The sequence below is a fragment of the Microvirga splendida genome, from assembly GCF_016427565.1.
Lineage (GTDB): Bacteria > Pseudomonadota > Alphaproteobacteria > Rhizobiales > Beijerinckiaceae > Microvirga > Microvirga splendida.
In genome coordinates this window covers 1-55,265 of record NZ_JAELXT010000010.1, presented here as the reverse complement: position 1 = coordinate 55,265, position 55,265 = coordinate 1, and the positions used below count along the sequence as shown (strand labels likewise).

At 64.1% G+C, this 55,265-nt stretch carries 54 protein-coding genes and 3 tRNA genes (1 of these 57 running past the window's edge); 21 read left to right on the top strand and 36 right to left on the bottom strand.

Annotated features, from left to right (window positions below; genetic code table 11):
- Positions 1–127 carry the 5' portion of an N-acetyl-gamma-glutamyl-phosphate reductase gene (gene argC / locus JAO75_RS11810; RefSeq protein ID WP_199049341.1) on the bottom strand. 836 nt of this gene lie to the left of the window's left edge, so only the first 127 of its 963 coding nucleotides appear in the window; the start codon lies at positions 125–127; the stop codon falls past the left edge of the window.
- A 301-nt stretch (positions 128–428) separates the two neighbouring features.
- Between argC and JAO75_RS11805 the strand changes: the two genes are divergently transcribed.
- The gene (locus JAO75_RS11805) at positions 429–944 is read left to right on the top strand and encodes a hypothetical protein (RefSeq protein WP_199049340.1); all 516 of its coding nucleotides are present in this window, start codon (positions 429–431) and stop codon (positions 942–944) included.
- 56 nt (positions 945–1,000) lie between these two features.
- Here the strand turns inward: JAO75_RS11805 and rpsI are convergent, their stop codons facing one another.
- Positions 1,001–1,477, bottom strand: a complete 477-nt coding sequence (rpsI, locus tag JAO75_RS11800) for a 30S ribosomal protein S9 (RefSeq protein ID WP_199049339.1) — start codon at positions 1,475–1,477, stop codon at positions 1,001–1,003.
- A 3-nt stretch (positions 1,478–1,480) separates the two neighbouring features.
- Positions 1,481–1,945 carry a 50S ribosomal protein L13 gene (gene rplM, locus JAO75_RS11795; RefSeq protein ID WP_036352638.1) on the bottom strand — a complete coding sequence of 155 codons (465 nt, stop codon included), beginning with the start codon at positions 1,943–1,945 and terminating at the stop codon, positions 1,481–1,483.
- Positions 1,946–2,239: 294 nt separating this feature from the next.
- On the opposite strand from rplM, the gene JAO75_RS11790 reads away from it, so the two are divergent.
- A complete protein-coding gene (locus JAO75_RS11790; protein ID WP_199049338.1) occupies positions 2,240–2,866 on the top strand; it encodes a glutathione S-transferase family protein in 627 nt (208 codons plus the stop codon).
- A gap of 15 nt (positions 2,867–2,881) precedes the next feature.
- Here JAO75_RS11790 and JAO75_RS11785 read toward each other — a convergent pair whose 3' ends face one another.
- Positions 2,882–3,319, bottom strand: a complete 438-nt coding sequence (locus JAO75_RS11785) for a PaaI family thioesterase (protein WP_199049337.1) — start codon at positions 3,317–3,319, stop codon at positions 2,882–2,884.
- 51 nt (positions 3,320–3,370) lie between these two features.
- Here JAO75_RS11785 and JAO75_RS11780 point away from each other — a divergent pair, with 51 nt between their 5' ends.
- Together JAO75_RS11780 and JAO75_RS11775 are read left to right on the top strand one after the other, a co-directional pair.
- Entirely contained in the window at positions 3,371–3,895 is a 525-nt protein-coding gene (locus JAO75_RS11780) for a CoA-binding protein (RefSeq protein WP_246742470.1), read from the top strand.
- A 199-nt stretch (positions 3,896–4,094) separates the two neighbouring features.
- Complete coding sequence (locus tag JAO75_RS11775) at positions 4,095–5,378, top strand: O-acetylhomoserine aminocarboxypropyltransferase (protein ID WP_199049335.1); 1,284 nt, start codon at positions 4,095–4,097, stop codon at positions 5,376–5,378.
- Positions 5,379–5,469: 91 nt separating this feature from the next.
- On the opposite strand, the gene JAO75_RS11770 is transcribed toward JAO75_RS11775, so the two are convergent.
- Positions 5,470–6,144, bottom strand: a complete 675-nt coding sequence (locus JAO75_RS11770; RefSeq protein WP_199049334.1) for a ParA family protein — start codon at positions 6,142–6,144, stop codon at positions 5,470–5,472.
- Positions 6,145–6,543: 399 nt separating this feature from the next.
- Between JAO75_RS11770 and JAO75_RS11765 the strand changes: the two genes are divergently transcribed.
- Positions 6,544–6,954, top strand: coding sequence for a DUF1236 domain-containing protein (locus tag JAO75_RS11765; protein ID WP_199049333.1), 411 nt, complete (start codon positions 6,544–6,546; stop codon positions 6,952–6,954).
- Between the two features lie 53 nt (positions 6,955–7,007).
- Here JAO75_RS11765 and JAO75_RS11760 read toward each other — a convergent pair whose 3' ends face one another.
- On the bottom strand, positions 7,008–8,048 hold the full coding sequence (locus JAO75_RS11760) for a COX15/CtaA family protein (RefSeq protein ID WP_246742475.1): 1,041 nt from the start codon (positions 8,046–8,048) through the stop codon (positions 7,008–7,010).
- Between the two features lie 160 nt (positions 8,049–8,208).
- Here JAO75_RS11760 and JAO75_RS11755 point away from each other — a divergent pair, with 160 nt between their 5' ends.
- Positions 8,209–8,418: a DUF2842 domain-containing protein gene (locus JAO75_RS11755; RefSeq protein WP_199049331.1), complete on the top strand. Its 210-nt coding sequence runs from the start codon at positions 8,209–8,211 to the stop codon at positions 8,416–8,418.
- A 3-nt stretch (positions 8,419–8,421) separates the two neighbouring features.
- On the opposite strand, the gene JAO75_RS11750 is transcribed toward JAO75_RS11755, so the two are convergent.
- From JAO75_RS11750 to JAO75_RS11730, 5 genes are all read right to left on the bottom strand, one after another.
- Complete coding sequence (locus JAO75_RS11750; RefSeq protein WP_199049330.1) at positions 8,422–8,616, bottom strand: hypothetical protein; 195 nt, start codon at positions 8,614–8,616, stop codon at positions 8,422–8,424.
- A gap of 166 nt (positions 8,617–8,782) precedes the next feature.
- A complete protein-coding gene (locus tag JAO75_RS11745; protein ID WP_199049329.1) occupies positions 8,783–9,148 on the bottom strand; it encodes a hypothetical protein in 366 nt (121 codons plus the stop codon).
- A gap of 165 nt (positions 9,149–9,313) precedes the next feature.
- Complete coding sequence (locus tag JAO75_RS11740) at positions 9,314–10,363, bottom strand: response regulator (protein WP_199049328.1); 1,050 nt, start codon at positions 10,361–10,363, stop codon at positions 9,314–9,316.
- Positions 10,364–10,370: 7 nt separating this feature from the next.
- Complete coding sequence (locus tag JAO75_RS11735) at positions 10,371–12,515, bottom strand: sensor histidine kinase (RefSeq protein WP_199049327.1); 2,145 nt, start codon at positions 12,513–12,515, stop codon at positions 10,371–10,373.
- A 2-nt stretch (positions 12,516–12,517) separates the two neighbouring features.
- Positions 12,518–13,024: a putative pterin-binding protein gene (locus tag JAO75_RS11730; protein ID WP_199049326.1), complete on the bottom strand. Its 507-nt coding sequence runs from the start codon at positions 13,022–13,024 to the stop codon at positions 12,518–12,520.
- 384 nt (positions 13,025–13,408) lie between these two features.
- Here JAO75_RS11730 and JAO75_RS11725 point away from each other — a divergent pair, with 384 nt between their 5' ends.
- Both JAO75_RS11725 and JAO75_RS11720 read left to right on the top strand, forming a co-directional pair.
- On the top strand, positions 13,409–13,822 hold the full coding sequence (locus JAO75_RS11725) for a BA14K family protein (RefSeq protein ID WP_199049325.1): 414 nt from the start codon (positions 13,409–13,411) through the stop codon (positions 13,820–13,822).
- A 182-nt stretch (positions 13,823–14,004) separates the two neighbouring features.
- The gene (locus JAO75_RS11720; RefSeq protein WP_199049324.1) at positions 14,005–14,280 is read left to right on the top strand and encodes a hypothetical protein; all 276 of its coding nucleotides are present in this window, start codon (positions 14,005–14,007) and stop codon (positions 14,278–14,280) included.
- 25 nt (positions 14,281–14,305) lie between these two features.
- On the opposite strand, the gene JAO75_RS11715 is transcribed toward JAO75_RS11720, so the two are convergent.
- Positions 14,306–15,292, bottom strand: coding sequence for a L,D-transpeptidase family protein (locus tag JAO75_RS11715; RefSeq protein ID WP_199049323.1), 987 nt, complete (start codon positions 15,290–15,292; stop codon positions 14,306–14,308).
- A gap of 62 nt (positions 15,293–15,354) precedes the next feature.
- Positions 15,355–16,098 (bottom strand): extensin-like domain-containing protein, encoded by a 744-nt coding sequence (locus JAO75_RS11710; protein WP_199049322.1) that lies wholly within the window; start codon positions 16,096–16,098, stop codon positions 15,355–15,357.
- A gap of 133 nt (positions 16,099–16,231) precedes the next feature.
- Between JAO75_RS11710 and JAO75_RS11705 the strand changes: the two genes are divergently transcribed.
- Positions 16,232–16,750, top strand: a complete 519-nt coding sequence (locus JAO75_RS11705) for a mediator of RNA polymerase II transcription subunit 21 (protein ID WP_199049321.1) — start codon at positions 16,232–16,234, stop codon at positions 16,748–16,750.
- Between the two features lie 181 nt (positions 16,751–16,931).
- A complete protein-coding gene (locus JAO75_RS11700; RefSeq protein ID WP_199049320.1) occupies positions 16,932–19,208 on the top strand; it encodes a CDC48 family AAA ATPase in 2,277 nt (758 codons plus the stop codon).
- A gap of 75 nt (positions 19,209–19,283) precedes the next feature.
- Here JAO75_RS11700 and JAO75_RS11695 read toward each other — a convergent pair whose 3' ends face one another.
- From JAO75_RS11695 to argE, 8 genes are all read right to left on the bottom strand, one after another.
- Positions 19,284–19,718: a hypothetical protein gene (locus JAO75_RS11695; protein ID WP_199049319.1), complete on the bottom strand. Its 435-nt coding sequence runs from the start codon at positions 19,716–19,718 to the stop codon at positions 19,284–19,286.
- A gap of 515 nt (positions 19,719–20,233) precedes the next feature.
- Positions 20,234–21,238, bottom strand: a complete 1,005-nt coding sequence (locus tag JAO75_RS11690) for an oligopeptide/dipeptide ABC transporter ATP-binding protein (protein ID WP_199049318.1) — start codon at positions 21,236–21,238, stop codon at positions 20,234–20,236.
- Positions 21,235–22,227: an ABC transporter ATP-binding protein gene (locus tag JAO75_RS11685; RefSeq protein ID WP_199049317.1), complete on the bottom strand. Its 993-nt coding sequence runs from the start codon at positions 22,225–22,227 to the stop codon at positions 21,235–21,237. Before JAO75_RS11685 ends, JAO75_RS11690 begins: the two co-directional genes overlap by 4 nt.
- Positions 22,227–22,649, bottom strand: a complete 423-nt coding sequence (locus JAO75_RS11680; protein ID WP_199049316.1) for a hypothetical protein — start codon at positions 22,647–22,649, stop codon at positions 22,227–22,229. The genes JAO75_RS11685 and JAO75_RS11680 overlap by 1 nt, the downstream gene beginning before the upstream one ends.
- Positions 22,646–23,602 carry an ABC transporter permease gene (locus JAO75_RS11675; RefSeq protein WP_199049315.1) on the bottom strand — a complete coding sequence of 319 codons (957 nt, stop codon included), beginning with the start codon at positions 23,600–23,602 and terminating at the stop codon, positions 22,646–22,648. Before JAO75_RS11675 ends, JAO75_RS11680 begins: the two co-directional genes overlap by 4 nt.
- 10 nt (positions 23,603–23,612) lie before the next feature.
- Complete coding sequence (locus JAO75_RS11670; protein ID WP_199049314.1) at positions 23,613–24,593, bottom strand: ABC transporter permease; 981 nt, start codon at positions 24,591–24,593, stop codon at positions 23,613–23,615.
- A 105-nt stretch (positions 24,594–24,698) separates the two neighbouring features.
- On the bottom strand, positions 24,699–26,297 hold the full coding sequence (locus JAO75_RS11665; RefSeq protein ID WP_199049313.1) for an ABC transporter substrate-binding protein: 1,599 nt from the start codon (positions 26,295–26,297) through the stop codon (positions 24,699–24,701).
- 152 nt (positions 26,298–26,449) lie between these two features.
- A complete protein-coding gene (gene argE, locus JAO75_RS11660) occupies positions 26,450–27,604 on the bottom strand; it encodes an acetylornithine deacetylase (protein WP_199049312.1) in 1,155 nt (384 codons plus the stop codon).
- Positions 27,605–27,770: 166 nt separating this feature from the next.
- Here argE and JAO75_RS11655 point away from each other — a divergent pair, with 166 nt between their 5' ends.
- The gene (locus tag JAO75_RS11655) at positions 27,771–28,742 is read left to right on the top strand and encodes a threonine ammonia-lyase (protein ID WP_199049311.1); all 972 of its coding nucleotides are present in this window, start codon (positions 27,771–27,773) and stop codon (positions 28,740–28,742) included.
- Between the two features lie 96 nt (positions 28,743–28,838).
- Positions 28,839–31,274 (top strand): AI-2E family transporter, encoded by a 2,436-nt coding sequence (locus JAO75_RS11650; RefSeq protein WP_199049310.1) that lies wholly within the window; start codon positions 28,839–28,841, stop codon positions 31,272–31,274.
- 25 nt (positions 31,275–31,299) lie between these two features.
- On the opposite strand, the gene JAO75_RS11645 is transcribed toward JAO75_RS11650, so the two are convergent.
- Complete coding sequence (locus JAO75_RS11645) at positions 31,300–32,505, bottom strand: ABC transporter permease (RefSeq protein WP_199049309.1); 1,206 nt, start codon at positions 32,503–32,505, stop codon at positions 31,300–31,302.
- Positions 32,502–33,494 (bottom strand): ABC transporter ATP-binding protein, encoded by a 993-nt coding sequence (locus tag JAO75_RS11640; RefSeq protein WP_199049308.1) that lies wholly within the window; start codon positions 33,492–33,494, stop codon positions 32,502–32,504. Before JAO75_RS11640 ends, JAO75_RS11645 begins: the two co-directional genes overlap by 4 nt.
- A gap of 173 nt (positions 33,495–33,667) precedes the next feature.
- Here JAO75_RS11640 and JAO75_RS11635 point away from each other — a divergent pair, with 173 nt between their 5' ends.
- Together JAO75_RS11635 and JAO75_RS11630 are read left to right on the top strand one after the other, a co-directional pair.
- A complete protein-coding gene (locus JAO75_RS11635; protein WP_199049307.1) occupies positions 33,668–34,090 on the top strand; it encodes a DUF2141 domain-containing protein in 423 nt (140 codons plus the stop codon).
- A gap of 97 nt (positions 34,091–34,187) precedes the next feature.
- Positions 34,188–34,265, top strand: a tRNA-Pro gene (locus JAO75_RS11630).
- Between the two features lie 353 nt (positions 34,266–34,618).
- On the opposite strand, the gene JAO75_RS11625 is transcribed toward JAO75_RS11630, so the two are convergent.
- The 7 genes from JAO75_RS11625 to JAO75_RS11595 form a co-directional block, all read right to left on the bottom strand.
- Positions 34,619–34,694: transfer RNA gene (locus JAO75_RS11625), tRNA-Val, on the bottom strand.
- A gap of 82 nt (positions 34,695–34,776) precedes the next feature.
- Positions 34,777–35,055, bottom strand: coding sequence for an HU family DNA-binding protein (locus JAO75_RS11620; RefSeq protein WP_036352717.1), 279 nt, complete (start codon positions 35,053–35,055; stop codon positions 34,777–34,779).
- A gap of 195 nt (positions 35,056–35,250) precedes the next feature.
- Positions 35,251–37,677, bottom strand: a complete 2,427-nt coding sequence (gene lon / locus JAO75_RS11615; protein WP_199049306.1) for an endopeptidase La — start codon at positions 37,675–37,677, stop codon at positions 35,251–35,253.
- A gap of 231 nt (positions 37,678–37,908) precedes the next feature.
- Positions 37,909–39,177 (bottom strand): ATP-dependent Clp protease ATP-binding subunit ClpX, encoded by a 1,269-nt coding sequence (clpX, locus tag JAO75_RS11610; RefSeq protein WP_036352724.1) that lies wholly within the window; start codon positions 39,175–39,177, stop codon positions 37,909–37,911.
- 223 nt (positions 39,178–39,400) lie between these two features.
- A complete protein-coding gene (locus JAO75_RS11605) occupies positions 39,401–40,033 on the bottom strand; it encodes an ATP-dependent Clp protease proteolytic subunit (RefSeq protein ID WP_199049305.1) in 633 nt (210 codons plus the stop codon).
- 78 nt (positions 40,034–40,111) lie between these two features.
- Positions 40,112–41,479: a trigger factor gene (gene tig / locus JAO75_RS11600; RefSeq protein ID WP_199049426.1), complete on the bottom strand. Its 1,368-nt coding sequence runs from the start codon at positions 41,477–41,479 to the stop codon at positions 40,112–40,114.
- A 115-nt stretch (positions 41,480–41,594) separates the two neighbouring features.
- Positions 41,595–41,679 (bottom strand) — tRNA-Leu (locus tag JAO75_RS11595).
- Positions 41,680–41,850: 171 nt separating this feature from the next.
- Here JAO75_RS11595 and JAO75_RS11590 point away from each other — a divergent pair.
- Complete coding sequence (locus JAO75_RS11590; RefSeq protein ID WP_199049304.1) at positions 41,851–43,191, top strand: multicopper oxidase family protein; 1,341 nt, start codon at positions 41,851–41,853, stop codon at positions 43,189–43,191.
- Here JAO75_RS11590 and JAO75_RS11585 read toward each other — a convergent pair.
- The gene (locus tag JAO75_RS11585) at positions 43,184–44,671 is read right to left on the bottom strand and encodes an NAD(P)H-hydrate dehydratase (RefSeq protein ID WP_199049303.1); all 1,488 of its coding nucleotides are present in this window, start codon (positions 44,669–44,671) and stop codon (positions 43,184–43,186) included. The genes JAO75_RS11590 and JAO75_RS11585 overlap by 8 nt on opposite strands.
- A gap of 180 nt (positions 44,672–44,851) precedes the next feature.
- On the opposite strand from JAO75_RS11585, the gene JAO75_RS11580 reads away from it, so the two are divergent.
- The 3 genes from JAO75_RS11580 (at position 44,852) to JAO75_RS11570 (ending at position 47,249) form a co-directional block, all read left to right on the top strand.
- On the top strand, positions 44,852–45,190 hold the full coding sequence (locus JAO75_RS11580) for a P-II family nitrogen regulator (protein WP_036352735.1): 339 nt from the start codon (positions 44,852–44,854) through the stop codon (positions 45,188–45,190).
- A gap of 69 nt (positions 45,191–45,259) precedes the next feature.
- Entirely contained in the window at positions 45,260–46,669 is a 1,410-nt protein-coding gene (gene glnA / locus JAO75_RS11575; protein WP_199049302.1) for a type I glutamate--ammonia ligase, read from the top strand.
- Between the two features lie 229 nt (positions 46,670–46,898).
- Positions 46,899–47,249, top strand: a complete 351-nt coding sequence (locus JAO75_RS11570; RefSeq protein WP_199049301.1) for a DUF1236 domain-containing protein — start codon at positions 46,899–46,901, stop codon at positions 47,247–47,249.
- 112 nt (positions 47,250–47,361) lie between these two features.
- On the opposite strand, the gene JAO75_RS11565 is transcribed toward JAO75_RS11570, so the two are convergent.
- The gene (locus JAO75_RS11565; protein WP_199049300.1) at positions 47,362–48,003 is read right to left on the bottom strand and encodes an outer membrane protein; all 642 of its coding nucleotides are present in this window, start codon (positions 48,001–48,003) and stop codon (positions 47,362–47,364) included.
- 310 nt (positions 48,004–48,313) lie between these two features.
- Entirely contained in the window at positions 48,314–49,012 is a 699-nt protein-coding gene (locus JAO75_RS11560) for an alpha/beta fold hydrolase (protein WP_199049299.1), read from the bottom strand.
- Positions 49,013–49,197: 185 nt separating this feature from the next.
- Between JAO75_RS11560 and JAO75_RS11555 the strand changes: the two genes are divergently transcribed.
- On the top strand, positions 49,198–50,706 hold the full coding sequence (locus JAO75_RS11555; RefSeq protein WP_199049298.1) for a DEAD/DEAH box helicase: 1,509 nt from the start codon (positions 49,198–49,200) through the stop codon (positions 50,704–50,706).
- Here JAO75_RS11555 and JAO75_RS11550 read toward each other — a convergent pair.
- Both JAO75_RS11550 and JAO75_RS11545 read right to left on the bottom strand, forming a co-directional pair.
- On the bottom strand, positions 50,699–51,094 hold the full coding sequence (locus tag JAO75_RS11550) for a TfoX/Sxy family protein (RefSeq protein WP_199049297.1): 396 nt from the start codon (positions 51,092–51,094) through the stop codon (positions 50,699–50,701). The two genes, JAO75_RS11555 and JAO75_RS11550, sit on opposite strands and share 8 nt — an antisense overlap.
- A gap of 3 nt (positions 51,095–51,097) precedes the next feature.
- Positions 51,098–51,478 carry a HesB/IscA family protein gene (locus JAO75_RS11545; RefSeq protein WP_199049296.1) on the bottom strand — a complete coding sequence of 127 codons (381 nt, stop codon included), beginning with the start codon at positions 51,476–51,478 and terminating at the stop codon, positions 51,098–51,100.
- Positions 51,479–51,646: 168 nt separating this feature from the next.
- Between JAO75_RS11545 and ybaL the strand changes: the two genes are divergently transcribed.
- Complete coding sequence (ybaL, locus tag JAO75_RS11540; RefSeq protein WP_199049295.1) at positions 51,647–53,497, top strand: YbaL family putative K(+) efflux transporter; 1,851 nt, start codon at positions 51,647–51,649, stop codon at positions 53,495–53,497.
- On the opposite strand, the gene JAO75_RS11535 is transcribed toward ybaL, so the two are convergent.
- Complete coding sequence (locus JAO75_RS11535; protein WP_199049294.1) at positions 53,396–54,616, bottom strand: FAD-dependent oxidoreductase; 1,221 nt, start codon at positions 54,614–54,616, stop codon at positions 53,396–53,398. The two genes, ybaL and JAO75_RS11535, sit on opposite strands and share 102 nt — an antisense overlap.
- Before the next feature lie 198 nt (positions 54,617–54,814).
- Here JAO75_RS11535 and JAO75_RS11530 point away from each other — a divergent pair.
- On the top strand, positions 54,815–55,265 hold a 451-nt coding region (locus tag JAO75_RS11530; protein ID WP_210340240.1), incomplete at its 3' end, for an SDR family NAD(P)-dependent oxidoreductase.

Below are 55,265 nucleotides of genomic sequence, written 5' to 3'. Positions count from 1 at the left end.
TGCGGATCGCGACGCCGGGCACGTCCTTCAGGCGCTCGCGGATGCCAAGGCCGGTGGTGCCCGCCTCCCCGTCGATGAAGACGGTTTTCGTCTTGAGGCCTGTTGATCTGTCGAGGGTCGAGGTCATGGTCGATCCATTCTGTCGTCGAGGCTGAGATAGGGCCAAGCGCACAGGCCCCGCAAGGTTTCAGAAAAAAGAAAAGCCGCGCAGAGGGCGCGGCTGGCAGACGAACGGACAGGCAGCCGTCATCGCAGGCGCGCAGGCGCGGCAGACAGGCTACGTCGGATGTCTGAAATGATGATCATGAGCCGATCTATGAAGCCACACAGCCTGGCTTGTCAAGAATTGTGCCCGCCTGAAGCTTCCGGAACCCTCATGCGCCAGCGCGGTTGCATCCGAAATCTCGGACAACAGGCAGGCGGCTCCAATGGCAGGCACGGCGAAGAAGACGAATCCCAAGCTCTGGGAGACGGTGAAGGCAAAGGTCACGAAAAGCGCCAAGGGCGGCAAGGCGGGCCAGTGGTCGGCCCGCAAGGCACAGATGGCTGTGGCCGAGTACAAGAAGGAAGGCGGCGGCTACGAGGGCCGGAAGGCCCCGGACAACCATCTCAAGCAGTGGGAAGATGAGGATTGGGGCACGAAGTCGGGCCGGAAGAGCCGGGAGACCGGCGAGCGCTACCTGCCGGCCAAGAGCCGTGAAGCGCTGACGGAAAGCGAGTACAAGCGGTCGTCGGACAAGAAGAGAGCCGACACCCGTAAGGGCAAGCAGTTTTCTAAGCAGCCGCGTGACGTGGCGAAGAAGGCCGCTGCCGCACGCAAGAGCGCCACTCGGAGCGGCGCCTCGTCGACTACGAAGGCCCAGCTCATGGAGCGTGCCCGCAAACGGGATATCCCGGGCCGCTCGCGGATGACGAAGGCGGAGCTGGAGCGCGCCCTGGCATAGATGCAAAAAGGGCGGCCCGAAGGCCGCCCTTTTCAAATGATCTGGCTGAAGGAGCCTTAGCGCTTCGAGAACTGGAAGCTGCGGCGGGCTTTCTTCTTGCCGTACTTCTTACGCTCGACGACGCGCGGATCGCGGGTCAGGAAGCCTTCCTTCTTGAGCGGGCCGCGAAGCTCCGGCTCGTAGTAGGTCAGCGCCTTGGCGAGGCCGTGACGGACCGCGCCGGCCTGGCCGGAGAGACCGCCGCCGTCAACGTTGACGGTGATGTCGTACTGGCCTTCGCGCTGGGCGATCTGGAGCGGCTGCGCCAGGATCATGCGGAGCACGGGACGGGCGAAATAGACCTCGGCCGTACGGCCGTTGATCACGATCTTGCCGGAGCCGGGCTTGATCCACACGCGGGCAACCGCGTCCTTGCGCTTGCCGGTGGCATAGGCGCGCCCGAGCGAGTCGAGCTTCTGGACGTGCTTCGGAGCTTCCGGAGCGGAGGTCTGGGCGTTCTCACCCAGATCGGCGAGAGACTGAAGGGTCGCCATGGATTAGGCCCTCACGTTCTTGCTGTTGAGGGCCGCGACGTCCAGGACTTCCGGCTGCTGAGCGGTATGAGGATGCTCAGTGCCGCCATAGACGCGCAGGTTGCCCATGATCTGACGGAAAAGCGGGCCGCGGGGGAGCATGCGCTCCACAGCCTTCTCGACCACGCGCTCAGGGAAGCGGCCGTCGAGAATGAAACGCGCGGTGCGCTCCTTGATGCCGCCCGGATAACCGGTGTGATGATAGTACACCTTCTGCTCGCGCTTGCGGCCGGTGAACACCACCTTGTCGGCGTTGATGACGATGACGTTGTCGCCGCAGTCGACGTGGGGCGTGTAGTTCGGCTTGTGCTTGCCGCGCAGGCGCATGGCAACCACGGACGCGAGACGGCCCACAACGAGGCCCTTCGCGTCGATCACAACCCACTTCTTCTCGACCTCGGCGGGCTTCAGCGAAGTCGTAGTCTTCATTGCGCTGTATCCCGTTGGAGCCCTGGGGCTCAGGTTCTGAAACGACAAACCGCCGCGAGGTGCGGCGGCGAGTGAGGGCTGTTTAGTGTTTTCAGGCGGGCAAGTCAACCGGAAACAAACAAGACCGGTCCAGTAGAAAATCCCTTATAAACAACGCCTTAGATGCGATAGGTAATACGGCACCACATATACGGTATTTCCGCACCACACTCTTTCTGCCCTAAACTATCGCGCACTTTGCTTGGCCGTAAGTCTGAGGCACAATCGGCCCACAACGAGAACAAGGGGCTCCCCATGGCTGATGCACTGATCTTCTTCACGAATCCCATGTCGCGCGGCCGTATCGTGCGGTGGATGCTGGAGGAAACGGGCTGTACGTACCGCACGGAGGTTCTGGCTTTCGGCCCCGAGATGAAGGCGCCCGGGTACCGGGCCGTCAACCCGATGGGGAAGGTGCCGGCGATCCTTCACGAAGGGGTGGTCGTCACCGAGGCGGCGGCGATCTGCGCCTATCTGGCCGATGCCTTCCCCAATGCAAGGCTGGCGCCCCCGCCAGGAGATCCTCGCCGGGGGACCTATTACCGCTGGATGTTCTTCGCCGCCGGCCCGGTGGAGGCCGCCGTGAGCAACAAGTCGCTGGGCTTCGAGGTACCGTCGGAGCGTCAAGGGATGGTCGGCTACGGTTCCATGGAGGACGTGCTGAGCGCCCTGGAGCATGCGGTCTCCCAATCCGAATACATTGCTGGCGATCAGTTCAGCGCCGCCGATGTCTATGTCGGCTCGCAGCTCGGCTGGGGCATGATGTTCGGAACCATCGAGAAGCGGCCCGCCTTCGAGGCCTATTGGAACCGCATCGGCAATCGGCCGGCGGCCCTGCGCGCCCGAGAGATCGACGATGCGCTCCTGCCTCCGGAGACTTAAAGACCGGCTTTGGCGTCAGCGGCGATCCGGGATCGAATAGGTCCCCGTCGCATGGCAGACAACGTCCGAGCTGCTGTCTGAGTAGATCGACACCTTCCCAACCGCCAGCCGCTTGCCCAGTTTCAGCAGGCGGCAATCGGCGATGAGGTCCCGCTGCTCGGGCTTCCTCAGGAAGTTGAAGTTCAGGCTCGTGGTGACGGCGAGCGCCACCGGACCGATATGGGCGAGGATCGCCACGTAGAGGGTGAGGTCCGCCAGGGCCATCATGGCCGGTCCCGAGATCGTTCCTCCCGGTCGGATATGGCGCTCGTGATAGGTCATCCGCATCTTCGCCGAGAGGGGCCCGACTTCATCCACGAAATAGGTCTGCCCGCCCACGTGGATCTGGGGAAACTCCCGGTCGAGGAAAGCCGCGAGTTCGTCTCGGGTCATGATGGGATGGTGCGATGCCATGGATGTGCGATGCTCATTGAACTGCCCTGCCCTATCCCATACGTTCCCTTTATGAATCACGACAATTATCCGAACGATTACATCCGCGGCATCCTCAACGGCGTGAAGACCATCGCGATGGTCGGCGCCTCGCAGAACCCGGCGCGCCCGAGCTGGATCGTCACCAAGTACCTGCTGGAGCGGGGCTACGATGTCATCCCAGTCAATCCAGGGCTGGCCGGCACCGAGCTTCTGGGCAAGACGGTCTACGCCTCCCTGAAGGACGTGCCCGTGCCGATAGACATGGTCGAGGTCTTCCGCAACTCGGAGGCCGCCGGGCCCATTACGGACGAAGCGCTCACCCTCGATCCGCTGCCCAAGGTGATCTGGATGCAGCTCTCCGTGCGCAACGACGAGGCCGCTGCCAGGGCCGAGGCGAAGGGCCTACAGGTTGTGATGGACCGCTGCCCGAAGATCGAGTTCGGACGTCTCTCCGGCGAGATCTCCTGGCAGGGCGTGAATTCGCGGATGATCAGCGCGAAGAAGCCGGTTCTGTCGGGAAAAGGCTTCCAGAAACTCAGCCTCAATCGGTCTTAGCTGCACCTCTTGTCATTCCCGGCCGGAGCGTAGCGGAGGGGAAGAATCCATAGCTCTGAGCCTGATCGTGGATCCCTTTCCCTCGCCTGCGGCTCGCCGGGGATGACAGCAGAACGGACAAAAGGCTGCCTTGACCGGAAGAACGTTTCGTTCTTTATAGAGAACAGAACGTCGTCCTTGAGAGGAAGAGGCTGCTGCCATGTCCGACCGCCTGCCAGGTTTCAACACGCTTGCCATCCATGCCGGAGCGGCCCCCGATGCAGCCACCGGCGCGCGGGCGACGCCGATCTACCAGACCACGTCCTTCGTGTTCGACGACGTGGATCACGCCGCCTCTCTTTTCGGCCTGCAGGCCTTCGGCAATATCTATTCCCGTATCGGCAACCCGACCTGCTCGGTGCTCGAAGAACGTGTGGCAGCGCTGGAAGGGGGCACGGCTGCCTTGGCCGTAGCATCAGGACATGCGGCCGAGTTCCTGACCTTCCACACCCTGCTCCAGCCCGGCGACGAGTTCATTGCGGCCCGCAAGCTCTATGGCGGCTCGATCAACCAGTTCAACCACGCCTACAAGAACTTCGGCTGGAACGTGGTCTGGGCCGATTCGGACGATCCGTCCTCCTTCGAGGCCGCCATCACCCCGAAGACCAAGGCGATCTTCGTCGAGTCCATCGCCAATCCGGGCGGCGTGATCGTCGATCTGAAAGCCATCGCGGCCATCGCCAAGAAGCACCGCATCCCGTTCATCGTCGACAACACGATGGCCTCGCCCTACCTGATCCGCCCGTTCGAGCATGGCGCCGACATCATCGTGCATTCGGCCACCAAGTTCCTCGGCGGCCACGGCAACTCCGTCGGCGGTCTCATCGTGGATGGCGGCACGTTCAACTTCGCCGGCGACGATCGTTACCCGATGCTCTCCAAGCCGCGGCCGGAATATGCCGGCATGGTGCTGGGCGAGACTTTTGGGAATTTCGGCTTCGCCATTGCGTGCCGCGTGCTGGGCCTGCGCGATCTCGGCCCAGCGCTCTCGCCGTTCAATGCGTTCCTGATTCTCAACGGCATTGAGACCCTGCCGCTGCGCATGCAGCGTCACTCGGACAATGCCCTGACTGTCGCGGAGCATCTGCAGGGCCACAGCAAGATCTCCTGGGTGAGCTATCCCGGCCTGCGCGCGGACCGCTACCACAACCTCGCGCAGGAATACTGCCCCAAGGGCGCCGGCGCGGTGTTCACGTTCGGCCTCAAGGGCGGCTACGAGGCCGGCGTGAAGCTGGTGTCGAACCTCAAGCTGTTCTCTCACCTGGCCAATATCGGCGACACCCGCTCCCTGGTGATCCACCCGGCCTCGACCACGCACCGCCAGCTCACGGACGAGCAGAAGACCCAGGCCGGTGCGGGCCCTGAGGTGGTGCGCCTGTCCATCGGGCTCGAGGATACGCAGGACCTGATCGACGACCTCAATCAGGCGCTGGACGCAGCTTAGGCAGGTTGCGGATAGTCCTCACTGCCACTCAGGAAAAACAAAAAGGGCGGCTCAAGGCCGCCCTTCTTAATTCGTTTCGTGAAGCTCGGCGCTACGCAGCGCGGGACGAGCCCGCCTTCTTGTAGGTGTTGTGAATGGCGTTGAGCGAGCGTTCGAGCGCCGTCCAGAGGCGTCCGATCTCGTCCGCGCCCTGCGAGTTCGCATCGTATTCCCGGGCGCCTTCACCCGTGGCGAGCGAAAGGGTCAACTCGGGACGATGCGTGATCTGGCCGGCCCAGACGGGGACCTGGAGCGCATTCAGGGCTCCGCGCGCGTCGGCCACAACGGCTGACTCATTATCGCCGTGCTTGGCCGGCGCGGCGTTGATCACGGCCGCGTAGGGCTTGCGGTGCTCGCGGGCAATCGCAACCGTATCCTGAAGGGCTGCGATGTCGAACAGGCTGGCCCTGGTCGGGATGATCACGAGAGTTGCCTGCTTGATCGCTTCGGCAACGATCGAGGACTTGTTCGGAGGGGTGTCGACGAGAACCCACTCATAGCCCTCGCGCTTGGCGTCCCGGATCGCATCCGCGATGTTGCGGACGTTGTGCTTGAGGCCAAGGTATTCCTGATTCCGGATCTTGTGCCACAAGGACAAGGACCCCTGCGGGTCGTTGTCGATCAGCAACGTGGGGCGTGAAGGGTTGGCGATATAACTCGCGAGATGAGCAGCGAGCGTGCTCTTACCCGAGCCGCCTTTTCGCGAAGCAAAGACCAGCACGTTCATGCCTGACTCCTTATCAGCCTGTTCCTGCAGCACTGCGCTTGAGGGTTAAGGCCATCTTAATATTGTTCACCTGTAGCAGGGCAAGACCTGATTTCCTAATTTCGGCCCTGTTCCCACTGTGATTTCATTGCTCATGAGCCAAAAGCGCTCAAAATTTCGGTTCCTGAACGGTATGCGCATCAGCCGGTGCGGAGCTTCGCCCCCTGTCTCGGGAAGAAAAGTTTCCACGGCACGGGCCTGTTCGAAAGCTCGGATCAAGCTTTGAGCGGCGCTCCATGCGGCCACGCAAGAAACCGGATAAATTTATTCATAATTCGTTTTTCAGGCAGCTTTAGAGACTCGGAACCACTCTTCCGGATGGCCGTTAAGCCCCAGACTTCACCAGTTAGGAGCTGACACATGTCGAAGAAGATCTTGTTTGCAGGCGCCCTTGTTGTGGCCCTCGCCCCGGTTGGCGCTTTTGCTCAGTCCGGCGGCGGTGCTGCGGCCGGCGCGACCACCGGTGCCGTTGGCGGCGCCATCGTCGGCGGCCCGGTCGGCGCAGCCATCGGCGGCGTGACGGGCGCGATCGTCGGCGGCCTTGCCGAGCAGCAGCAGCCGAAGTTCCGTCAGTATGTGGTGACCCAGGACGTTCCGTCCTACCGCGTCCAGGAAGAGATCCGCGTGGGCGCGACCCTGCCGGCCTCGGGCGTGCAGTACTATGAGGTTCCGGCCGAGTACGGCGTGTCCAACTACCGCTACACCGTGGTCAACGAGACCCCGGTTCTGGTCGATCCCGGCACCCGCCGCATCGTTCAGGTCATCCGCTAATTGCTGGAGCGGTTGAAGATCGGGGCGGCCGAAAGGCCGCCCTTTTCTTTATGTCAGGCCGCGCTCACGCGGGCATGGACGACGGCCATCGCCAGAACGGCCATGGCGAAGACCTGATGAGCGAGGCCCGCCCAGAGAGGCACCACGAGCAGCAGGGTCACGATGCCGAGCACCATCTGGCCCAGGGTCAGGCCGGCCATGGCCGTGGCCCGGCTGGCGGCCTTGGATCCCGGTGCGGTCCGTCGCAGGGTCCAGGCATGCCACAGGGCGAAAGCCACGATGGCATAGGCGACCAGGCGATGGTTGAGCTGCACCAGCACAACATTGTCGACGAAGTTCTCGATCCAGGGCGAGACCGAGAAGAGGGCCGAGGCCGGCGGAATGAAGGCGCCGTCCATCAACGGCCAGGTGTTATAGGTCAGCCCCGCCTTCGAGCCCGCGACAAGGCCGCCAAGAGCGATCTGGAACAGGATCAGCCCCACGAGAATGCGCGGCGCATACCCTGCGCGCGCCTCCGGCCCTGCGTCGGAGCGGTCCTTCAGGCCGGCCGCCACCCAGACGAGACAGGCCAGGATAATGCTGGCGACCGTCAGGTGCAGGGCCAGCTTGATGGGCGCGACAGCGGTCATGCCCGGCTCGAGGCCGGACGCGACCATGATCCACCCGATGGCACCCTGCAGCCCGCCGAGGGCCCCGATGCCGAGGAGGGTCAGGGCAAGCCTGCCCTGGATCGCGCCCCGCGCCCAGAACCAGACCAGCGGCAGGAAGAACACCAGGCCGAGCAGGCGCCCGAGCTGCCGGTGCCCCCATTCCCAGCCATAGATGAACTTGAACTCGGACAGGGTCATGCCCTTGTTTACGAGCTCGTACTGGGAGATCTGCCTGTATTTCTCGAACTCGACCAGCCAGGCCTGCTCGGTCAGCGGCGGGATGGCGCCCGTGACGGGCCGCCATTCGGTGATCGACAGACCCGAGCCGGTCAGACGCGTGGCGCCGCCGACGGCGACCATCAGCACCACCAGGGCGGCAAGGGTGTAGATCCAGACGCGAACAGCGGACAGGGAACGGGTTTGGGGCACGCGCGCCAGAGGCATGCTCCCGGTGGAGGCTGCGACAGCCATGCTCACTCTCATCATCGATTAGGGCTTGAACCCCGGATACGAACGTCACATAGAGGCTGCGCCTCCAAGAGGCAATTCATGCCGGTGACGCACCGTCGTGATGAGATTTTGCCAAGCTTTAAGGACTTCGACCATGGGCACGAGCGCACGCAAGCTGATCGGCACAGTGGTGATGCTGGCCTTCATCATCTTCTATGCGCTGTTCGCCATGGCTGCCGCCGAAGGCCGGATCTCCGAGGCACCGAAGCTCATTCAGACTCTGGCCTACATCGTTCTCGGCCTGATCTGGATCGTCCCGCTCATGCCGCTCATCCGCTGGATGGCCAAGCCGGACAAGTCCTGAACCTCAAGCGCCGCCGATCCCTTCGATGATCGTGCCGGTGCCGCCGCAGGTCTGGCACGCCGCCGCACCGATGCGGCCGCTACCCTTGCATTCCGGGCACACGTTCTCCCCGGTGCCGGGCGTGCCCGGCTCGGCCTGATCGCCGGGATTCAGCTTGGTCCGATCTGAGCCGGCCTGATCCTTCGGTGTGCTGGTCATGGCAAATCTCGCATGGTTCTCATGCGATCAACGCGGCAGCAAAACCCCGGTTCTCCGCCGTTCAAAGAAAAGGCCCGCTCGGAGGCGGGCCTGATCGTTGCTTTCGTTCAGGAGGAACGCGTCAGATTCGATCCCGAAAGTGGCGTCCACTTTCGGGTCTGATGCGTTAGTGGCACACCCTGCGGGTGCGGTGCTCCCAACCCCAGCCGGGAACCCACTCACGGAAGCGCTCGGTCGTGCACTGTTCCACGTAAACCCGCTCGCGTACCGGACGCTCGTAGTAAACCGGCACCCGGCGCTCCTCCACGTAGACCGGCGGCGGCGGAGGCGGAGCCCGATACACGATGGGCGGCTGCGGCTGAGCCACCGCGGCACCGACCGCGGCACCCACGGCGAGACCTCCAAGAGCGCCGAGAGCCACAGCGGCACCCGGCGACAGGCGATCGCGCGCTGCAGCCGGTTCGGCAACAGCCAGGCCGGAAACCAGCGCCAGAGCGGCAGCCGTACCGGAAACTAGACGGAAGATCTTCATGATCGTCACCCCCGACAGAAGGGAGGCTCCATGTCTCCCTCTTCATGTCATGAGATATACTGTTCGAAACCTCTCTGAAAGCTGAACAGATTGTGGCGAAGCTTGGGTTTTGGCCGATCTTGCCGGAATGGTGAGCAAGGTCTTAACGCGGATTAAGCGACCGGGTCAGTCCGCCGCGGTCCGCAGCGGCACCGAGAGGAGCACACGAACCAGATCCGCCTGCCGGTTCGTGTCCGTCTTGCGGAACAGGTTCTTGAGGTGGAAGACCACGGTGGTCTGAGCCACCTCGAGTTCCTCGGCAATCTGGTCCAGGCGCTTGCCGTCGATCAGCATCAGCGCGACCCGCGTCTCGGACGGGGTCAGGTTGTAGAGGCGAACCAGCGTGTCGCCGGACACCTTGGCGCGTTGCTCCGTGTCGATGACGAGCAGCACCACGGCTTCGGGGCGCTCCTCGGGCGAGAAGCGCTGGCCCGGGATCAGGACGAGGTAGGGCCGCCCGCCGGAGAGGCGCGGGAATGAGATGATCTCGTCGAGGGTCTCCTCCTCGAAGGCCTTCTCGATTGCTGAATAGAGCTTGCTGTTCTGCTTGGCGACGGAGCCTTTCAGGATGCCCTGCGCCGCACCCAGCCCATCCTCTTCGGCAAGGATGCGCTGCGCTTCCTTGTTCATCACCCGAACCGCTCCGGTCTCGTCGACGATCACGACGCCCACGAGGAAACGGTCGAAGGCGAAAGTGGCCTTGTCGAGGGCATCCACGGTGCGCCCTTGAGAGGCTTTGAGGACCTCCTGCCAGGATTCCTCCGCCCGGTGAACGGCGCTCGTCTGCACCCGCGCGACCTGATCGAGTCGGGCGGCCACGGTCGCGAGCAGGATCTCGTAATCGATGGGCTTGACCAGGTAATCGTCCGCTCCAGCCTGCTTGCCGGTCAGCACGTCGTTTCGCTCGGCCAGAGCCGTGAGGAAGATGAAGGGAACGTCCACCATGTTCCCCTGCTCGCGCAGGGCCTTGAGAACGTCATAGCCGCCGAGTCCCGGCATGGTGATGTCGCAAAGGACCAGATCGGGACGATGCCTCTCGAGAAGCGCCAGCGCCTCGCTGCCATTGGCCGCCTGGAGCACGCGATATTTGGCAGCCTCCAGTTCTTCGGCGATATCGCCCCGGAGGTCATTTTCGTCTTCAACGCAGAGAATTGTTTTTTGTGTTGTCATCATCATCAGTCACTCATGCAGCCTGCTGCGCTTGATCCGCATTGGCGATGGGTAGGTCGAAGGTAAACAGGGAGCCTGCCGCCTCATAGCTCTCGACATGGATCTCGCCCCCATGGAGGTGCATGATCCGCTGGGCAAAGTTCAGGCCGATCCCTGTGCCGGCGATGCCGGAGGCCGTGCTGGCGCGATAGAAGCGCTCGAAGATCTTCGGCAGTTCCTTGGCGGGAATTCCGATGCCCCAGTCGCGAACGGAACAATAGGCTCGTGAGCCGTCCATCCAGATCTTGATCTCAACGACCGGTGCAACGCCGGAATACTTAATGGCATTCGACAGGAGATTGACGACAACCTGCTCGATGAGCATGCCGTCGCAATAGACGCGGACGGGAACATCCGGCACGTCGAAACGGATGTCGGCCTGGGAGCTGACCTCCCGCTGCCGCTCGCAGATATCCATGACCAGGTGGGTGAGATCGTACGAGGCGGGGTTCAGTTCGATCGTTCCCGCATCGAGTTTGGCCGCATTCAGAACACTGTCCACCAGACGCGTCAGCCTCGTTCCCGCATTGCGGATCTTCTGAACCCGGGTGACGAGCTCGTCCTGGGTGAGAGCCGCGCCGCGCCGCAGGATGCGTTGAGCGCTCGAATCCAGAATGGCGAGCGGCGTCCGGAACTGGTGCGAGACCATTGACACGAAGCTGCGATAGGCGTTCGTCGTCTCGCGTTCGCGTTCCAGCGCCGATTCCAGGGCCTTCGCGGCCTGCTTGTAGGCGCTGATGTCGGTGAGGCGGACGAAGATCGTGGCCCCGTCGGCTTTGGTCAGCGAGAGCCGGTGCCAGGTGTCTTTCCTGACCAGGAGATCGTACTCGATTTCCTCGAAGGGCGCGCTGGCTTTCAGGAGGCGCAGGTCGGCTCCCTCGCACATGGCGAAGCACCGCAGGAACACGGGCAGGCTCATGTCCTCGTTGCACCACAGGGACACAGGAGCCGCCGCCCAGATCTGCTCGTTGGCGAAGAGGAGCTTGCCCGTCCAGTCGAAGGCCGCAAAGCCTTCCGAGGCGGAGTTGATGGCGGCGATCAGGCGACGCTCGGCCTGGCGCAGGGCCGCAGTCCTCTGGAGAACCTTGATCTCGAGATCGAAGTTCTGCCGCTCCGCCTGCTTGCGCGCGAGCCATTGCTCCGTGACATCGCGGATGAAGGCGATCCCCAGCTTCCGGTCGGCCATATAGATCGGGAAGCTGTTGACCTCCAGGCAGCGCTCGTGCCCCTCCGATGTCACGGCCTCGTGCTCCAGGATAGAGCTGGCCCCTTCGGTGGCCCGGGTCAGAGCATCGACGACCTCGGGCTTGCTGAACAGCCGGTCCAGATTTTCCATCCTCTGGCCGATGGCCTGGTCGGGCTTCAGGTTGAGCAGGCCCTCCATGCCCGGGTTCCACAGCAGGCAGCGGAGCTGGCTGTCGAACATGATGATGCCCTGGTTGCTGATGTTGTTGATCACCAGGTCGGACAGTTCCTGCTCCTGCTTGAGCAACTGCTTCGCTTGACTCGCCTCCTGAACGCCCTTGAAGAGGCGCACCAGAAGGAACGCGGCGCTCAGAACAATCCCGATCAGAAAAGCGATGCCTTCGAAGATCACCTGCAAATAGCTGGAGCGCTTCGAGGCAGCCTGACCATGGCTGAGCGCAACCATCTCGTTGGCGACGTCCCTGAGCCTGTAGGCGAGCTGCATCGCCTGCTCACGAAGCAGCGCCGCAGCCGAAGCATCGATGTCGTTCTGCAGCAGCGGCTCAGCCAATGTGAGCTGGAGGTAAGCCTTCTTAAGGTCGCCTGCGATGCCCATGTCGTCCATCAGCTTGCCCTGGCGCCCCTCCAGCAGGACCGACAGGCGGCTGATCAGAATGTTGGCACGAAAGCCGGGCTGCTGCTCCGGCGCGCCGATGCCCTCATTGGCGTCGACACGAGCCAGGGTCTCTGCCAGAACGACGGCCTCGAATTGAGCCTGGGTCACGAACCAAATGGCAGCGACGGACCTATCGTTGCGAAACTCATGTTCCATCTCGAACAATCGCGCAACGGTGAAGCCGAGGCACACGACGAGGCTTGCAGTTGCAACGAGCGTGACCAGAGCAGTCTTATAGTGGTGGAAGCTGAACCGCATGGCTATTCGGCGTGCAGCTTGTTGAGCTGCCAGACCCAGCGGGCGTCATATCTGGCATCCTGCAGAACTTTGTGACGGTCTCTTGGATAAACAATCCACAAAGGCCCCTTGTCACGGATCGTCAGCGCCCGGCCATCAAGCTTGGTCGCGAGGATCGGCTCGAACTTGAGATCCTCCATGGGAATGACTGCGACATAGTCGTTCAGGGCGGATGCTCTCAGGCTCTTGCCCTGGGCGCCTACCCTTTCAAGCGCTGCCCGCAGCGGAACGCCCTCGAACTGCTGAGGCGTCTCGGACAATTCCCATCGCGTGGCAAACGAATCCCTGCCGAGCGCTTCCAGCATGTCCATATCAAACCGCGCGACGCCGTCGCCGTTGGTCTGCTCGATCTTGCCCGAGATGGTCAACACGACAGGTCCCTTGGGCGCAGGCAAAGGCGCCTGCGCGTAGGACAGGCCGCCCGCGCCCATGGCAATCACGAAATATATAAGCCCAATGAGCGGACGCATCAGTTCCCGTTCAGCGACAGATTATAATAAAACGACGCTATCTTCCCCGATTTCGGCCCAAAAATCCAGAAGGCTCAAGGAGAAATTATATCACGCGTGACGTTGCTGAAAAATTTCCGACAGCCAATACATTACTGTTCAGCCTCTGTTTATCTGAAATGAATTTATGTAATCATGAATTATCGAGAGCTGCCGACAAGTTCAATCGCAGCAACCTGCAATGACAAACCACCTCCGGCATCAGGGGCAGCAACAGCGGGCACACATGGGTGTGACCTTCCGGGCAGCCCACCCGCTAAGCTTTGCAAGCTTGACCACAGAAGCTATAGTGCAACCGGATCAACAGGATTGCTGTCGGCCTATCCGGCGCAACAGGAGATGATTATGCGCAAGTTCATGACGGCCCTGGTTGGCGTGGCCGTATTAGCGCCTGCCCTTCCGGCCAGCGCAACCCCTCTTGAGACCCGTCCCCTGCCGCAGATCGAGCAGGCGTACCCGAACGAGAGCTACGCCCAATACTACCGGCGCGGCTACCGCCCTTATTACCGTGAGCGGTACTACTATCGCCGCGACAATGGCGCCGCCGTTGCGGCGGGCGTTGCAGGCCTTGCGGCCGGCGCCCTGATCGCCGGCGCGATCGCCAGCCAGGCCCAGGCTCAGCCGGCCGCTCCTCCGCCTCCCGGCGTCGTCAATCCGCAGGTCGCGGCCTACTGCGCCCGCAAGTATCGCTCCTACGACCCCGCAACCGGAACATTCCTTGCGACGAACGGGATGCGGTACGTCTGCACGTATCCTTAAGCCATAACAGGTCGCCTTTTCCGAAGCCCTGCGGCAGTCCCCTGCCGCAGGGCTTCCGTTTGTGAACACCGCTTCCCTGTCCGGTCAGCCTTTACCTCCCAGGCGCATGCCTTAGAACAACATCCGAGGCTGAAGGCTGGCCAAGGATCTCACCCCAAGATGGAAGGCTCGGAAACAACCCCATGGCTCACGATTCTGACAACGGCGGAACCGTCATTCCTCCAACCGAGGCGGCTATCCTGACCTCCGGCAACATGACGGATCTCGAGCTGATCCTTCCGGACATGGGCGACAGCGACCTGCCTGAGATTGCGATCTTTCTCGTGGCCTGCGCCATGCGTTTTCACAGCGATCCCAACTTCGTCCAGGAACAGCTGGAGTGGCTCGTCCAGGCTCACGACTCAGAGGTGGATGAAGGCATGAGGCCGGACCAGCTCAACTCCGCCAACGACGACTGAGGCTCCCGCGCCTGCTGGCGCCGGGCTAGTCAATGAACGCCACCGGCATGCCCTTTTCCACCATCAGGGCCAGCTCCTCTGCATCCCAATTCGTCAGCCGGATGCAGCCGTGGGAGTACGATTTTCCGACCTTCGCCGGTTCAGGCGTTCCGTGGATGCCGTAGGTTTCGACGGACAGGTCGATCCAGACGCTTCCGACAGGGTTGTTCGGTCCCGGCGCGATCTTGAAAGCCTCCTTCGCCTTCACACCCTTGAATCCGTATTCCGGGTTGTAGGTGTAGGTCGGGTTCTTCGCGACGGCCCGGACCTTATGGGTGCCGCTCGGCGCCGGCTTCTCCTCGCTGCCGATGGAAGCGGGGTAGGCCGCGATGAGGGAGCCGTCCTCGGCCAGGGCGCGCAGAACCTTCTCGCTTTTGACAATTTCGATCTTGGCTACCTTGTCCTTCGGCTTCTCGGAATCTTTCGTGTCCACATTGGCGACGAGGATGGAGGTGCCGGCCTTGTCGAAGGGCTTATTAGGGTTCAGGGCCTTGAGCAGGTCCATGTCCATGTGGAACTTCTCGGCCAGAAGCTCCTCCGGGCTGGTATAGGCGAGCCGTTCGAGCTTCGCCTGCTCCTCCATCTCGTCAGGGATCTCGACGAAGGGGCCGTTCACATCATCGTCAGTGATCGTGTATTCGGTCAGCACCGGCTCGGTCGACGTGCCGGCGAGCTTTTTCCAGGTCTCCTCGTCGAGCGCTCCGTCCGGTTCGAGCTCGTTGGCCTTCTCGAAAATTCGGATCGCGTTCTGAAGGTTTTCGCCTTTGAACCCGTCGATGACGCCCGGCGAGAAACGCGCCCGGTCGAGCAGGACCTGGGTTTTGATCATGACCGGATCGATTTCGTTGCCCGCCTTGCTCTTTGCGGTCCATTCGGCGCCGTTCACCGTTTCCTTGTCGAGCCCTTGCGGCGCGGCCAGAGCAGGTCCGAGGAAGCTCAGGAATCCAAGAGCAGCGTAAGCGGTCAACTTCATGGGAAACTCCACCGAGAATGTCATGAATGACAAAGCCCGGAGCGCCTCCCTGTTCCCGCAATCTACTGGCAGATCCGGTAGTCGCCCTTGCGCTGGCGCAGATCGAGGTGAAGGTGATCGCCATGGGCTGCGTCCGAGCCCGGGCCGAGCACCGTATTGAAGATGGGGCACGCGGCCTTCTGAACGGTGGACTGGAAGCCCGCCTCCGGCGTGCTGTCGGGCTGCTCGGCAATCGCCAGTGGCGGGCGCTTGGCGAACTCGAATCCCATGACGTCGACGCCATTGCCGAGGGCGTGCTCGCTGAGCTTTGCTCCGTCGCGCTGATCACGGCACTGGTAGGACGTTCCGATCAGGAGCTTGGTCGGAGCGGTCTGGAACTGGCGCTCAGCCTCGGGAACAACAACCTCGCTCATCCAGCGCGCGAGGCTCTCCGCCACAGGACAGGCCATGAGCGACGCAGGAGCAACCTCGATGCCGTTAGGCAGCCCCGACAGGAGAACGGGGTTGTCGATGCTGCAGCGCCCCTCCTGCACGGGAGGCTTTTCCTCGAAACGCAATCCGAGTTTTGAAAGCCTGTCCAAACACGCGGCGTGGAGGCTGCTGTCCTCGGAGGCCGTCTGATCGGCCGGAGTCTCGGCCGAGGCGGGATTCTCGACCTTGGGCTCGGGACCGGGCTTGTCCGTGTAGTCGGGGCGCGGCGGCGGCAGCGGCGCGGTTGGCGCTTGAGCCAATGTGGCCGTTGTCAGCAACGGCAGCAAAGCCATGGCCCAGCCGATCCACCCTGCCCTGCAGCCACGAAGGTCCATCGAAACTCCAATCCTCATGTTCTTCAGTTCTATAACCCCCATGCGCCGAGCTTGGGTTCCCGCTCAGCCTTCTGGACGTCTTGTTCTCGTCGCGAGACGCACCAAAATCCTAAGGAGGAATGGAGGGCCCGCCATGAGGGCATCCCTGGTGATGGATGTTGGTTCGGACAAGAGCCTTGCCCTGGTTTCGACCTTGAACCAGGAACATGAAAGCCCCTGCACGATGCGCGTCGCCGAACTCGAGGCGCGGATCGCCCGGCTGCAGGCCGAACTGCGGCAGGCCGAGGCCGAACTCGAACGCGAGAAGACGCGCCTGCCCGCACCCGGCGATTTCGTCCGCTGCCCCCTGACGAATTTCTTCGGACGCGTCACGAAGATTACTCCGCGGCCTCAGGGGCGCCCCTGGATCGAGATTGTCCCCTACCTTGGCCCTGACCTGCCCGGCCACTCGACCATGGACCTCTTCGACAGCTGGGAGCTGATCGATCCGCCGTCGCAGGAGACAAGAGACGGCGATGGATCTCCGGGCCTGCCGACCATTGCGCCCTTCATGCCGGCCGGTAGGGCCGCGAACTATGCGGCGCCCGCAGAGGACGAAGTCGCGCTGTCGTTGCAAAGGCTTTGGACCCCGTCCAGGGATGCCTCTTCATAACTCTGCGAGCTCCCCGGCAGACCTGCAACGATTCCCCCGATGTCGCGTTTGCCCTCCGGTTTTGCCGCCTCGAGATTCCGGCGGAACCTCCGACGCATGGCACACGGAAGACCTGCTCTCCCGGCCCCTTCCCTGCATCTGCCATCGCATGAGCGACCACTCGAACGATGGGAAAGCTGCCATGGCGGATGATGGGCAGAATGTACGGCTCCAGGTCGCGAATACCCGGCCCGACGATTCCGGCCGCGGCATCGCGCGCATGAGCCGACAGGCCCTGGCGGAGATCGGCGTGCAGGAAGGCCAGGCCATCGAGATCATCGGAAAGCGCCATACCACTGCCATTGCGGTCACGCCCTACGCCGAGGACGAAGGCCTCAACATCGTGCGCCTCGACGGTCTGCAGCGCGTGAACGCGGGTGTGGGCAGCGGCGATCATGTGGAGGTGAAGCGCGCGGACGTTCGTCCTGCCACCCGCGTCGTGCTGGCGCCGGCCCAGAAGGGGCTCCGGCTTCAGGGATCCGGCGACGCCCTCAAGCGCACCTTCTACCAGCGCCCGCTCACGGCAGGCGACGTGATCTCGACCTCCGTGTACTCGCAGCGCTCGACGGATCCGCGCCTGCCGGAGGAGCTGCGCGGGCTGCTCAACATCCCGGCCTACGGCCTGCAGGAGATCCGCCTCGTGGTGGTCACGACCCAGCCGCGCGGGATCGTGCATGTCACGGCGGAGACGGAGATCGAGCTGCGTCCGCAATTCGAGGAGCCGCGGGAGGCGCGCCGCGCCGATGTCACCTATGACGATATCGGCGGGCTCGGCAGCACGGTCGACCAGTTGCGCGAGATGGTGGAGCTGCCGCTGCGCCATCCCGAACTGTTCCAGCGCCTCGGCATCGACCCGCCCAAGGGCGTGCTCCTCTACGGCCCCCCCGGCACCGGCAAGACGCGCCTGGCGCGGGCGGTGGCCAACGAGACGGAGGCGCAGTTCTACCACATCGCCGGCCCCGAGATCATGGGCAAGCATTACGGCGAGTCGGAGCAGCGGCTGCGGCAGGTGTTCCAGGAGGCGCAGCAGAACGCACCGGCCATCATCTTCATCGACGAGATCGACAGCATCGCGCCTAAGCGCGAGGAAGTGACCGGCGAGGTCGAGCGGCGCATCGTGGCGCAGCTTCTCACCCTCATGGACGGGCTGGAGCCACGCCAGAACATCGTGGTGATCGGCGCAACGAACCGGCGGGAGGCCATCGACGAAGCCTTGCGCCGTCCGGGCCGATTCGATCGCGAAATCGTCATCGGGGTGCCGGACGAACCGGGCCGGCGGGAGATCCTCGGCATTCACACCCGCGGCATGCCCCTGGCCGAGGACGTGGACCTCGACGAGGTCGCCCGCACCACTTACGGCTTCGTCGGCGCCGATCTGGCCGCTCTCTCCCGCGAGGCCGCTATGGACTCGCTGAGGCGCATCCTGCCCGGCATCAACCTGCGCGACGGCATTCCGGCGAACGTGCTCGAGAGCCTGCAGGTGAACCGGCAGGATTTCCTGAATGCCATGAAGCGCGTTCAGCCCTCCGCCCTGCGCGAGATCATGATCCAGGTGCCCAACGTCACCTGGGACGACATCGGCGGCGTCGAGGAGGCCCGCACCCGCCTGCGCGAAGGCGTGGAGCTTCCCCTCAAGAGCCCGGAATCCTTCACTCGCCTCGGGATCAGGCCCGCCAAGGGCTTCCTGCTCTTCGGCCCGCCCGGAACCGGCAAGACACTGCTGGCGAAGGCGGTCGCCCGGGAGGCCCAGGCCAATTTCGTGGCGACGAAATCCTCCGACCTCCTGTCCAAGTGGTACGGGGAGTCCGAGCAGCAGGTCTCGCGCCTCTTCGCCCGCGCCCGTCAGGTGGGCCCTAGCGTCATCTTCATCGACGAGATCGATTCGCTCGCCCCCATCCGCGGCGGCGGACTCGGCGAGCCGGCCGTGACGGAGCGGGTGGTCAACACGATCCTGGCCGAGATGGACGGCCTCGAGGAGTTGCAGGGCGTCGTCGTGATGGCGGCGACGAACAGGCCCAACCTCATCGACCCTGCCCTGCTGCGGCCGGGACGCTTCGACGAGCTGATCTATGTGCCGGTCCCCGATGCCAAGGGCCGCCGGCATATTCTCGGCATCCATACCAAGACCATGCCGCTCGGGCCGGATGTCGACCTCGACACCATCGCCGAGCGGACGGATCGCTTCACCGGTGCCGACCTTGAGGACCTGACGCGCCGTGCCGGACTTCTCGCGCTGCGAGAATCCCTCGAGACACAAAGCGTTGCCATGGCGCATTTCGAGCAAGCCCTGCGCGAGACGCGCCCCTCCGTCACTCCGGAGATGGAGCGGGAATACGAGGAACTGGTCGGTACACTCAAGCAGACCGGGCCGCAGCGTCAGGCCATCGGCTTCCTGCCCCTCAGGCAGGCCGCCGAGTAGGCTTTGCTCTTGTCAGGTGTGCAAAGAAAAAGGCGTGGCCCCGAAGGACCACGCCCTGTGCAGTGAGGGCAACGTTTACCGAACGCAGGCCACCGGGACCCGGGTGTTGAGGGTCTGATCGTAGACCGTGCGGCACGGGACGCCATTCACCGTGCGGATCTCGTGACGAGCCGCATAGGGGAACGGCGAGGCCGGCGTGCCGGAAACCGGGGCGCCCATCATCGGGGCAACGGGAGCGGACGCAATGCTGCCGGTCTCGACGACATCGTAGCCCAGCGGCGAAGGCGCCATGGCACCAGCCATCGGGCCGGCACAGGCCACCGGAACGCGGGTCTTGAGCGTCTGGTCATAAATGGTGCGGCACGGAACGCCGTTGATCCAGCGGATCTCGTGCGGAGCAGCATACGGGAACGGGGAGTTCGGCGTCCCAGAGGCCGGCTGCGCGACGGCAGAACCGATACCGGAAAGGGCCATCAGACCGGCGCCAGCAATGAGTGCGATCCTCATCATAGAAGTCTCCTGTGCTTGGGTTGGGCATGGCTTCTCGCCATATGAGAACACAGGCTTAACGCGCTCGGGTCGAATGGTTTCCAAGCGTTATGGCTGCCCACAGAGTTGTGATGAACAATTAATGAGAGGCTAAGCTTTATATTGCCAAGCATATTCTCGCAACATCACAGGCTAACCTTTGCATTGAGATGATCTTTGCTGCTAAAGATAACGGCTGCAATCTATAATTATTCTAAATTCCGGCGGCTTTACAGCATCCGCATTGCCGAGATGCGAAGCTTTCGCCTGCGGAACCGTCATGCCCTGAAAACCATCTAGGCCCCCGGCACCGTTGTGCATGATCGCAACGGGGAAACTGTCCTGCCGTATCGCGCAGAATATGGACGATGAGAGCCCGGCCCTGCTTTTACCAGGGTTCAGGTGCGTCTCTTCCTTCACGTGCTGGAACCCTCTTGGCTGGCAGTGTCAGCCAAGAGGCCCGAGACTCACGCTCGATCCAGCCTGCCCCCTCGCTCCTACGCAGCGGCGTCGATAGCCAGGCGTCCCTCGTGAATGGCGTGGCAGGCGACACCGCCGAGGAGCGGCGGAATTTCGGCCCGGCACCGTTCGTTGGCGAAGGGGCAGCGCGGGTTGAAGGTGCAGCCGGAGGGCGGGCTGATCGGGTTCGGAATTTCGCCGCTCACCGGAATGCGCTGGCGCCCGGTCATGCCCACATCCGGCACCGCATCGAGGAGCATGCGGGTATAGGGATGCTTCGGCTGCGCGAAGAGCTCACGCCCGTTGGAGATCTCGACGATGCGGCCGAGATACATGACGCCGATGCGGCTTGCCATATGGCGCACGACGGCGAGGTTGTGGCTGATGAGCAGGTAGGTCAGGCCAAGCTGATCCTGCAGATCGCGCATGAGATTGAGGATCTGCGCCTGCACGGACACGTCGAGCGCCGAGGTCGGCTCGTCGCAGACGATGAACTCCGCGTTCGACGCGAGCGCCCGGGCGATGGCGACGCGCTGGCGCTGTCCGCCGGAGAACTCGTGCGGGTACTTCTTCCCGTCCGCCGGATGAAGGCCGACGAGAGAGAGAAGCTCACCCACGCGCTCCCCGATCTCCTTCTCCCGTTCAATCAGCCGGAAGGCCCGGATCGGCTCGGCGACGATGCGGTCCACCTGCCAGCGGGGATTGAGGCTGGCATAGGGATCCTGGAAGATCATCTGGATGCGCCGCCGCAGGCGCTGGCGCTCGGCCAGCGCGGCCCTGCTCGACATGGAGACGCCGTCGATCACCACCTCGCCGTTCGTGGGTGGCAGCAGGCCCACGACCATGCGTGCGACCGTCGACTTGCCCGAGCCGGATTCGCCGACGAGCGCAAAAGTCTCGCCCTTGGCGATGGAGAAGGAGACGCCGTCGACCGCCTTCAGGTATTGCTTCTCGCCGCCTTCCAGCACCCGGTTGAGCCAGGGTTTGGAGACGTCGAAAACACGGCGCAGGTCTTTGACTTCGACATAGGAGTTCTCGGTCACGCAACGGCCTCCGAACGGGCGGAAGATTGATCGTAGAGATGGCAGGCCACGCGGTGCTCGCTGTGCTGGATCGGCTCCGGGCGCTCGACGCGGCAGCGGTCGAACACATAGGGGCAGCGCGGATTGAACGGGCAGCCGGGCGGAATGGCCGACAGGCGCGGCATGGAGCCCGGAATCTGCACGAGACGGTCCGTCTCGCTCTCCAGCGACGGGATCGCTCCCATGAGGCCCTTTGCATAGGGGTGCAGCGGGTTCTGCACCACGTCCCGCACGGGCCCGATTTCGGCGATGCGGCCTGCATACATCACGGCGACGCGGTCGGCCGTTTCGGCGATCACGCCCATGTCGTGCGTGACCAGCATGATGGCCGTGCCGTGCTCGCGCCCGAGCCGCTTGAGGAGCGAAATGATCTGCGCCTGCACGGACACGTCGAGTGCGGTGGTCGGCTCGTCCGCAATGATGAGTTCCGGCTCCGCGCACAGGGCGAGCGCGATCACAACGCGCTGGCGCATGCCGCCGGAGAACTCGTGTGGATAGCTGTCGATGCGCCTCTCGGGTGCCGGGATGCCGACTTCCGCCAGGAGATCGATGGCGCGCTTGCGCGCCGCGCTGGCCGAGAGGTTCGTGTGGGTGCGGATCGTCTCGATGAGTTGCTCGCTGACCCGGTAGAGCGGGTTCAGGCTGGTCAGCGGATCCTGGAAGATCATGCCGATGCGCTTGCCGCGCACCCGGCGCATCTCGTCGGGCGGCAGGTTGTCGATGCGCATGCCCGACAGCAGAACCTCGCCGCCGGCGATGCGGCCCGGCGGATCGATGAGGCCGATGACGGCGGAGCCGGTCACCGACTTGCCGGCACCGGATTCACCGACGACGCCGAGCACCTCGCCCTTGCCGATATCGAACGAGATGCCGTCGATGGCCTTGAGGATGCCGCGCCGGGTTACGAACTCGACGCGCAGGTCACGGACGGAGAGGACGGGGACGGTCATTACAGGCACCCATTCACTTGCCTCTCGCGGGGCACCGCCAGAGTGTTAGCTGTATCTTGTTTGATCCGTTCAATACCTTTGCCTCTCATCGCCCGAGACATATCGAATAGGTGACCACGCTGGCAAAAGGTTGGCTGCTTGGCAAACTCGCCTTCGAGACTTCCCTTCATGTCGTTCGAAACACGGTCGATATCAGCAACCGTCCCAAGCTCTTTGGTTCTCGCATGCAGAGCCGCAACGCTCTCATTTAGAGTTGCTCGATAGTCGCTATGCTCATCTGGATGGCATAGCTCCTCAAACAGCTGCACCATTCGGGCAAGACTCCATACACAGGCTGTATTGGCCTTCTGGGCGATAGCTGACTGAGTTGGTGCTACGAGCATCATAGCAGCCAATAATGTTGTGATGCTGCTTTTCATCATCGCAGCTTCGGATTGAGCGCATCGCGCAGCCAGTCGCCCAGCAGGTTGATGGCGAGCACCAGAAGCGCCAGCGCAATGCCCGGGAAGGCCACGATCCACCACTCTCCGGAGAACAGGTAATTGTTGCCGATGCGGATGAGCGTGCCCAGCGACGGCATGGTTTCCGGCATGCCGGTGCCGAGGAACGACAGGGTCGCCTCGGTGATGACGGCAAGCGCCAGGTTGATGGTGGCGATCACCAGCACCGGACCCAGAACGTTGGGCAGCACGTGCCGGAACATGATTACCGGTGCCGGCAGGCCGATGAGCCGGGCGGCGGCAATGTAGTCCTTGTTCTTCTCGACCATCACCGAGCCGCGCACGGTGCGGGCATACTGCACCCAGAAGCTCAGGCCGATGGAGAAGACCAGCACGGCGAGGGTCGTCATCTCGTTGAGCTGACCGCCGAGAACGGCCTTGACCACGCCATCGACCAGGAGAGCGATCAGGATGGCCGGAAAGGTTAGCTGCACGTCCGCGATGCGCATGATGATGGCATCGACCGTGCCGCCCACATAGCCGGCGATGAGGCCCATGGTGATGCCGAAAGTGGCCGAAAGGACCACCCCGAGAATGCCGACAGTCAGCGAGATCCGCAGGCCGTAGAGAATGGCCGAGAAGATGTCGCGGCCCTGCTCGTCCGTGCCCAGCATGAAAGGCATCTGCCCTTCGGCGCTCCAAATGGGCGGCAGCCGGCTGTTCATCAGCTCCAGCTGCGCGGGATCGAAGGGATCCTGGGGCGACAGCACCCCTGCCAGGATCGCGGAGGCCATGAAGAGGGCCGTCAGAAGGGCCGCCACCATCGTGAGCTTGGAACGCGTGAAGCTCGCCCAGATGTCACTGTCGAAGAAACGGCCGGCCCATGTGGTGGGTGGGGAATGCGGCGCGGGGGCCGCCTGGATTGCGTCTGCCATGGTGCCCTCCTCAGGCCGGCTGCCGGATGGACGTTCTCAGGCGGGGATCGACGATCGTATAGAGGATGTCGACAGCGAGGTTGATGAGCACGAAGATCAGCGCCACCAGCATCAGGTAGGCCGCCATGATCGGAATATCGACGTTCTGCACCGCCTGGACGAACAGGAGACCCATGCCGGGCCACTGGAACACGGTTTCCGTGATGATCGCGAAGGCGATGACGGAGCCGAACTGCAGGCCCACGATGGTGATCACCGGCACCAGGGTGTTCTTGAGCGCATGGCCGAAATGAATGGCCCGGGTGGTGAGCCCCCTCGCCCGCGCGAACTTGATGTAGTCCGTGCGCAGCACCTCAAGCATCTCGGCCCGGACGATGCGCATGATCAGGGTCATCTGGAACAGGCCCAGGGTGATCGATGGCATGATCAGCGCCTTGAGCCCGGAGGTCGTGAGGAATCCCGTCGACCACCAGCCGATCCGCACAGTGTCGCCCCGCCCGAAGGACGGCAGCCAGCCGAGGATGACGGAGAAGAGATAAATGAGCAGGATGCCGATCAGGAAGGTGGGAAGCGAGATGCCGATCAGCGACACCGTCTGGAACACCTTGGCCAGGAAGCTGTCCCGCTTCAGGCCCGAATAGACCCCCATCAGCACCCCGAACCCGATGGCGAAGAGCGTCGCGCAGAAAGCCAGCTCCAGGGTTGCGGGCATTCTTTCGGCCAGGAGATCCGAGACGGGCTGCCGGAACTGGTAGGACACGCCGAACTCGCCTTGAGCGGCACTCACGAGATAGCGGGCAAACTGAACGGGGACCGGGTCGTCCAGACCAAGCGAGCGGCGAACCTGCTCGCGCTCCGCAGCCGGGGTATCGAGGGAGACGATCTGGTTCACCGGATCGCCGGCAAAGCGGAACATGGCGAACGAAATGATGCCGACGGCCAGAAGAACGCCGATGGCCTGGAGGGCACGCCGGATGATAAAAGCAAACATGCACAATCTCTTGATCGCTGCGCCCCGGGCGAGCCTGGCCGTCCGGAGCCTTCGAATGAATTGTCCCGGGCAGCAAGCTGCCCGGGACATGCGATCAGGCGCTGACTATTCCTTCTTCTGGGCCCAGTAGAGCAGCACCTGGTTGTCGGCGCGCTGGGTCAGGTCGACCTTGTTCGAGACGCCCCAGGCCAGAGCCTGCTGGTGCAGCGGAATATAGCCGTACTCGTCGGTCGAGATCTTGAACGCCTCCTTGATCATCTGGTCGCGCTTTTCCTTGTTGCTCTCGACCAGGATCTTGTCGGTCAGCTCGTCGTGCTGCTTGTTGCAGTAATTGCCGAGGTTCGATTCACCGCGCGAGGAGTTCGGATCGTTGCGGCAGCCCTGGATGTCGAACAGCACGTTGTGGCTGTCGAAGGTGCCCGGCGTCCAGCCCAGCAGGTAGAACGAGGTGTTGTAGTTGCCGGACTTCAGCACCTTGGCGAAGTACTGCGCCTTGGGCTGAGCCATAAGGTTCACCTTGATGCCGGCGCGAGCCAGCATGCCGACGACGGCCTGACAGATCGCCTCGTCATTGACGTAGCGGTCGTTCGGGCAGTCCATGCCGACCTCGAAGCCGTTCGGGTAGCCGGCCTCGGCAAGCAGCTTCTTCGCCCCTTCGAGATCATATTTCGGACGCTCGAAATCCTTCGAATGCGCGAAGAGCTGCGGCGCGATCATCAGGGCCGAAGGCGTCGCCATGCCGCGCATGACGCGGGACTTGATGGTTTCGATGTCGATGGCCTTGTAGAAGGCTTCGCGCACGCGCTTGTCCTTGAAGGGGTTCTTGCCCTTCACGTTGGAGAACAGAAGCTCGTCGCGGGTCTGGTCGAAGCCCAGGAAGATGGTGCGCAGCTCGGGGCCCGCCTTTACCTTCGCGTTGGCGCTGCTGTTGACGCGCTGGACGTCCTGCAGCGGAACCGGCTCGATCACGTCCACTTCGCCCGAGAGAAGCGCGGCCACGCGGGTGGCGTCGGAGGCAATCGGGGTGAAGACGATTTCGTCGAGGTTATGTTCGGCCTTGCCCCACCAATCCTTGTTCGCCTTGAAGACGGTCTTCACGCCGGGCTGGTGGCTCTCGATCTTGAACGGACCGGTGCCGTTGGCGTTCAACGAAGCAAAGCTCGGCGTGGTAGCGGCGGCCGGAGTCGGCTGGGCGCTGTTGTTCGCCTCCGACCATTCCTTGTCCATGATGTACCAGGTATCCCACTGGGCATTCATGATCGGGTTCGGCGACTTCAGCTTCACGTCGACGGTGTGGTCGTCCACCTTCACCCATTCGGAGCCGCTCGGAACGCGGGTCTGGAAGTTCGAACCCTGGGCGCGCACGCGGTTGGCCGAGAAGATCACGTCATCGGCGTTGAACGGATTGCCGTTGTGGAACTTCACGTTCTTGCGCAGGAACAGACGCCAGGTGAGGCCGTCCTCGCTGATCTCCCAGCGCTCGGCGAGACCCGGGATGATGGAAAGATCCTTATCGCGCTTGGTCAGGCCCTCGTAGACGTGGCCGTGATGCGCGATGGTGGTGGTCTCGTTGAGGGTATAGGGGTCGAGCGACTTCAGGTCGCCCTGGTTGGCATAGCGCAGGGTCACGGCCATGGCCGGCAGGGCAGCGCCGGTCATCAGCACAGCAACCGTAGCGGCAAGGAATTTCGAACGTCTGGTCATCGTGTCTCTTTCTCCTCTGGAAGCCCCGCGTCTTTGCGCGGTGTTCTTCTTGTCGGAAGTCCGGCTTAGGCCGCGTTCCTTCCGTCGGGCATGAAGTTAGGCAGGAAAGTGGCCGGCGGTCTAGTCCTGTCTTCCACCTCTCTGCTCAGCATTTAGGCACAGAGCTCTCCGATGATGCGCCGCAGCAAACGCTCGCCCGTTTCCAGCTCGCTGATCTCGATCCACTCGTCCGGCTGATGGGCCTGGGCGATGTCGCCCGGCCCGCAGACCACCGTCGACCAGCCGACCTTCTGAAAGATGCCCGCCTCAGTGCCGTAGGAGACCACATGGGTGCCGTTGTCGCCGGTGATGCGGCGCATGAGGCGCTCGGCCTCTCCGTCCGTCTCGGGCCGGAGCCCAGGCACCTCGGCGATCAGCTCGACGGCAACGCCGGTCTCAGGTGCGATCGCCTTCATCCGCGGCTCGACGACATCCCGGATATAGGCCTGGTAGCGCTCAAGATATTCGTGCGGGCTCTCCGTCGGGATGGCCCGGATGTCGCTGAAGAACCAGGCGGAGGAGGACACCACGTTGGCCGCGTTGCCGCCCGCCATCATGCCGCAATGAAGGGTCGTATAGGGGGGCTCGAAAGGATTCGATGAATCGGCCCGGCGCCGGTTCTCCTCCATCACATCTTCGTGCCAGGCGATGAGCCGGGCCGCATTCATCACCGCGCTCACGCCCTGGTCGATTCGGCTGGAATGCACCGCGTACCCGGTCACCTGGGTGCGCAGCTGGACCGAGGCTTTGTGGCCCGTCACCACCGCATGCCGGGTTGGCTCGCCCACGATCACGGCAGCCGGCTTCGGGATCGACCGCGCCATGGCCTCCACCATGGAAGGCGCTCCCCGGCAGGCGATCTCCTCGTCATAGGACAGGGCGATATGGACCGGGCGCTTGAGAGGGGATTTCACCATCTCGGGCACCAGCGCCAGCACGAGCGCATCGAAGCCCTTCATGTCGGTTGCGCCGCGCCCGTAGAGGCGGCCGTTCTTCTCGGTCAGCGTCCACGGATCCGTCGTCCAGTTCTGCCCTTCCACCGGTACGACGTCCGTGTGACCGGAGAACACGATGCCCCCCTCCACCTTCGGGCCGATAGTGGCGTACAGGTTGGCCTTGTCGCCCTCGGGGCTCATGACGAGGGTGCTCTCGACCCCATGGCTGTTCAGCCAGTCGCGGCAGAAGTGGATGATGTCGAGATTGCTGCTCGTCGAAACGCTCGGAAAGGCAACCAGACGCGCGAGCATCTCGCGGGGCGATAAGTGCATGTGTGAATTCTCCCAAAGTCAGGCGTGAGCATCCGATCCTAATGCGTGACGGGTCAAGCCGGATTTATCGCCAACCGACCGGCGCCGTGCCTGTTGACGCGGCAGGCTGCGCGCGACCATGATCCGCCCTTCTTTCGCTTCCTCCTTCCGCTCCGACGGAGACTCCATGACCACGTTCGACGTCACGCTTGCCGACATTGAAGCCGCCCGCAGCCGCGTCGCCGGGCGCGTCCGGCGCACGCCCGCCTATGAGAGCCCAGAGGTTTCGGCGCGCCTCGGCCGGCGCACGGCCCTGAAGATGGAGGCCCTGCAGCTGGCGGGCTCGTTCAAGGTGCGCGGGGTCTTCAACAAGGTGCTGACCCTGAGCGACGAGGAGCGCCGGCGCGGGCTCGTGACGGTGTCGGGCGGCAACCACGCCATCGCGGTTGCGCGCGTTGCGGGAACCCTCGGCCTCGATGCGCTGGTGCTGATGCCGAAGGTGACGCCGCGCTTCAACGTCGATCTCGCCACGAAGTATGGTGCCCGCATCGAGCTCTGCGACGATGCCGCCGAGGCCTTCGCCAAGGCGGAGGATTATCAGCGCCAGGGGCGGCTGTTCGTCCATCCTTACGACGATCCGGCCATCATCGCGGGCCACGGCACCCTCGGGCTCGAATTCCTCGACGACGTCCCGGACCTGACCCACGTCTTCGTCTCCATCGGCGGCGGCGGCTTCATGTCCGGGGTCGCGGCGGCTCTCAAGGCGAGAAAGCCCTCGCTCACGGTCTACGGCGTCGAGACGGTCGGAGCCCCGACCATGACGGAAGCGCTCAAGGTCGGCGAGCCGGTGACGATCCGCCCGACCTCGATTGCCCGGACCCTCGGCGCGCCGTTCGCCACCCACAGGACGGTCGCGGGCGCCAAGCTGTTCCTGAAGGAGATCCTTCTCGTCGAGGATGAGCCGGTCATCGCAGACGTGAGCTGGATCCTGCAAAAGGAAAAGCTCCTCTGCGAACCCGCGGCCGCCTGCGTGCTGACGGCGGCCGAGACCGTCGTCCCGTCCCTGCCCGACGACAGCGTGATCGGCCTCGTGCTGTGCGGCTCCAACCTGTCCTTGGACGATCTCGACGGGTGGCGTCAGGCTTCCAGGGGCGCTTGAGCCGGCGCAGCCTAGGCCGCTCGGCTTGAGCGTGCCGGATCCAACCCGGGGCTGCTGAGTTGTCTGCAGGACAGCTCAACTGGAAAGTACCCGTGCATGGTCGATCCGGCGCTTCCTCCCGCTCAGCCGGCTCCACCGCCTGCAGGATCGTCGCTCTTTACGGCGGGCGGAATCGTCCTGGCCATCGGAGGCCTGTATTTCGGCCGTGACATCTTCATCCCGTTTGCCGTCGGCATTCTCCTCAGCTTCGCGCTGACGCCCCTCGTCAACTGGCTCCGGCGGCTGAGGCTCCCGCGGATCGCCGCCTCGCTGATCGCCGTGACTCTGGCCTTCGTTCTCATCGGAGGGATCACCTACGTGGTTGGGAGCCAGCTCGTGCAGCTTGCCAACAACCTTCCGAGCTATCAGACCACGATCACGGAGAAGATCCGCGCCCTGCAATCCTCCGCCACCGGAGGCGGGGTCGTCGACAAGGTCACGACCACCATCGAAGACCTGAGCAAGGAAATCTCGGGGGCGGAGAAGGATGCCGAGAAGGCGGCCGAGCAGGCCGGCAGCGCTCTTGGCGCTCCCCCTGCCCCGCAGGAGCCCATCACGGTCCGGCTCGAGCGCCCGGAATCGCAGCCGCTCGAAATCATTCAGACGATTGCCGGTCCGCTCCTCGCCCCGCTGGCCACCGCCGGTCTGGTGATCATCTTCGTCATCTTCATCCTGCTCGAGCAGGAGGATCTGCGCGACCGCTTCATCAAGCTCGCCGGCGCCGGCGATCTCCAGAAGAGCACGCAGGCGCTCAACGATGCCGCCGCACGGGTCAGCCGCTACCTGCTGATGCAGCTCATCGTCAACCTGACCTACGGAATACCCATAGGAATCGCGCTCTACTTCATCGGCGTGCCCAATGCGGTGCTGTGGGGCCTGCTCGCGGCGGTGCTGCGTTTCATCCCCTATCTAGGTCCTTTCCTCGCCGCGACCTTTCCCATCGCGCTCGCCGTCGCGGTCGATCCGGGCTGGTCGATGCTGCTGTGGGTCGTGGGGCTGTTTCTCCTCGCCGAACTCATCAGCAACAACGTCATCGAGCCCTGGCTCTACGGCTCCAGCACCGGCCTGTCCTCGCTCGCCATCATCATGGCGGCGATCTTCTGGACCACCCTCTGGGGGCCGGTCGGACTCTTTCTTGCGACACCCCTCACCGTCTGTCTCGTGGTGATCGGCCGCTACGTGCCGCAGCTGGAATTTCTCGGCGTCCTCCTCGGCAGCGATCCTGTCCTCGCCCCCGAGGAGCGCCTCTACCAACGCCTGCTGGCCGGCAATCTCGAGGAAGCCGTCGAGATCGCCGAGGATTACGTGGACGAGCATTCCTCACGCCAGTTCTACGACCAAGTCGCCATCCCGGCCCTTCGCCTGGCCGAGAACGACCGGCAGCGCAGCACGACCGACACCAATTACAGGCGCCTGGTGGCGACCACCGCCACCTGCGTGGTCAGGGAAATCGAAGACCACATCAGGGACAAAACGTCCTCCGATGAGGCCGACAAGGACCAACCCTCCACCCCCGCTCCGAACAAGCCCGTTCTGTGCATCGCGGGCCGGACAGAGCTGGATCGGGCTGCGGCCGAGATGCTCGCCCAGGTGCTGGAGGAATCCGGAACGGGAGCCCGGGTCCTGCCGCCGATTGCGGTCAGCGAGGGCGCTCTGGCGCAGCTCGACCTGACGGGAGTCGAGGTCGTCTGCCTGTCCTATCTGCACCCCCAGCCGCAGGTCTTCGCCCGTTATATCTGCCGACGCCTCCGGCGGCGGGCGCCTCACGTCAAGCTGGTCGTCTGCTGCTGGAACGCTCCACCCCAGGGGACCCACACGGAGGATATGGCCCGGCAGATGTCCACCGATGCCGCCATCCTGTCGCTCGAACTCTGCGTCGACCAAGTCAATGCGTGGCGCGCACAGCAGCAGACCGCCTCCGATGGGAGCGCGCTGACGGCGACCATCGACGACGAGCATGAGCGGCTGGCCGTTCTGCACCAGCTGGGGCTTGCCGGTGGACGCCGTCACTCTTTCGACGCGATCGCAAAACGGGTCGCCGAGGCGTTCGGGGCCCCGATCGCCCTCGTGTCGATGATTACGGACGAGCAGCAGCTCATGCCGGGTGCGCAGGGCCTGCCGCCCGACCTCGATGCAAGCCGGCAGGTTCCACGGGAGGAATCGGTCTGCGGCCATGTGGTGGCCACCGACGAGGTGATCGTGTCCGAGGATGTGACCAAGGATCCCCGCTTCACGAACAATCCGCTCGTGCTCGAAAAGGGCATTCGCTTCTACGCCGGAGCCCCCTTGCGCACCTCGTCGGGACTGGCCCTGGGCTCCCTGTGCGTCATCGACATGCAGCCGCGCGAGTTCTCGGATGCGGACCGGGTCCGGCTTCAGGAGATGGCCGACAGCCTGATGGCGCAGCTCGAACGCGATGCCGAAGAGCGCTCGGGCGGGAAGGATCCCGTCTCAGGGTCAGAACGGCGACAGACGCAGGATGCATCCTCCTGAGCGAAGGATCTGAGCGTCCATACGGTCAGACCGAGCGACGACGCAGGGAGATCGTCAGGCTGAAGAGCAGCGCCCCTGCCGCCATGGCGATCAGGATGCCCCACGCGGTCCACAGGGACATGAGGGACGATCCCGGCGTGAGGGCCGACGAGTAGGCCTGGATCGACCAGGCGTTCGGCGTCCACCATCCCGCCTCCTGCAGCCAGGGCGGCAGGAAGAAGCGCGGCACCATGCTGCCGCCTGCCGCCGACAGGATGAGCACCACGAAGGTGGACAGAACCTGGGCCTGCTGGCGCGAGGAGCAGAGGACACATAGTCCCAAGGCCAGGGCGGATGTCGCGGCAGCGACCGCGAGGGTCGTCGTCAGCCAGGGGCCGAAAGACGCGATGAAGTTCACGTCATAGAGAAGGTAAGCGGCTGCGAACACCAGACCGGCCTGAACGGTGCCCTGCGCGACGAGGAACAGGAACTTGCCCAGGATGATGGCCGCAATGGCGCCGGGTCCTGCCAGGAGGCGGTCATAGACTCCGAGACGCCGCTCCTCGATCAGGCCGACCGCGCCCTGGACGGCTGCCAGAAGCAGGAACATTACCGCGACCGCGCCGGCATAGTACGACACGGCCCATCCGGCCGTCTGCGGCAGGGCCGATTCGCTGGCGACCAGCCCCGCATCCCGCATCCGGGGATCGTCCCGCGTCTCGTCCGCCTTCTCCTTGAACGTCTCGTCGATCCAGATTCTCTGCTCGGACGTGATTCCCCCGATGGCCTCCAGATCGGCCAGCACCTGGGCAAAGGCGACGTCGGGCATGTGGACGGCCAGCAGCCGCTGCAGGTGACCCGCCATGATGGCGCCGGCAATCGCCCGCGCCTCGTGGGTGACGAGGAGGACGGGAGCGCCGGCCCCACGTTCGTTGAGATCGCTCCTGAGGATGAGTCCCAGGTCGACCGCGCCGTCCTTGACCAGGCCGCGCACGCTCTCCGCCGTCGCATCGTCCCTGTAGGTGACGCGGAGGGTCGGCTCCTCGCGGAGCACCTGGACCAGCTGCGCGGTCGTGGGCGTCCGCGCCAGATCGGCAATGCCCACATGCAGCCGGAGCTGGTCGCCGCCGGCGGACGAGAAGATCGCCGCGAAGATCACGAAGATGAGCGGCGGCAGGACGAACGCCATGGCAAGCGCCCCGCGATCCCGGAGCAGGGTCAGGAGCATGACGCGAGCAGCCGGGAAAATCACGATCCAGCGCCCTCCACATGGGCCAGCACATGCTCCAGCCCCGGCTCGCGCAGGCGGATCTCGTGCAGGTCGATTCCATACCGCCGGAGCGCGGCCGGCAAGGATGAGAAGCTCTCCAGGCCCGTCGACCACGCGGTCCATTCGAGCGGGTTGGCCGTCGGCGCCAGTCCCAGTCGCTCGAGGGAGCCCTTCACGACATCGTCCGGCTCCCGGCTTAGGGTCGCCACGACCTCACGCCTGTCCCCGAACATGCGACGGAGGATGTCGCCGACGGGCCCCTCCTCGGCCATCCGGCCGCATGCCAGAATGCCGATCCGGTCCGCCAGGCCCCTGGCCTCGTCGAGATCATGGGTCGTGAGCAGGACCGACGTGCCCTCCTCCCGCAGACGCCTCAAGGTCCGGTGCAGCGCCAGCCGGGCGTCCACGTCGACGCCCGCCGTCGGCTCGTCCAGAAGCAGAAGCCGGGGCCGCGTCAGCAGGGCCGCGGCGATATTGGCCCGGCGCTTGTACCCGCCGGAGAGATGGTCGATCAGGTCCCGCTGCCGGTCCTCCACCTGCACCAGGACCATGGCCTCGGCGACACGCGATGGAATCTCGCGCCTCGGCAGCCCCGCCATTCCGGCCATGACCTCCAGGTTCTCCCGAACCGTCAGGCGGGGATAGAGGGCGATATCCTGCGGAACCAGGCCCGTCATCCGCCGCGGCGCGGCATCCCTGGCGGGATCGCCCCCGAAGACCCGCACGTCGCCGGATGATGGCCTGAGCTGACCCGTCAGGAGGCGCATCAGGGTCGTCTTGCCCGTCCCGTTGCGCCCGAGCAGGGCGAAGATTTCGCCCTGGTATAGGGACAGGCTCAGCCCCTGCAGAACCTTGCGCTCTCCCAGCCCGACATGAACCCCGTCCAGCCGCGCAATTGGCGGCCCCCGGCGCGCAGCCGCCGGCTCCTGGATCGACGAGAGAATCGGACGCGCGGGGATGGCTGCCTCCATGGGAACGGCGGCAGGCCCGGCCTGCTGCCTACGTCAGCAACCTAGCTCCCCGACTGCGTTCGGGAAGGGCACGCGGGCATGTGATCGGCGGGGCTCTCGCATTCTTGAAGCCAAGCTCCAGGTTTGTCCTGGCCGGCGGTTTAAGATCCCGCTTTTCACGAGGTGCGCCTTTCATGCTTCGACCGACCATCGGAATGATCGCTGTTCTCATGCTTGCGGGCGGCGCGAAGGCAGCTCAGCTGACCGTGCAGGTGGAGGGCGCCGTTCCCGGCCAGGGGCCCGTCCTGGTCGGCATCTGCTCCGGCTCACTGGATTTCGGCTCCTGCCGGTACAGCCAGACCGTCCAGCCCCCGGCTGCGGAGTTCCGGGTTCTGTTCCCGGACGTCCCGGAGGGCTCCTACGCCATCGCCGTCTTCCAGGACACGAACGCCAACAACAATCTCGACCGCGATCCAAGAGGCCTGCCCCTGGAACCCTACGGCTTCAGCAATGGCACGGGCCGCACGGCCCCGCCCTCGTTCGAGGCCGCTCGCATCAGCGTCACAGGTTCGACCCTTGCGAAGGTCCGGATCGCCCGCTCGCCTCTGGCGCGCTAGGATTTCGCCTTATGGCTCAGCGCTTCCCGGCAAAATGAATTTCAGGGGTTGCACAGCGCAAGCGCCGGAGCTAATTGAAACAGGCCGTACAAGGCGTCGGAGCGTAGCGCAGCCCGGTTAGCGCACTAGTCTGGGGGACTAGGGGTCGGAGGTTCAAATCCTCTCGCTCCGACCATTTTTTCAAGCATCGCAAAATATAAAGCGCATGCGGCGTTCCATCCGCCAGCGGACGATCCCGCTCGTCTCGACAACGGTATCCGCGCGCACAGAGCCATCCTCAAAACCATGATACGTTGAGGCGCCATAAAAAAGCCCGCCCCAGTGTTGGCTGGAGCGGGTTCAAGTCTCAGGAGCAATCCTTGGAGGGATCTCGTCCAACCCTCCAGATAAATGATTGGTTTCATGAAGGCGGTGCGGCGTTCCACCCCATATCCCGGCGGGACCCGCCTGTCGCCAAATTCAAAGCACCGGGATGCGGTCGCCGAGACATCGCCCAGCTTTGCCAGAACTGTTGGTATTCGGGAAAAATGGTGGGCGGTGAGGGGATCGAACCCCCGACCTGCGGTGTGTAAAACCGATGCTCTACCAGCTGAGCTAACCGCCCGACAGGCCTGACATAAAAACAGAAGGCCAACAACGCAAGCGCCGTTGGCCCTCTTTGCAGCTAAACACCGCTCGAAACGCGATTACTTCGCGTTGACGGCGTCCTTCAGGCCGGCGCCTGCGCGGAACTTGGGGGTCTTGGAAGCGGGAACCTTGACCTTCTCGCCGGTGCGCGGGTTGCGCGCCTCGCCGGCAGCGCGGTTGGTCACCACGAACGTGCCGAAACCGACGATCTTCACTTCGTCGCCCTGCTTCAGAGCGCCGGTGATCGCCTCGATGGCGGCGTCGATCGCGTCACCAGCCTGGCCACGCGAAAGGCCCACCTTGTCGGCGACGGCCGCAACGAGCTCGCCTTTATTCATGTCTTATCCTCCAGTGATCACGGCAGCCGCAAAAGGAAATGGTCCACCGTTTCAGGGACAATCCGTTTGGCGCAAAGCTTGTCCGTAAGCAAGCCCCGAAGTGGCTGAAATCAGCCGTTTTTTCGCTGTTCTTCCCAAAAAAGAAGCCCCCGAACGCTCGTTCGGGGGCTTCTTTCGTTACGTAAGGTGCAAGTTTTAGTGGGCAACAAGGCCGGTCGAATCGTCCTCGACGACAGGCTTAGGGGCCTTGAGAACGGAGGCCTCGTCCCACTCGATCGGCTCCGGCGTGCGCACGAGGGCATGCTGGAGGACCTGATCCATCATGGAGACCGGAACGATCTCCAGACCGTTCTTCACGCTTGCCGGGATATCGGCCAAGTCCTTGGCGTTCTCCTCGGGGATCAAGACCTTCTTGATGCCGCCGCGAAGGGCCGCCAGGAGCTTTTCCTTCAATCCGCCGATGGGCAGCACCCTGCCCCGCAACGTGACCTCGCCTGTCATGGCAATGTCGCGGCGGACCGGAATGCCCGTGATGACGGACACGATGGCGGTCGCCATGGCGATGCCGGCGGACGGACCGTCCTTGGGCGTTGCGCCTTCCGGCACGTGCACGTGGATGTCGCGACGGTCGAACATGGGCGGCTCGACACCGAAATCGACGGCCCGGGAACGGACATAGGACGCCGCCGCCGAGATCGATTCCTTCATGACGTCACGCAGGTTGCCCGTGACGGTCATCTTGCCCTTGCCCGGCATCATGATGCCTTCGATGGTCAGCAGCTCGCCGCCCACCTCGGTCCAGGCCAGACCCGTGACCGCGCCCACCATGTCCTCGGTCTCGGCCTCGCCGTAGCGATAGCGCGGGGGTCCGAGGAACTCCGGCAGGTTGTCGGTCGTGACCTCCACCGACTTGACCTTGGAGATCAGGATCTCCTTCACGGCCTTGCGGATGAGGTTGGCCAGCTCGCGCTCGAGGTTACGCACGCCCGCCTCGCGGGTGTAGCGGCGGATCAGCATGAGGAGAGCCTCGTCGCCGATCTTCCACTCCTTCACCGCCAGGCCATGCTTCTGCATGGAGGACGGGATCAGGTGTGTGCGGGCAATCTCGGCCTTCTCCTCTTCCGTGTAACCCGCGATGCGGATCACTTCCATACGGTCGAGAAGCGGGCCGGGAATGTTGAGCGTGTTCGCCGTCGTCACGAACATCACGTTGGACAGGTCATAGTCGACCTCCAGGTAATGATCGTTGAAGGTCGAGTTCTGCTCAGGGTCGAGAACCTCGAGCAGGGCCGCCGACGGGTCGCCGCGGAAGTCCATGCCCATCTTGTCGATCTCGTCGAGCAGGATGAGCGGGTTGGACGTCTTGGCCTTGCGCATCGACTGGATGATCTTGCCGGGCATCGAGCCGATATAGGTCCGGCGGTGACCGCGGATCTCGGATTCATCACGGACGCCGCCGAGCGACATGCGGACGAACTCGCGGCCCGTGGCCTTGGCGATCGACTTGCCGAGCGATGTCTTACCCACGCCGGGAGGACCGACGAGGCAGAGGATCGGGCCCGTGAGCTTGTTGGCGCGCTGCTGCACGGCCAGGTACTCGACGATGCGCTCCTTGACCTTCTCAAGGCCGTAGTGATCCGCATCGAGCAGATCCTGGGCGGCCTTCAGGTCCTTCTTCATCTTCGAGCGGCGGTTCCACGGGATCCCGAGCAGCCAGTCGAGATAGTTGCGCACGACGGTGGCTTCCGCCGACATGGGCGACATCTGGCGGAGCTTCTTCAGCTCGCCCATCGCCTTCTCGCGGGCTTCCTTCGTGAACTTGGTCTTCTCGATCTTCTCCTCGAGCTCGGCCAGCTCGTCGCGGCCTTCGTCGTCGCCGAGCTCCTTCTGGATCGCCTTCATCTGCTCGTTGAGATAGTACTCGCGCTGCGTCTTCTCCATCTGACGCTTCACGCGGGTGCGGATCCGCTTCTCGACCTGGAGAACCGAAATCTCGCTCTCCATCATGCCGAGCACCTTCTCCAGGCGCTGGGCGACGGTCGGGGTCTCCAGGATCGCCTGCTTGTCGGCGATCTTGATGGCCAGGTGCGAAGCGATGGTGTCGGCGAGCTTGGCCGGCTCGTCGATCTGGGTCACCGCGGTCACGACCTCGGGCGACACCTTCTTGTTGAGCTTCACGTAATTCTCGAACTCGGACACGACGGAGCGGGCGAGCGCCTCGGCCTCCACCTGGTCTCCGAGGGCGTCCGGCAGAGCCTCGGCCTCGGCCTCGTAATATTCGTCGGTGCGGGTATAGGCCTTCACCTGGGCGCGGCTCGCGCCTTCCACGAGCACCTTCACGGTGCCGTCGGGCAGCTTCAGGAGCTGGAGCACGTTCGCCAGCGTACCGACTTTGTAGATCGCATCCGTCGCCGGATCGTCATCCGTCGCATCGATCTGGGTCGCCAGAAGGATATGACGGTCTCCCTTGACCACCTCCTCAAGCGCGCGGATCGACTTTTCGCGGCCGACGAAGAGCGGCACGATCATGTGCGGAAAGACAACAATGTCGCGCAGAGGCAGAACCGCGTAGGTTCCGGTCGAGCCTGGAACGACAGGCTGACGTGGCTTCGATTGTGTCATGAGACGACTTCCTTTTCGCTGCGTCCGGGGATCCCCTCGAATGAGCTGGACCTCAGACGGACAACCGGGATGCTCAGGCTGTTGTTATGGGCTGCATCCGGTACGCCGGGCCCTCCCTCGGGCAATGAGCGGACAGCTCCGGCGCTAGAGATAATGTGGCGTTGCGGACCCTTCGTTTCAAGAAGATTGCCCGCAACGGATCGGTTCATGGGAGCCCCCTCGCCGCCGCCCTTAGGCGCTGGCGCTGGCGGCCTGATCGTTGCGCTCGCCGTGGATGAAGAGCGGTTTGGCCTTGCCCTCCACCACCTCGGGCCCGATCACCACCTGCTCGACCGAGTCGAGGCCCGGCAGATCGTACATGGTCTCCAGCAGGATGCCTTCCATGATGGACCGCAGACCGCGGGCGCCGGTCTTGCGCTCGATGGCCTTCTTGGCGATGAGGGTCAGGGCCTCGTCCTGGAACGTCAGCTGCACGTTCTCCATCTCGAACAGGCGCTGGTACTGCTTGACCAGGGCGTTCTTCGGCTCCTGCAGAATGGTCTTCAGGGCGTCGATGTCGAGGTCTTCCAGGGTCGCCAGGACCGGCAGACGGCCCACGAACTCCGGAATCAGGCCAAACTTCAGCAGATCCTCGGGTTCCACCTCACGGAAGATCTCGCCCGTCCGGCGGTCGTCCGGCGAGCTCACGCTGGCGGCGAAGCCGATGGACGTGCCCTTGCCGCGGCTGGCGATGATCCGCTCGAGGCCCGCAAAGGCGCCGCCGCAGATGAACAGGATGTTCGTGGTGTCGACCTGCAGGAATTCCTGCTGCGGGTGCTTGCGGCCGCCCTGGGGAGGCACGGAGGCCACGGTGCCCTCCATGATCTTCAGAAGCGCCTGCTGCACGCCCTCGCCCGAGACGTCGCGGGTGATCGAGGGATTGTCCGACTTGCGGGAGATCTTGTCGATCTCGTCGATATAGACGATGCCGCGCTGGGCCCGCTCGACATTGTAGTCGGAGGCCTGGAGCAGCTTGAGGATGATGTTCTCCACGTCCTCACCGACGTAGCCGGCCTCGGTCAGGGTCGTGGCGTCCGCCATGGTGAACGGCACGTCCAGGATCCGGGCCAGGGTCTGGGCCAGCAGGGTCTTGCCCGAGCCGGTGGGACCGATCAGCAGGATGTTCGACTTGGCCAGTTCGACGTCGTTGTGCTTCGTCGCGTGAGCCAGGCGCTTGTAATGGTTGTGGACCGCTACCGAGAGCACCTTCTTGGCGTGCTCCTGGCCGATCACGTAATCGTCCAGAACGCGGCTGATTTCCTTCGGGGTCGGAACCCCGTCGCGGGACTTCACGAGAGACGATTTCGACTCTTCGCGGATGATGTCCATGCAGAGCTCGACGCATTCATCGCAGATGAAAACCGTCGGGCCAGCGATCAGCTTGCGAACCTCGTGCTGGCTCTTGCCGCAAAAGGAGCAGTACAGCGTGCTCTTGGAGTCGTTGCCGCCAGCCTTGGTCATTGTCACATCTCCAATCCGTGCCGGGACGGCCTCTCCCGGCCCAACACTTCTAAGTTATGAGCGACGGAGCTAATAAAATGTTCCGTCGCTAAGAATTGAACGTCCAAATCGCCCAGTCTTCCCGAATCCGCATGCAATCACGCGGAGGCCGCGTGATCAATAGAAACGGAATTGCCCGCCAAAAAGACGCACCCTGGAGGAATTTGTCCCCAGGTTTTAAGGGTTAGGCCGGGGGTGCGGCCGGCTCCGGACGCTTCGCGATGACCTGATCGATCAGCCCGAACTCCTGGGCCGCCTCGGCGGTCATGAAGTTGTCGCGCTCGAGCGCCCGCTCGATGGCCTCGTAGGGCTGGCTGGTGTGCTGGACGTAGATCTCGTTCAGCCGGCGCTTGAGGGCCTCGCTCTCGCGGGCGTGGATCATGATGTCGGTCACTTGGCCCTGGTAGCCGCCGGAGGGCTGGTGGACCATGATCCGGGCGTTCGGGAGGGCGAAGCGCATGCCCTTCTCGCCGGCGGTCAGCAGGAGGGAGCCCATGGAGGCGGCCTGGCCGACGCAGAGGGTCGAGACCGGGCAGCGGATGAACTGCATGGTGTCGTAGATCGACAGACCCGAGGTCACCACGCCACCGGGCGAGTTGATGTAGAAGGAGATTTCCTTCTTCGGGTTCTCGGCCTCGAGGAACAGAAGCTGCGCCACGATCAGCGAGGCCGAGTAGTCTTCGACAGGACCCGTGAGGAAGATAATCCGTTCGCGCAGGAGGCGCGAATAGATGTCGAACGCGCGTTCGCCGCGGTTCGACTGCTCAACCACCATCGGGACGAGCGTATTGTTAAAGAGCGCTACCGGATCTCTCATTTGTCTCACTGCTCCAGTTCGGCCGCGCAGATTCGCGGCCGTCCAATTCATGCAAGCAACGAGACGCTTAAGGGAGCGTTACTCGCCCTTGCCGGCTTTCTCTCCGTCCTCGTCCTCGTCGCTGAAGAGCGCATCCTTGGAGACGGTCTCTTCCTTCACCTTCACCTGGGACAGGATCTGGTCGACGACTTTCTCTTCGAACAGAGGAGCCCGGATTTCAGCTAGGGCCTGCGGGTTCTTTTGGTAGAACTCCCAAACCTGGCGCTCCTGGCCGGGGTACTGACGGACCCGCTCGATGAGGGCCTGAGTCACCTCGTCGTCGGAGATCTTGATATCGGACTTCTCACCGATCTGTGCAAGGACCAACCCGAGGCGCACGCGGCGCTCGGCGATCTTGCGGTACTCGGCCTTGGCCTCGTCCTCTGTGGTGTCCTCATCCGCGAAGGTGCGGTTGTTGGACTTCATGTCGCCCACGACCTGCGACCACACGGCCGCGAACTCCTGCTCGACCAGGGTCGGCGGCAGCTCGAAGCTGTACTTGGCGTCCAGGGCGTCCAGCAGGTCCTTCTTGACCTTGCGGCGGGACTGGGTGTCGAAGTCGCGCTTGATGGCGTCGCTGATCGCTTCCTTGAGCTTGTCCAGGGACTCCATGCCGAAGCCCTTGGCCATCTCGTCGTCGATCTTCAGCTCGCCGGGAGCCTCGACTTCCTTCACGGTCACGTCGAACTCGGCGTCCTTGCCGGCCAGGTGAGCGGCCATGTAGTTCACCGGGAAGGTGACCTTCACGAGCTTGGTGTCGCCGGCCTTGAGGCCGAGGAGCTGGTCCTCGAAGCCCGGGATGAAGGTGTTGGAGCCGAGCTCGACCCGGATGTCCTGGCCGTTGCCGCCCTCGAACTCGGTGCCGTCCATGCGGCCCACGAAGTCCACGACGACGCGGTCGCCGGACACAGCCTCACCGTCCTTCGTCTCGAAGGAGCGGTTCTGCTTGGCCATGCGCTCGAGCGATTCGTTGATCTCAGCGTCGGTGACCTCGGCCACCGGCTTGGTGACGGCGACGTCGGACAGGTCGGCCAGCTCGAAGTCCGGCAGGACCTCGAGGGCGACGGTGAAGGCCAGATCGCCCTTGGCGTCCATGGCCTTCTCGACCTCTTCCTGGCTCTCGGGGAACTGAACCTGGGGCTCGTTGGCAAGCTTCAGGCTGTTGTCCTCGACGATCTTGCGGTTCGCCTCGTTGACGGCGTTCTGCAGGACGTCGGCCATGACGGAACGGCCATAGACCTTGCGCAGGTGACCCACCGGCACCTTGCCGGGACGGAAACCGTTGAGCCGGACCCGGTCCTTCAGGGTCGACAATTCGCTGTTCAGGCGCTCTTCCAACTCGGTGGCCGGGAGCACGACCTTGAACTCTCGCTTCAAGCCTTGGGACAGTGTTTCCGTCACCTGCATGGTACTATTCGCCTTCATCCACTCGAATATGAATCTCAAATCCAAGCTCCGGCCGATGCGGCGTCACGCCGTCACCTCAGCCGCTCGGAGCCTCCGGATCCAACCCTGACGGGATTGGTGCGGGCGGAGGGACTCGAACCCCCACAACTTGCGTCGCTGGAACCTAAATCCAGTGCGTCTACCAATTCCGCCACGCCCGCGCGGGAGCAGCGCGCGCGAACGCGCCCCTCTTCCGGGACGCGGCTCTATAGCATGGTTGAGAAAGCGTGCATCAAAAAAGTTCGTATGCGGCCAATTGGCAACCGAACTTGGCCGTTCACGTTCAACGCTGTACCGGTACCGAACTCCTCGAGCCATTCGCGAGCCCCTGCATGATCACCCGCCGCGCCGTCACCGCCGGCCTCGCCACCTCCCTGATCGGGCTTCCTCGAGCGGGATTGGCTCAAGAGGCAGGCTCGCCCGTCCCGGAGTTCACGGCAAAGCCTGTCCCGCTCAAGCTCCGCCTGGACGCAGCCGGCGAGGCGGAGGCGTGGACCTTCAACGGTTCCCTGGCTCCCGCGCTACGGATCAGGCAGGGCGTGGAGTTGCAACTGAGGCTGCGGAACGAAACCGCCCTGCCCCTGTCCCTGCACTTCCATGGGGTTCGAGGTCCTAACGCCATGGACGGCGTCGGCGGCCTGACGCAGGAGCCGGTGGTGCCCGGCCAGTCCTACGATTACCGCTTCACCCCGCCCGATGCCGGCACCTTCCTGATCGGCGCTCGCGTGCTCGGCGGCAGCGCCGAACCGCAGGAGCGCGGCCTCTCGGGCCTGCTGATCGTGGAGGAGGCCAACCCTCCCGAGGTCGAGCGGGATCTTGCGCTCCTCATCGACGACTGGCGCCTGAACGACGATGGATCGCTGGCGCCTTTCGAACAGCCGGCCGAGGCTGCTCCCGCGGGTCGGCTCGGGAACTGGCTCAGCCTGAACGGCCAACCGACGCCGCAACGGATCGAGGCGCCTCCCGGCGGGCGGCTGCGGCTGCGGCTCGCCAATGCCTGCAACGCCCGCGCCATGCGCCTGCGCCTCGATGGGCTGAAGGCCTATGTGATCGCTGCGGACGGGCAGCCGACCAGCACCTTCGAACCGCTGCGCGCCTCCCTGCCCTTCGCGCCCGGCACCCGCTACGACCTGCTCGTGGACCTCGCCCTCGAAGCCGGCGTGACGGGCGCCCTGACGGCGATGGTCGGCGACGGACTGCCTCTCCTCGAAATCACGACCGTGGGCGAGAAGCGCCCGGCTCTGCCCGCCGTCACCCCGCTGCCCGCGAATACGAAGCTGCCTCAGACGATCAAGCTTCAGAATGCTACCCGCAAAGATGTGGTGCTCAAGGGCGACCCCAAGGCGCCGAACGCCCCCTGGACGATCAACGGAGCGGCCGGCCAGCCGACGGGCGCCCCGCTCGTGAAGGTCAAGCGCGGCACTCCCGTGGTCCTGGCCCTGACGAACCAGACGGCGTTCATGCAGCCCCTCCACCTGCACGGCCATGCCTTCCGTCTCCTCCATGCGCTCGACGACGGTTGGGAGCCCTATTGGCTGGATACGGTGCAGGTGCCGGAGAACAAGACAATCCGCATCGCCTTCGTGGCGGACAACCCAGGCAAGTGGCTTCTGGCCTCGACCGTGCTGGAACGGTTCGATGCGGGCCTGTGGACCTGGATCGAGGTCACCTGAGCAGGTCCCTCAGCACCCCGGGCACCAGCTCCGCCAGATCTTCGGCGATCAGCCCCGGTCCGAAGCTCGCCCCCGCTTCCGCGTGGATCCACACCCCGGCGCAGGCCGCCTCGAAGGCGGGCACGCCCTGGGCCATCAAGCCGGCGATGAGGCCGCAAAGCGTATCGCCCGACCCGGCCGTCGCCAGATACGGCGTGCCGTTCTCGTTGATCGCCGCGCGGCCGTCCGGCGCGGCGATCACCGTATCGGGCCCCTTGAGCAGCACCACCGCGCCCGTATAAGCGGCGGCGCGGCGGGTGCGCTCGATTTTCGACGCGGGATCAAGAAGATCCTGGTGTCCTTTGAACAACCGGGTGAACTCGCCATCGTGCGGCGTGAGCACCGTCGGCGCATATCGGAACGCTCCATGCAGTTCCGAGGCGAGCCCCTCGAAGGAGGTCAGGGCATCCGCATCGAGGACGAGGCTGCGCCGGGCGTGAACCGCCACCGCCACCATGGCGCGCGTTCCCGCATGGATGCCGAGCGCCGGGCCAAGAACCAGGGCGTTGAAGCGCGGGTCCTGCAGGATCGTATTGAGCCCCTCCGGCCCGTCGCAGCCCCGCAGCATGATCGCCGTGAGATGGGCCGCATTGACCCCGAGCGCCTCTGGGGGCGAGGCCACCGTCACGAGACCGGAGCCGATCCGCAGTGCCGCCCGCGCTGCCAGCCGCGCGGCGCCCGTCCGTGTGGCGCCGCCGGAGGCCACCAGCGTGTGGCCGCGCTCGTACTTGTGGGAAGAGAGCCCCGGCCTCGGCAGCGTGTGGCTCCACAATGCGGGATCGTTGGCGAACAGCGTGACGCCCTTGGCTTCCAGAGTCCTGCGGCCGATCCCGATATCGGCCACCTCGACCGGTCCGCTATAGGCCCGCCCCGGCATCAGCAGATGGCCAGGCTTGCGGGCCGCGAAGGTCACGGTGCGAGCAGCCTTGACCGCAAGCCCCCGCAGCTGGCCGGTGTCGCCGTCGATCCCGGAGGGCAGATCCACTGCAAGGATCGGCCGCCCCGAGGCGTTCATGTGCTCCACGGCAAGGCGCGCGGCCCCCTCAAGATCGCGCGCGAGACCGGTGCCGAAGAGCGCGTCGACGATGACGTCCGCCTCCTTGAAGGAGAGGTCTTCGACCCGTCCGACCTCGCCTCTCCAGTCCTTGGCGGCCTCGGCCGCATCGCCGGTCAGCCGGTCGGGAGTGCCCAGAAGGCCCAGGCTGACCCGGTAGCCCCGCTCGGCCAGCAGGGTGGCCGCGATGAAGCCGTCCCCGCCGTTCTGGCCCGGCCCTGCCGCCACGACGATCCTGCCGCCCGGAGAGGCTAATTTTTCGGCACCGTCGGCAACCGCGCGCCCGGCGCGCCGCATGAGTTCGATGCCCGGAATCCCGCTTTCGATGGTCTCCCGGTCGGCTTGCCTCATTTCGGAGGAGGTCAGAACGAGTTCAGGGGCTGTCATGGGAGCAAAATGGACCCGTTTTCGAGGAACTGGCGAGCTTTTTCGCAACTGCACAATCTTTGAGCAGAAGATGCTCAGCAAGGCAGCAGAATGGACGGTTTTGACTCGATGAGGCCATGGAAGGCTCCTCCCTGCCGATGCTAAAAGCAGCAAAACCTCGAACGAGAACGGTTGAACGGGATGAAGAAGATCGAAGCCATCATCAAGCCCTTCAAGCTCGATGAAGTCAAAGAAGCTCTCCAGGAAGTCGGCCTCCAGGGCATCACCGTCATTGAGGCCAAGGGCTTCGGCCGCCAGAAGGGCCACACCGAGCTCTACCGGGGCGCGGAATACGTGGTGGACTTCCTGCCGAAGGTGAAGCTCGAGATCGTTCTCAACGACGACATGGCGGATGCCGCCATTGAGGCCATCCGCAAGGCGGCCCAGACCGGCCGCATCGGCGACGGCAAGATTTTCGTTTCGACGGTCGAAGAGGCCGTTCGTATCCGCACGGGCGAGACCGGATCCGACGCGATCTAACCTCGCTTTTCCAAGCCAAGGCCGGAAGGCCAAGGATGATTCTCAAGGGCAGAAGAGGACCAGACGACCATGCAGACCGCCAAGGATGTGCTGAAGGCGATCAAGGATAACGACGTCAAGTACGTCGACTTCCGTTTCACCGACCCGCGCGGCAAGTGGCAGCACGTCACTTTCGACGTCGACATGGTCGATGAGGATATGTTCGCCGACGGCATCATGTTCGACGGCTCGTCCATCGCCGGCTGGAAGGCGATCAACGAGTCCGACATGACCCTCATGCCCGACCCGACGACGGCTCAGATGGACCCGTTCTTCGCGGCTTCCACCATGTCGATCAACTGCGACATTCTCGAGCCCGCCACCGGCGAGCCCTACAACCGCGATCCGCGCGGAATCGCCAAGAAGGCCGAGGCCTATCTGAAGTCCACGGGCATCGCCGACACGGTCTATGTCGGCCCCGAGGCCGAGTTCTTCATCTTCGACGACGTGAAGTTCATGGCCGACCCCTACAACACCGGCTTCAAGCTCGACGCCGCCGAGCTGCCGACCAACGGCGACACGGCTTACGAGGGCGGCAACCTCGGCCACCGCATTCCCACCAAGGGCGGCTACTTCCCGGTTCCCCCGCTCGACTCCGCCCAGGATATGCGCGGCGAGATGTTGGCTGCCATGAAGGCCATGGGCGTCACCGTCGAGAAGCACCACCACGAGGTGGCCTCCGCCCAGCACGAGCTCGGCACGAAGTTCAACACCCTCGTGCGCACTGCCGACGAGATGCAGATCTACAAGTACTGCATCCACAACGTCGCACAGTCCTACGGCAAGACGGCCACCTTCATGCCGAAGCCGGTCTATGGCGACAACGGCTCCGGCATGCACGTCCACCAGTCGCTCTGGAAGGGCGGCAAGCCTCTGTTCGCCGGCAACAAGTATGCCGACCTGTCCCAGGAATGCCTGTGGTACATCGGCGGCATCATCAAGCACGCCAAGGCGCTGAACGCCTTCACCAACCCGTCGACGAACTCCTATAAGCGTCTCGTTCCGGGCTACGAGGCTCCGGTGCTGCTGGCCTACTCGGCCCGCAACCGCTCGGCTTCGTGCCGTATTCCGTGGACGACCTCGCCGAAGGCCAAGCGCGTCGAGATCCGCTTCCCCGATCCGACCGCCAATCCGTATCTCGCTTTTGCTGCGATCATGATGGCCGGTCTCGACGGCATCCTGAACAAGATCGATCCCGGCCCGGCCATGGACAAGGATCTCTACGATCTGCCTCCGCGCGAGCTGAAGAAGATCCCGACTGTGTGCGGCTCGCTCCGCGAAGCTCTTGCAAGCGTCGACAAGGACCGCGGGTTCCTCAAGGCCGGTGGCGTGTTCAACGACGACTTCATCGACAGCTACATCGAGCTGAAGATGGCAGAGGTCGCCCGGTTCGAGATGACCCCGCACCCGGTCGAGTTCCAGATGTACTACTCCGTCTAACGGACGCGTTTCCTCCCGGCTGCGGATCCGCAGCCTTCCTTCGCCGGAGCCTTCGGGCTCCGGCTTTTTTTGTTCTGGCTTCTCAGGAACTTAAGCCTGGCAGGGAGACAAAAAGCACCTGATAGAGGGGAACGGTTCGCCCCGGCCCGAATTATTCGACCCGAGGCGAGCGGAGGATCCGTTCCCGCAATGGAGCCGCAAGCCCAAAAACTTCAGAGGAGATTGAACCATGAAAAGCTTTGTGATTGCGACCGCGGCCGCCATCGGCCTGCTGGCTGCCGTCCCGGCCGGCGCTCAGACCTCGGTGACCACGACCACCACCGAGACGACGGGCTCCGTCACCATCGCTCCCGAGAAGCGCACCATCATCCGCCAGCAGCTCGGCTCGAGCGCACCGGCCACGATCAAGGAAAAGGTGACGGTCGGCGCGATGGTGCCGGATACCGTGGAGCTGCGGACTGTTCCCGAGACCATCGTCTCGGAAGTTCCGTCCGTGAAGGGCCACCGCTACTTCGTCTACAACGACAACGTGGTGCTGGTGGACCCGAAGACCCGCAAGGTCGTGACCATCGTCGAGTAACGTAAGAGTACGAAAGGCCGCCCATGCTGATGGGCGGCCGTTTCATCAGCCGGAAAAGCAAAAAGGCCCGGGGTGACCCGGGCCTTTTCGTCTGTCGCGGAGGCGACGGATCTTAGTAGCTGCCGAAGCGGAAGTTCAGACCGGCGCGGATGACGCCGAAGTCGGTCTCGCCGTCGAAGCCCGGGAAGTCGTTATCGTCGTGGTCGAGGTTGACGTACAGACCTTCGATCTTCGCCGACAGGTTGTTGGTGAAGGCGTACTCCACACCACCACCCACGGTCCAGCCGTTGGCGTCATCCGCGAACGCGAAGCCGCCGGTGGCGTAGATCAGAGCACGGTCGAAGGCCACACCGGCGCGAGCACGCACCGTGCCGAACCAGTCGCCGCGGTCGAACACGTCAAGGTCCGTGTCGGCATCGGGGCCGTCAGCGAAGGTGAACGAGCCGCCGAAGTCGGCGTACTGGATGTCGCCTTCGAGACCGACCACGAACGAGCCGATCTGGTAGTTGTAGCCGACCTGGGCGCCGCCGACGAAGCCGCCGTCGTCATCCTCGTCCGCCAGATCAATGGCGTCGAAGTCGTCGTTCGACCAGCCGTAGCCGGCGTTCACACCGACGTAGAAGCCGGTCCAGGTGAAGATCGGAGCAGCCACGATCACCGGAGCCGGAGCGGCGCGGCGGGAGGGAAGGTCAGCAGCGACAGCGCCGGTGGCGAGGCCGAGCAGAGCGACCGAAGAGAGGAGGATCTTTTTCATGTTTCGGGTCCATCTGTTGGAAGGATGTGGCTCAGCTTCTAGCCTAGACGTGACGTTCCGTCTGTCACTTTCCTGCCACAGTCCAAATCTCAACAGTGACCGTGCCCTCTTCCTGGCCGCCGACCCGGGTCCCGCAACCCATCGGGGCAGATCCGAACACCTCATAGCCTTCACTGAGCGACCAGAGAAATATTAGCATATTCAATTACTTGTCTGACTATCGAACGTCGCCGGCCACCGCATGGATGGGCGGTAACCAATCATTGACCATGATCGCGAAGAGCTCCGCAAGCGAGAGGCTGAATCGTGGTTAATCCTTGTTCAGCCACAATCTGAGAGCCTGCGTGACGCGCTCGGGCTGCTCTAGGGTCGAGAGATGCCCCGACTCGGGCACGACCACCAGGGACGCCCACTCGATCATCTCGGCCATTTCCCGGGCGACCTCCGGCGGCGTGATGGCGTCCCCCTCACCGACGAGCACCAGCGTCGGCACCTCGATGCCTGGAAGGTTCGGGCGTGAATCGGCCCGGGCCATGATCGCCCGCTGCTGGCGGGCATAGGCCTCGGCGCCCGTCTCGCGCATCATGCCGAGCACGATATCCTGAAGCGCGCGGTCCTCTCGATGGGCCGGATGCACGAGGCGCGGCCAGAGCTTGGAATGAATGTCCGTGAAGCGCCCGGCCTGCGCCAGGGCAATGAGCCGCTCGCGGTCCTGGCTCGCCTCCACCGTATCCGGACGGGCGCTCGTGTCGAGCAGGGCGAGCCGCGCCACCCGTTCCGGCGCCTGCCGCATCACCTCCAGGGCGATGTACCCACCCATGGAGAGTCCGGCGACCGCGAAACGCTCGGGAGCTTCCCGCAAGAGGCGGGCCGCGATGGCCGGGATCGAATCATCGCGGGTGTGGTCCGCGATCAGGATCGTGCGCTCGCCTGCCAGGGCGGCCACCTGCGGCTCGAAGAGGCGGGAGGTGCAGGCCAGCCCGGGAATCAAAACGAGTGTTTCGGCCATCAAATGTTCCTCAGTTGTCCCTCGGCAAGTTTGGCTGGATTGACAAGCGCATAGCTTCTCTTATGGTCCCGCCACGTCTTAACTTGAGCAAGAGCCTCAGGTGAAACCAGTTTCGCGCCTGTTTGTTGCCGTAGAGCGCGGCCGGCACTGAAGAGCGCGCCCAGCCCCAACGGTAATGAGAATTCATGTCCTTCGCCGAACTCGGACTTAGCGAGAAAGTTCAACAGGCCGTATCCAGCGCAGGCTATACGGAGCCGACCCCGATCCAGGCTCAGGCCATTCCCCATGTGCTCGCCCGCAAGGACGTGCTGGGCATCGCCCAGACCGGCACGGGCAAGACGGCGGCCTTCACCCTGCCGATGCTGACGCTCCTGGAGACGGGCCGCGCCCGGGCGCGCATGCCGCGCACGCTCATTCTCGAGCCGACCCGCGAGCTCGCCGCCCAGGTCGAGGACAACTTCGACAAGTATGGAATCAATCACAAGCTTTCCGTGGCCCTGCTGATCGGCGGCGTGTCCTTCGGCGACCAGGACGCCAAGATCACCCGCGGCGTCGATGTGCTGATCGCGACGCCCGGCCGCCTGCTCGACCATTTCGAGCGCGGCAAGCTCCTGCTCACGGGCGTCGAGCTCCTCGTGATCGACGAAGCCGACCGCATGCTCGACATGGGCTTCATCCCGGACATCGAGCGCATCGTGAAGCTCGTGCCCTTCACCCGGCAGACCCTGTTCTTCTCGGCCACCATGCCGCCGGAGATCCAGCGCCTCGCCGACGCCTTCCTGCACAACCCGGTCAAGGTGGAGGTGGCCCGCGCGGCCTCGACGGCCTCGACGATCACCCAGCGTCTCGTGGCGACGGGCCGCGATGACTTCGAGAAGCGGGAGACCCTGCGCGAGCTGATCCGCAACGCCACGGACCTGAAGAACGCCATCGTCTTCTGCAACCGCAAGCGCGATGTGGCCGTCCTCCACCGCTCCCTGCAGAAGCATGGCTTCGCCGCAGCGGCGCTGCACGGCGACATGGATCAGCACGCCCGCATGGCATCCCTCGACAGCTTCCGCACCGGGGAGATGCCCATCCTGGTGGCCAGCGACGTCGCGGCCCGCGGCCTCGACATTCCGGCCGTGAGCCATGTGTTCAACTACGACATCCCGCACCATGCCGAGGATTACGTGCACCGCATCGGCCGCACGGGCCGGGCCGGACGCGCCGGCCAGTCCTTCACGCTGGTGGGTCCAGGCGACGAGAAGTCCCTCGCGGCGATCGAGAAGCTGATCGGTCAGCCGGTCGAGTGGCAGGGCCCGACCCTTGCCGAGCGCCCGCAATCCGAGGGCTCCTCCCGCCGTCGCGGCGGACGTGGTGAGCGGGGCGACAGAGGTGAGGAACGGCCGTCGCGCGGCCGCAAGGTCAAGGTCAGGTCCTCGGGACGATCACAGGAGCCTGCCGAAGCGGCAAGACCTGCTGAAGCGACAAGAGAGGAAGCTCCGGCCCCTCGTTCGGCTCCGGCTCCGCGTGAGGAGCAGCCGTCCCGCGCCCCGCGGCGCGACCGGGACAGGCCCGAGCGCGACAGGTCCTCGGACCGTGGATACCAGGGCCGCTCCCGCCGCGAGGATGACGACGAGCGCGTCGTCGGCCTCGGCGATCACGTTCCGGCCTTCCTCATGCGGCCGGTGCCGGTCAAGAAGGTCAAGTAGCGGGCTCGGAAGCAGCCTTCCGGGCCTTCTTCGGAGCTTTCTTGGTGGAAGCCGCCTTGGTGCCCTTGCGGGCTTTGGCACGCCGGGCTGCGCCTAGTGCCAGGGCGGCAAAGTCCCGCGCCTCGTCAGGATCGTCCAGGGCCGATTCCGGCATGAGCCAGTAGCTCGTAAGGGTCGCGCGGCCGTTCCTCATCTCGACGGTGAATGGGCGGGAGCCGAGTTCCTGGAACGTCCCGACGCTTTCCTCATCAACCTTGAGGTACAGCTCGCCACCGGCCTCCAGGGCGAACATCAGCCCGTCCCGATAGATGCCCTGCCCGCCGAACATCCGGCGGATCTGCAAGAGGCCAAAGCCACGAAAGACGTCGCGGATGGTCTCGGCATCCATGGACTAGCCTGCCGATTGAAGGGCCGGCGGAGTGGCTGGAGTGATGGCCACGGACTCACCGCAGCCGCAGGCCGAGGTCTGGTTCGGATTGTTGAAGACGAACTGCGACGACATCTTGCTCGTCTGGAAGTCCATCTCCGTGCCGAGCAGGAACAGCACCGCCTTGGGGTCGATGAGCACGGTCACGCCCTTGTCCTCGACCACCTCGTCGAGCGGGTTGACGCTCTCCGCGTATTCCATCGTGTAGGACATGCCGGCGCAACCGCCATTCTTCACGCCGACGCGCACCCCCACGATGGGGCGGTCCGCCTTGCCGATGATGTCCTTGACGCGGTTCGCCGCCGCGTCGGTCAAGGTCACGACCTTGAAGCCGGGTAGAGCCATAATCCTTCTCTCCTGACAGCCGGGTTCAAGGCCCGGGCAGAACGAGTTCACTGATCTATAGATAAGAGGTCGAAGGGCAAACGTCGAGACCGTTCAGGGTTGCCCGAACAGCCCAGGTCGACCATATCGGAGACATCACCCGACACTCAGCCCTTCGAAGGAGAGGAAATGCCGCATCACGCGCCGCTGATTTCAACCATCGTCATCGGCCTGGTCCTGGCATTCGCTCTCGGCGCCCTCGCGCACCGCTTCCGTCTCTCGCCTCTGATCGGCTATTTGCTCGCCGGCGTCATGGTCGGGCCCTTCACGCCCGGCTACGTGGCGGACCAAGGGCTTGCCAACCAGCTCGCCGAAATTGGCGTCATCCTGCTGATGTTCGGCGTCGGGCTTCACTTCTCACTCAAGGACCTCCTGTCCGTCCGGGCCATCGCCATTCCCGGCGCCGTCGTGCAGATCGCCAGCGCCACGCTTCTCGGCATGGGGCTCGCCTGGCTTCAGGGCTGGAGCATCGGCGGCGGCATCGTGTTCGGTCTGGCCCTCTCGGTCGCCAGTACGGTCGTGCTGCTGCGGGCCCTCCAGGAGCGCCGTCTTGTCGAGACCGAGCGCGGCCATATCGCCGTGGGCTGGCTCATCGTGGAAGACCTGGCGATGGTGCTGACGCTGGTGCTGCTGCCGGCCTTCGCGAACGCCACCTCCTCGACCGATCTCGAATCCATCGTGATCTCCCTCGGCCTGACTCTCGGCAAGGTCGTCGCGTTCGTGGCCATCATGCTCATCGTCGGCCGACGGGTTATCCCCTGGATCCTGCATTATGTGGCCCATACCGGCTCGCGCGAGCTCTTCCGCCTCGCGGTGCTTGCCATCGCGCTCGGCGCGGCCTTCGGGGCCGCGGAGCTGTTCGGCGCATCCTTCGCCCTCGGGGCCTTCTTTGCCGGCATGGTCCTGAGCGAGTCGGAACTCAGCCACCAGGCCGCGTCCGAGACCCTGCCCCTGCGGGACGCCTTCGCGGTCCTGTTCTTCGTCTCGGTCGGCATGCTGTTCGACCCGATAATCCTGATCAACGAGTTCGGACCGGTTCTGGCGACCTTCCTGATCATCGTCGTGGGCAAGTCGCTCGCGGCCTTCGCCATCGTCCGGCTCTTCGGGCATCCCAACTCGACCGCTTTCACCATTGCCGCAAGCCTTGCTCAGATCGGCGAATTTTCGTTCATTCTCGCAGGCTTGGGAGTCGCTCTTCAGATCCTGCCCGAGGAAGGCCGCGATCTGATCCTCGCCGGCGCCATCCTGTCGATCCTGATGAACCCTTTCCTGTTCACCCTGCTGGACCGGTGGTTCGCGAAACGGGAGACGGCACGGGCCGAGGCGAAGGCGGTGGCTGCCGCGGTCGAGGAGGCCGAAAGAGTGGCCGCCGAAGCTGCCCGGGAGCCGCTGCCGGTCACATCGCTCGCCGATCATGTGGTGCTCGTGGGGCATGGGCGGGTCGGCAAGTACATCAGCCGCAAGATGGCATTGATCGGCGCCCCCCTCCTCGTCATCGAAACCAACAGGGAGCAGGTGTCCGAGCTGCAGAGGGACGGCCGTGAAGTCATCGTCGGCAATGCCGCCGATCCGGACGTGGCCGCAGCCGCCAACATCCCGCAGGCCCGCTGTCTCCTGGTCGCGATCCCCGACGCCTTCGAGAGTGGCCAGGTGGTCGAGCAGGCCCGCAGGATCAATCCGGAACTGCCGATCATCGTGCGCGCCCACTCCCGCGCCGAGGAAGAGCACGTGATGAAACGCGGCGCGACCAGGATCGTCATGGGCGAGCAGGAAATCGCCCGCGCCATGTTCGCCGCCGTGCCGAACGCACGACGGGAGCCTGTGCTGTCCTCCGTCGACGAAGCGGACGACATCCTGGACGATGAGGAAGCGGAGGCTTCAGCGAACGTGCTCGGGCCGGAAGCCGATGCCGACAAGACGGGCGGGGATTCGCCGGAACAGGGACCAGCGCGCCAGCCACCGGACGAGCCGGGGCGGTGAGACCGGCCCTGCGCTGTTGAGGACAGGCGTGATCAGCCGGTTTTGAAGCAGCACCTGGAGCCTCTGGGTCATCCTGGTCGGCCACTCGCGCCTCTTCTGCACTAGAGCCAGCTGCTCGGCGTCGACGGGACCGCGCTTGAGAAGCGGCCCGAGGATATTGGCGGTCGCCACCGCATCCTGGATCGCAAGGTTGATCCCGACGCCGCCGACGGGCGACATGGCGTGAGCGGCATCGCCGATGCACAGCAGCCCAGGCTCGTACCATTGCTTGAGCCGGTCGATCGCGACGGTCAGAAGCTTGATGTCGTCCCAGGATCGCAGCTCTTCGACACGGTCCGCCAGGAAGGACGCCACCTTCACGAGATTCGCCCGGAAGGCCGGCAGACCTTCCTGCCTGAGCCGCTCCAGCGAACCCTTCGGGATGAGATAGGCGCATTGCCAGTAGTCGCCCCGGTCGATCATCACCAGCATCTGCCCGGCCTCGATGCGCCCGAGCAGCTGGCTCGGATCGCCAGGGTGCTTCGACACGCGCATCCAGAGCACGTCCATGGGCGCGCCCACATCCATCACCTCAAGGCCGGCCTTCGCGCGCAGGACGGAGCGCCGGCCGTCGGCCGCAACCACGAGATCGGCCCTCACCTCGAGAGGCCCATCGGACGTCGAGACCCGCACGCCGACCACCCTGCCCTGCTCCTCCACAAGGTCCGTCGCTTCGGCCAGCATCCTCAAGCGGAAATGCGGATAGGCGCGGGCGTGATCCGCCAGGAAGTCGAGGAATTCCCATTGCGGCATGAAGGCGATGAACTTGCAGCGCGTCGGCAGATGGGAGAAGTCACCGAGCTTCAGGGTCTCGCCGCCGACCACGAGGCTCACCGTCTGCGTCTGCTGATGCGGCCGGTCCAGGAACTCGTCGAGCAGCCCGAGTTCACCCATGACCTCGAGCGTTGAGGGATGGATGGTATCGCCGCGAAAGTCGCGCAGGAAATCCGCGTGCTTTTCGAGAACCAGCACCTCGATGCCCTGCCGGGCCAGCAGAAGCCCCAGCATCATCCCGGCTGGTCCGCCGCCAACGATGCAGCAGCGGGTGTGAAGGGTTTCGGGGATATGAGACGTGTTCATCGGCTCCCTCGGGATATCCCGCAACTGCTCGGATGAAAGCAGAGCCTACCGTCTTTTCTTCCCGGGGCCAAAGTCAGGTTGAGGACGCGATACCCATCCCTCAACACAGGAATCGGGCGCAGAAAGCGGGTCGGAAGCCAGCAAGTAATTTGAGATCCCAACACGGAGCTACAAGCTCAACGAGGAAAGATCTCAGCTATGACATCACTTAGGAACAAAACTGCCATTGTGACTGGCGCCAGCTCAGGCATTGGCTACGCGACGGCGCGGCTTTTCGCACGCGAAGGGGCCAATGTCGTCGTCACCGCACGGCGTGTGGACGCCCTCAATACCCTGGTTGCAGAGATCGAGGCGGAGGGCGGCCGGGCCGTCGCTCTCGCTGGCGATATCAGGGATGAGACTTTGGCCCATGCGTTGGTCGAGACAGCGTTCCGCCACTTTGGCGGCCTCGACATTGCCTTCAACAATGCCGGCACGAATGGCGAAATGGGGCCGACGCCCGGCGTATCGCTTGCGGGATGGAACGAAGCTCTCGCGGTCAATCTCACGGGGGCCTTTCTAGGTGCCAAGTATGTATGGTCCGGCCGTGCGTCGCAAGATGATGTTGGCAGAGTGACAAACGTGAGAGCTGCATCAATGTATTCGGCCT

What these genes read in the sequence shown, in the direction of transcription:
- JAO75_RS11805 (WP_199049340.1), top strand. Translation starts at nt 429, where the DNA reads ATGGCAGGCACGGCGAAGAAGACGAATCCCAAGCTCTGGGAGACGGTG.
- rpsI (WP_199049339.1), bottom strand. Translation starts at nt 1,477, where the DNA reads ATGGCGACCCTTCAGTCTCTCGCCGATCTGGGTGAGAACGCCCAGACC.
- rplM (WP_036352638.1), bottom strand. Translation starts at nt 1,945, where the DNA reads ATGAAGACTACGACTTCGCTGAAGCCCGCCGAGGTCGAGAAGAAGTGG.
- JAO75_RS11790 (WP_199049338.1), top strand. Translation starts at nt 2,240, where the DNA reads ATGGCTGATGCACTGATCTTCTTCACGAATCCCATGTCGCGCGGCCGT.
- JAO75_RS11785 (WP_199049337.1), bottom strand. Translation starts at nt 3,319, where the DNA reads ATGGCATCGCACCATCCCATCATGACCCGAGACGAACTCGCGGCTTTC.
- JAO75_RS11780 (WP_246742470.1), top strand. Translation starts at nt 3,371, where the DNA reads ATGAATCACGACAATTATCCGAACGATTACATCCGCGGCATCCTCAAC.
- JAO75_RS11775 (WP_199049335.1), top strand. Translation starts at nt 4,095, where the DNA reads ATGTCCGACCGCCTGCCAGGTTTCAACACGCTTGCCATCCATGCCGGA.
- JAO75_RS11770 (WP_199049334.1), bottom strand. Translation starts at nt 6,144, where the DNA reads ATGAACGTGCTGGTCTTTGCTTCGCGAAAAGGCGGCTCGGGTAAGAGC.
- JAO75_RS11765 (WP_199049333.1), top strand. Translation starts at nt 6,544, where the DNA reads ATGTCGAAGAAGATCTTGTTTGCAGGCGCCCTTGTTGTGGCCCTCGCC.
- JAO75_RS11760 (WP_246742475.1), bottom strand. Translation starts at nt 8,048, where the DNA reads ATGCCTCTGGCGCGCGTGCCCCAAACCCGTTCCCTGTCCGCTGTTCGC.
- JAO75_RS11755 (WP_199049331.1), top strand. Translation starts at nt 8,209, where the DNA reads ATGGGCACGAGCGCACGCAAGCTGATCGGCACAGTGGTGATGCTGGCC.
- JAO75_RS11750 (WP_199049330.1), bottom strand. Translation starts at nt 8,616, where the DNA reads ATGACCAGCACACCGAAGGATCAGGCCGGCTCAGATCGGACCAAGCTG.
- JAO75_RS11745 (WP_199049329.1), bottom strand. Translation starts at nt 9,148, where the DNA reads ATGAAGATCTTCCGTCTAGTTTCCGGTACGGCTGCCGCTCTGGCGCTG.
- JAO75_RS11740 (WP_199049328.1), bottom strand. Translation starts at nt 10,363, where the DNA reads ATGATGATGACAACACAAAAAACAATTCTCTGCGTTGAAGACGAAAAT.
- JAO75_RS11735 (WP_199049327.1), bottom strand. Translation starts at nt 12,515, where the DNA reads ATGCGGTTCAGCTTCCACCACTATAAGACTGCTCTGGTCACGCTCGTT.
- JAO75_RS11730 (WP_199049326.1), bottom strand. Translation starts at nt 13,024, where the DNA reads ATGCGTCCGCTCATTGGGCTTATATATTTCGTGATTGCCATGGGCGCG.
- JAO75_RS11725 (WP_199049325.1), top strand. Translation starts at nt 13,409, where the DNA reads ATGCGCAAGTTCATGACGGCCCTGGTTGGCGTGGCCGTATTAGCGCCT.
- JAO75_RS11720 (WP_199049324.1), top strand. Translation starts at nt 14,005, where the DNA reads ATGGCTCACGATTCTGACAACGGCGGAACCGTCATTCCTCCAACCGAG.
- JAO75_RS11715 (WP_199049323.1), bottom strand. Translation starts at nt 15,292, where the DNA reads ATGAAGTTGACCGCTTACGCTGCTCTTGGATTCCTGAGCTTCCTCGGA.
- JAO75_RS11710 (WP_199049322.1), bottom strand. Translation starts at nt 16,098, where the DNA reads ATGGACCTTCGTGGCTGCAGGGCAGGGTGGATCGGCTGGGCCATGGCT.
- JAO75_RS11705 (WP_199049321.1), top strand. Translation starts at nt 16,232, where the DNA reads ATGAGGGCATCCCTGGTGATGGATGTTGGTTCGGACAAGAGCCTTGCC.
- JAO75_RS11700 (WP_199049320.1), top strand. Translation starts at nt 16,932, where the DNA reads ATGGCGGATGATGGGCAGAATGTACGGCTCCAGGTCGCGAATACCCGG.
- JAO75_RS11695 (WP_199049319.1), bottom strand. Translation starts at nt 19,718, where the DNA reads ATGATGAGGATCGCACTCATTGCTGGCGCCGGTCTGATGGCCCTTTCC.
- JAO75_RS11685 (WP_199049317.1), bottom strand. Translation starts at nt 22,227, where the DNA reads ATGACCGTCCCCGTCCTCTCCGTCCGTGACCTGCGCGTCGAGTTCGTA.
- JAO75_RS11680 (WP_199049316.1), bottom strand. Translation starts at nt 22,649, where the DNA reads ATGATGAAAAGCAGCATCACAACATTATTGGCTGCTATGATGCTCGTA.
- JAO75_RS11675 (WP_199049315.1), bottom strand. Translation starts at nt 23,602, where the DNA reads ATGGCAGACGCAATCCAGGCGGCCCCCGCGCCGCATTCCCCACCCACC.
- JAO75_RS11670 (WP_199049314.1), bottom strand. Translation starts at nt 24,593, where the DNA reads ATGTTTGCTTTTATCATCCGGCGTGCCCTCCAGGCCATCGGCGTTCTT.
- JAO75_RS11665 (WP_199049313.1), bottom strand. Translation starts at nt 26,297, where the DNA reads ATGACCAGACGTTCGAAATTCCTTGCCGCTACGGTTGCTGTGCTGATG.
- argE (WP_199049312.1), bottom strand. Translation starts at nt 27,604, where the DNA reads ATGCACTTATCGCCCCGCGAGATGCTCGCGCGTCTGGTTGCCTTTCCG.
- JAO75_RS11655 (WP_199049311.1), top strand. Translation starts at nt 27,771, where the DNA reads ATGACCACGTTCGACGTCACGCTTGCCGACATTGAAGCCGCCCGCAGC.
- JAO75_RS11650 (WP_199049310.1), top strand. Translation starts at nt 28,839, where the DNA reads ATGGTCGATCCGGCGCTTCCTCCCGCTCAGCCGGCTCCACCGCCTGCA.
- JAO75_RS11640 (WP_199049308.1), bottom strand. Translation starts at nt 33,494, where the DNA reads ATGGAGGCAGCCATCCCCGCGCGTCCGATTCTCTCGTCGATCCAGGAG.
- JAO75_RS11635 (WP_199049307.1), top strand. Translation starts at nt 33,668, where the DNA reads ATGCTTCGACCGACCATCGGAATGATCGCTGTTCTCATGCTTGCGGGC.
- JAO75_RS11620 (WP_036352717.1), bottom strand. Translation starts at nt 35,055, where the DNA reads ATGAATAAAGGCGAGCTCGTTGCGGCCGTCGCCGACAAGGTGGGCCTT.
- lon (WP_199049306.1), bottom strand. Translation starts at nt 37,677, where the DNA reads ATGACACAATCGAAGCCACGTCAGCCTGTCGTTCCAGGCTCGACCGGA.
- clpX (WP_036352724.1), bottom strand. Translation starts at nt 39,177, where the DNA reads ATGACCAAGGCTGGCGGCAACGACTCCAAGAGCACGCTGTACTGCTCC.
- JAO75_RS11605 (WP_199049305.1), bottom strand. Translation starts at nt 40,033, where the DNA reads ATGAGAGATCCGGTAGCGCTCTTTAACAATACGCTCGTCCCGATGGTG.
- tig (WP_199049426.1), bottom strand. Translation starts at nt 41,479, where the DNA reads ATGCAGGTGACGGAAACACTGTCCCAAGGCTTGAAGCGAGAGTTCAAG.
- JAO75_RS11590 (WP_199049304.1), top strand. Translation starts at nt 41,851, where the DNA reads ATGATCACCCGCCGCGCCGTCACCGCCGGCCTCGCCACCTCCCTGATC.
- JAO75_RS11585 (WP_199049303.1), bottom strand. Translation starts at nt 44,671, where the DNA reads ATGACAGCCCCTGAACTCGTTCTGACCTCCTCCGAAATGAGGCAAGCC.
- JAO75_RS11580 (WP_036352735.1), top strand. Translation starts at nt 44,852, where the DNA reads ATGAAGAAGATCGAAGCCATCATCAAGCCCTTCAAGCTCGATGAAGTC.
- glnA (WP_199049302.1), top strand. Translation starts at nt 45,260, where the DNA reads ATGCAGACCGCCAAGGATGTGCTGAAGGCGATCAAGGATAACGACGTC.
- JAO75_RS11570 (WP_199049301.1), top strand. Translation starts at nt 46,899, where the DNA reads ATGAAAAGCTTTGTGATTGCGACCGCGGCCGCCATCGGCCTGCTGGCT.
- JAO75_RS11565 (WP_199049300.1), bottom strand. Translation starts at nt 48,003, where the DNA reads ATGAAAAAGATCCTCCTCTCTTCGGTCGCTCTGCTCGGCCTCGCCACC.
- JAO75_RS11560 (WP_199049299.1), bottom strand. Translation starts at nt 49,012, where the DNA reads ATGGCCGAAACACTCGTTTTGATTCCCGGGCTGGCCTGCACCTCCCGC.
- JAO75_RS11555 (WP_199049298.1), top strand. Translation starts at nt 49,198, where the DNA reads ATGTCCTTCGCCGAACTCGGACTTAGCGAGAAAGTTCAACAGGCCGTA.
- JAO75_RS11550 (WP_199049297.1), bottom strand. Translation starts at nt 51,094, where the DNA reads ATGGATGCCGAGACCATCCGCGACGTCTTTCGTGGCTTTGGCCTCTTG.
- JAO75_RS11545 (WP_199049296.1), bottom strand. Translation starts at nt 51,478, where the DNA reads ATGGCTCTACCCGGCTTCAAGGTCGTGACCTTGACCGACGCGGCGGCG.
- ybaL (WP_199049295.1), top strand. Translation starts at nt 51,647, where the DNA reads ATGCCGCATCACGCGCCGCTGATTTCAACCATCGTCATCGGCCTGGTC.
- JAO75_RS11535 (WP_199049294.1), bottom strand. Translation starts at nt 54,616, where the DNA reads ATGAACACGTCTCATATCCCCGAAACCCTTCACACCCGCTGCTGCATC.